The sequence below is a fragment of the Psychrobacter sp. TPE 89C genome, assembly GCF_055522395.1.
This window is the reverse complement of record NZ_JBVFXW010000031.1, coordinates 1-41,244: the sequence shown is the minus strand read 5'-3', so window position 1 is coordinate 41,244 and position 41,244 is coordinate 1. Positions and strand designations below refer to the sequence as shown.

Annotated in this window: 32 protein-coding genes; 13 read left to right on the top strand and 19 right to left on the bottom strand. The window is 41.9% G+C overall.

The features are described from left to right. Nucleotides 1-208 precede the first annotated feature (208 nt). The 8 genes from zapE to purF all read left to right on the top strand — a co-directional run bounded on the left by zapE (nucleotide 209) and on the right by purF (nucleotide 8,574). Entirely contained in the window at nucleotides 209-1,315 is a 1,107-nt protein-coding gene (gene zapE / locus ACZW67_RS10150) for a cell division protein ZapE (RefSeq protein WP_465183149.1), read from the top strand. 47 nt (nucleotides 1,316-1,362) lie between these two features. After that, nucleotides 1,363-2,007 (top strand): nitroreductase family protein, encoded by a 645-nt coding sequence (locus ACZW67_RS10145; RefSeq protein WP_465183148.1) that lies wholly within the window; start codon nucleotides 1,363-1,365, stop codon nucleotides 2,005-2,007. Between the two features lie 113 nt (nucleotides 2,008-2,120). Beyond that, nucleotides 2,121-3,416, top strand: coding sequence for an NAD(P)H-dependent glycerol-3-phosphate dehydrogenase (locus ACZW67_RS10140; protein WP_465183147.1), 1,296 nt, complete (start codon nucleotides 2,121-2,123; stop codon nucleotides 3,414-3,416). A gap of 84 nt (nucleotides 3,417-3,500) precedes the next feature. Beyond that, nucleotides 3,501-3,959, top strand: coding sequence for a SixA phosphatase family protein (locus ACZW67_RS10135; protein ID WP_465183146.1), 459 nt, complete (start codon nucleotides 3,501-3,503; stop codon nucleotides 3,957-3,959). A 365-nt stretch (nucleotides 3,960-4,324) separates the two neighbouring features. Continuing rightward, the gene (locus ACZW67_RS10130; protein ID WP_465183145.1) at nucleotides 4,325-4,915 is read left to right on the top strand and encodes a DUF4870 family protein; all 591 of its coding nucleotides are present in this window, start codon (nucleotides 4,325-4,327) and stop codon (nucleotides 4,913-4,915) included. A 162-nt stretch (nucleotides 4,916-5,077) separates the two neighbouring features. After that, a complete protein-coding gene (locus ACZW67_RS10125; RefSeq protein WP_465183144.1) occupies nucleotides 5,078-6,112 on the top strand; it encodes a quinone-dependent dihydroorotate dehydrogenase in 1,035 nt (344 codons plus the stop codon). A gap of 104 nt (nucleotides 6,113-6,216) precedes the next feature. After that, nucleotides 6,217-6,714, top strand: coding sequence for a CvpA family protein (locus tag ACZW67_RS10120; RefSeq protein WP_110922998.1), 498 nt, complete (start codon nucleotides 6,217-6,219; stop codon nucleotides 6,712-6,714). 324 nt (nucleotides 6,715-7,038) lie between these two features. Further along, a complete protein-coding gene (gene purF / locus ACZW67_RS10115) occupies nucleotides 7,039-8,574 on the top strand; it encodes an amidophosphoribosyltransferase (protein WP_110922997.1) in 1,536 nt (511 codons plus the stop codon). Nucleotides 8,575-8,709: 135 nt separating this feature from the next. Here the strand turns inward: purF and ACZW67_RS10110 are convergent, their stop codons facing one another. From ACZW67_RS10110 to yajC, 6 genes are all read right to left on the bottom strand, one after another. Then, complete coding sequence (locus tag ACZW67_RS10110; RefSeq protein WP_465183143.1) at nucleotides 8,710-9,069, bottom strand: AzlD domain-containing protein; 360 nt, start codon at nucleotides 9,067-9,069, stop codon at nucleotides 8,710-8,712. After that, on the bottom strand, nucleotides 9,059-9,808 hold the full coding sequence (locus tag ACZW67_RS10105; protein ID WP_465183142.1) for an AzlC family ABC transporter permease: 750 nt from the start codon (nucleotides 9,806-9,808) through the stop codon (nucleotides 9,059-9,061). The genes ACZW67_RS10110 and ACZW67_RS10105 overlap by 11 nt, the downstream gene beginning before the upstream one ends. Nucleotides 9,809-9,910: 102 nt before the next feature. Further along, nucleotides 9,911-11,329 carry an MATE family efflux transporter gene (locus tag ACZW67_RS10100; protein WP_465183141.1) on the bottom strand — a complete coding sequence of 473 codons (1,419 nt, stop codon included), beginning with the start codon at nucleotides 11,327-11,329 and terminating at the stop codon, nucleotides 9,911-9,913. Between the two features lie 303 nt (nucleotides 11,330-11,632). Further along, nucleotides 11,633-12,892, bottom strand: coding sequence for a protein translocase subunit SecF (gene secF / locus ACZW67_RS10095; protein WP_465183140.1), 1,260 nt, complete (start codon nucleotides 12,890-12,892; stop codon nucleotides 11,633-11,635). 9 nt (nucleotides 12,893-12,901) lie between these two features. After that, the gene (gene secD / locus ACZW67_RS10090; protein WP_465183139.1) at nucleotides 12,902-14,779 is read right to left on the bottom strand and encodes a protein translocase subunit SecD; all 1,878 of its coding nucleotides are present in this window, start codon (nucleotides 14,777-14,779) and stop codon (nucleotides 12,902-12,904) included. Nucleotides 14,780-15,099: 320 nt separating this feature from the next. Then, a complete protein-coding gene (gene yajC, locus ACZW67_RS10085) occupies nucleotides 15,100-15,426 on the bottom strand; it encodes a preprotein translocase subunit YajC (RefSeq protein ID WP_110922992.1) in 327 nt (108 codons plus the stop codon). Nucleotides 15,427-16,138: 712 nt separating this feature from the next. On the opposite strand from yajC, the gene ACZW67_RS10080 reads away from it, so the two are divergent. The 3 genes from ACZW67_RS10080 (at nucleotide 16,139) to ACZW67_RS10070 (ending at nucleotide 21,854) form a co-directional block, all read left to right on the top strand. Continuing rightward, on the top strand, nucleotides 16,139-17,290 hold the full coding sequence (locus tag ACZW67_RS10080; protein WP_413787052.1) for a hemolysin family protein: 1,152 nt from the start codon (nucleotides 16,139-16,141) through the stop codon (nucleotides 17,288-17,290). A 506-nt stretch (nucleotides 17,291-17,796) separates the two neighbouring features. Beyond that, complete coding sequence (locus ACZW67_RS10075) at nucleotides 17,797-18,291, top strand: nuclear transport factor 2 family protein (RefSeq protein WP_465183138.1); 495 nt, start codon at nucleotides 17,797-17,799, stop codon at nucleotides 18,289-18,291. 575 nt (nucleotides 18,292-18,866) lie between these two features. Then, nucleotides 18,867-21,854, top strand: a complete 2,988-nt coding sequence (locus tag ACZW67_RS10070) for a LysM peptidoglycan-binding domain-containing protein (RefSeq protein ID WP_465183137.1) — start codon at nucleotides 18,867-18,869, stop codon at nucleotides 21,852-21,854. A gap of 141 nt (nucleotides 21,855-21,995) precedes the next feature. Here ACZW67_RS10070 and ACZW67_RS10065 read toward each other — a convergent pair whose 3' ends face one another. Continuing rightward, nucleotides 21,996-23,204, bottom strand: coding sequence for a transglycosylase SLT domain-containing protein (locus ACZW67_RS10065; protein ID WP_197100261.1), 1,209 nt, complete (start codon nucleotides 23,202-23,204; stop codon nucleotides 21,996-21,998). A gap of 1,004 nt (nucleotides 23,205-24,208) precedes the next feature. Beyond that, the gene (locus ACZW67_RS10060) at nucleotides 24,209-25,033 is read right to left on the bottom strand and encodes a Nif3-like dinuclear metal center hexameric protein (RefSeq protein ID WP_465183136.1); all 825 of its coding nucleotides are present in this window, start codon (nucleotides 25,031-25,033) and stop codon (nucleotides 24,209-24,211) included. A gap of 308 nt (nucleotides 25,034-25,341) precedes the next feature. Here ACZW67_RS10060 and ACZW67_RS10055 point away from each other — a divergent pair, with 308 nt between their 5' ends. Next, nucleotides 25,342-26,661, top strand: coding sequence for a S1C family serine protease (locus ACZW67_RS10055; protein WP_465183135.1), 1,320 nt, complete (start codon nucleotides 25,342-25,344; stop codon nucleotides 26,659-26,661). 100 nt (nucleotides 26,662-26,761) lie between these two features. On the opposite strand, the gene yfaE is transcribed toward ACZW67_RS10055, so the two are convergent. The 11 genes from yfaE to ACZW67_RS10000 all read right to left on the bottom strand — a co-directional run bounded on the left by yfaE (nucleotide 26,762) and on the right by ACZW67_RS10000 (nucleotide 36,477). Continuing rightward, nucleotides 26,762-27,028, bottom strand: a complete 267-nt coding sequence (gene yfaE / locus ACZW67_RS10050; protein ID WP_110922985.1) for a class I ribonucleotide reductase maintenance protein YfaE — start codon at nucleotides 27,026-27,028, stop codon at nucleotides 26,762-26,764. A gap of 163 nt (nucleotides 27,029-27,191) precedes the next feature. Beyond that, nucleotides 27,192-28,325, bottom strand: a complete 1,134-nt coding sequence (gene nrdB, locus ACZW67_RS10045) for a class Ia ribonucleoside-diphosphate reductase subunit beta (protein ID WP_465183134.1) — start codon at nucleotides 28,323-28,325, stop codon at nucleotides 27,192-27,194. 130 nt (nucleotides 28,326-28,455) lie between these two features. Next, a complete protein-coding gene (locus tag ACZW67_RS10040; protein WP_465183133.1) occupies nucleotides 28,456-28,827 on the bottom strand; it encodes a hypothetical protein in 372 nt (123 codons plus the stop codon). Between the two features lie 94 nt (nucleotides 28,828-28,921). Then, nucleotides 28,922-29,209 carry a type II toxin-antitoxin system RelE family toxin gene (locus ACZW67_RS10035; RefSeq protein WP_465183132.1) on the bottom strand — a complete coding sequence of 96 codons (288 nt, stop codon included), beginning with the start codon at nucleotides 29,207-29,209 and terminating at the stop codon, nucleotides 28,922-28,924. Next, complete coding sequence (locus tag ACZW67_RS10030; protein ID WP_439293212.1) at nucleotides 29,199-29,450, bottom strand: type II toxin-antitoxin system Phd/YefM family antitoxin; 252 nt, start codon at nucleotides 29,448-29,450, stop codon at nucleotides 29,199-29,201. Before ACZW67_RS10030 ends, ACZW67_RS10035 begins: the two co-directional genes overlap by 11 nt. 560 nt (nucleotides 29,451-30,010) lie before the next feature. Further along, nucleotides 30,011-30,700: a hypothetical protein gene (locus ACZW67_RS10025; RefSeq protein WP_465183131.1), complete on the bottom strand. Its 690-nt coding sequence runs from the start codon at nucleotides 30,698-30,700 to the stop codon at nucleotides 30,011-30,013. Nucleotides 30,701-30,786: 86 nt separating this feature from the next. Then, nucleotides 30,787-31,155, bottom strand: a complete 369-nt coding sequence (locus ACZW67_RS10020) for a hypothetical protein (RefSeq protein ID WP_465183130.1) — start codon at nucleotides 31,153-31,155, stop codon at nucleotides 30,787-30,789. Nucleotides 31,156-31,259: 104 nt separating this feature from the next. Then, nucleotides 31,260-32,042 (bottom strand): hypothetical protein, encoded by a 783-nt coding sequence (locus ACZW67_RS10015; RefSeq protein ID WP_465183129.1) that lies wholly within the window; start codon nucleotides 32,040-32,042, stop codon nucleotides 31,260-31,262. A 137-nt stretch (nucleotides 32,043-32,179) separates the two neighbouring features. After that, nucleotides 32,180-34,456, bottom strand: a complete 2,277-nt coding sequence (gene nrdA / locus ACZW67_RS10010) for a class 1a ribonucleoside-diphosphate reductase subunit alpha (RefSeq protein WP_465183128.1) — start codon at nucleotides 34,454-34,456, stop codon at nucleotides 32,180-32,182. 539 nt (nucleotides 34,457-34,995) lie between these two features. After that, nucleotides 34,996-35,316: a YbeD family protein gene (locus ACZW67_RS10005; RefSeq protein ID WP_465183150.1), complete on the bottom strand. Its 321-nt coding sequence runs from the start codon at nucleotides 35,314-35,316 to the stop codon at nucleotides 34,996-34,998. A gap of 234 nt (nucleotides 35,317-35,550) precedes the next feature. Then, nucleotides 35,551-36,477: a bestrophin family protein gene (locus ACZW67_RS10000; RefSeq protein WP_194197490.1), complete on the bottom strand. Its 927-nt coding sequence runs from the start codon at nucleotides 36,475-36,477 to the stop codon at nucleotides 35,551-35,553. A gap of 207 nt (nucleotides 36,478-36,684) precedes the next feature. Between ACZW67_RS10000 and ACZW67_RS09995 the strand changes: the two genes are divergently transcribed. Then, nucleotides 36,685-40,950, top strand: a complete 4,266-nt coding sequence (locus ACZW67_RS09995) for an NACHT domain-containing protein (RefSeq protein ID WP_465183127.1) — start codon at nucleotides 36,685-36,687, stop codon at nucleotides 40,948-40,950. The last annotated feature ends 294 nt before the right edge of the window (nucleotides 40,951-41,244 follow it).

Here is a 41,244-nt window from a genome sequence, read left to right as displayed (position 1 = left end):
TTTTAATATTTATTTAGGGTGTGTCATCAATTAGATTGTGAGGCTTAAAATGAGAAAAATTGTAGCTAAACAAGGAAGAAATTGCCGTTAATATGAACATATTGACAAAATTTCTAACGATGTTTAGCAAAATTTAGCCATTTTAAGACCACTAAATGTATTCATGTACTAATTGATGACACGCCCTAGCCTAATGATGAGTCGTATTATGAGTTTATCTCCATTGCAACGTTACGAGCAAGCCGTCAGTACAGATGAGTTTACTCAAGATGAGCAACAATTCAAGGCCATGAGCTATCTTGATGAGATACATCATCAGCTCGTCAATAGTGTGCCACAAAAGAAAAGTTTTTTTAGCTTTTTAAAAGCCAAGCCCGTAGCACCAACAGGCATATATATGTGGGGCGGCGTAGGTCGCGGTAAAACATGGATGATGGACATGTTCTATGATTCATTGACCATTGATCGCAAGATGCGCCTGCATTTCCATCACTTTATGCAGCGTGTGCATCAAGAACTACACAAGCTACAAGGCGAGAGTGACCCCTTAGAGAAAGTAGCTGATATTATCTATGAAGAGGCGGTCATCATTTGTTTTGATGAGTTCTTTGTCTCTAACGTCTCTGATGCCATGATTTTGGGCGATTTGTTTACCATGCTGTTCAATCGTGGTATCACGTTGGTCGCCACCTCAAATATTGAGCCGTCGGGGCTATATAAAGATGGTTTGCATCGTGACCGTTTTATGCCAGCCATTGCTGAAGTTGAACGCCATACGGCGGTGATGAATATCGACTCTGGTATCGATTATCGTTTGCGCGTGTTACAACAGGCTGAGTTATATGAGTCGCCAATGACCAAAGCCAATCATCATTGGCTAGCCAACCGTTTTGCCAGCTTGTCTAATAATCAGAAAATTAGTAATGAACCAATTACTATTAATGGACGAGAAATAAAAATCAATGCTCGCACCGAAGATATTCTATTTTGCGACTTCCGTCATTTGTGCATGGAACCACGCTCAGCATCTGATTTTATTGAAATCGCTAAGCAGTTCAGTACCGTATTGGTTAATGCTGTCCCTGCTTTAGAGGATGACACTTACCGTGATCCAACGCGTCGTTTTATTTATCTGGTCGATGAGTTTTATGATCGCCGCGTAAAACTCTTGGTGCGAGCAGAGCAATCGATTTTGGAGTTGTATCAAGGACAGAAGCTAGCGTTTGAGATTGAGCGTACACGTTCACGCTTGCTTGAGATGCAGTCAGAAGATTATTTGCGCATGGAGCATCGTGTCGAAGTTGCTCCAGCATAAAAGGAGCAGTTTTTTAGATAAAAAATAATAATAAATAAGGAACGATAATGACCACATCTGACAACAATGATAAAAAACTGTCTATCAAAGATGTAACCACTGACAGTATGCCGATTACCAGTGAAGAGATGATTGGCTGGATCAACTCAAGACGTAGTATGGGGAATCTGGATGCACCAGCACCCACTCATGCACAGGTTGAAACAGCGATTGGATGTGCGGCAACAGCACCAGACCATAAAAAACTACAACCATGGCGTTTTATCATCACTGAAGGCGATGCTCGTCATGAGCTAGGCAATGCTTTAGCAGAAGCTGCCCAAGTGAAAGCGGTGCAAGAAGGAGAAGAGCTGTCTAAAAAAGACATTGAAAAGGCTCATAATATGCCTTTACGTGCGCCCATGATTATTACTGTCGTTACTAAAATACAAGCGCACAAAAAAGTCCCACCTTTTGAGCAAATGCTAAGTGCTGGTGCTGCTGTTCAAAATCTTATTTTGGCACTAAAAGCGCAAGGGTTTAGTACCGTGTGGCGTACTGGGTTGTTATGTAACGAACCAGCTGTCAAAGCCTACTTTAATGTTGGTCCAGATGATTATGTCACGGCTTTTGTTTATACTGGGACCAGTCCTAAAGACGAGGCACCACGTAAAGCCATTGATATCGAGTCGTTAGTACGATTTGAGTCATAGCGCCTCTGAGCATCGCCTGTTTAGTCAAAAAAGCCAGATAGCCTCAGCACCTAAAATGCCTAAGTCATGATACGTTCTATTAATAATAAGTCAGTCAACATGGATAAAAGAATATGACCAGCCCCAATAATAGCCATAAAAAAACCAGTCACGAACATAGCGAAACAGATAAGAATACGCCAGAAAAGCAAAACAGTCTGCTGGCAGGTATCATCGAGCGTGCAACCAAATCAGGTATTGGCCGTAAAAAGCTAAATCCTAGTGCGGTAGAGTCCGCAGTGGCAAAAAACATGGCGGATATTCACAGTAACCCTACCAAGCTGCGTTTGGCATTTTTAGGTGGTGGTAGTTTTGGTACGGCAATGGCAAATTTGGCGGCCCGCAATGGCTGTGATACCACGCTATGGGTACGTAATAAACGCACTGTAAAAGCGATGGTAAAAACCCAAACCAATAAAAAATACTTGCCAGGTTATAAGCTTGATGATCGTCTCAAATACAGCCATGATTTGGCAGCAAGCGTCAAAGACAAGGACATCATTTTTATTGCTGTGCCGGGTTTGGCGTTTCGAGAGACCCTAAAAAATATTGCGCCATTTATCAGTGGACAGTCTATTGTGTCATTGACCAAAGGGATGGAGAAGGACACCTTTGCAATGATGAGCGACATTATTAAAGAGGTTTTGCCAGAAGTGAATTTTGGTGTCATGTCAGGGCCAAACCTTGCTATAGAAATCATGAAAAACATGCCGTCTGCTACCGTCATCGCTAGTGAGTCTGAGCCATTACGCCATGCGGTACAAGCTGCGCTACACAGTGCGTTCTTTCGAGTATTTGCTAGTGATGATGTAAAAGGTGTGGAGCTGGGCGGTGCACTCAAAAACATCTATGCGATTGCAATGGGTATGGCAGCGGCCTACGATGTCGGTGAAAACACCAAAGCGATGATACTGACCCGTGCCTTGGCAGAAATGAGTCGTTTTGGCGTGGAAGCGGGTGCGAATCCACTAACGTTTTTAGGGTTGTCTGGCGTTGGCGATTTATACGCCACTTGTAGCTCAGAGTTGAGTCGTAATTACCGTATCGGTAATATGCTTGGCCGTGGTATGAGCATCGATGCAGCAGTGAAAAAACTTGGTCAGACGGCTGAAGGGGTCAACACCATTCAGCAAGTGCATGAGAAAGCCACCAAAGAAGGTATTTATATGCCTATTACTCATGCGCTTTATGCGGTTATTTATGAAGATAAAGCAGCATTGGGTGTGGCGTTACATCTCATGGAAGCAGGATTCCGCAGTGATGTCGAATTTGTTATGGCACATGACCACAGCAATGCGGCACTTACTGCGCAAATGAAGACGTCAAGCGACAGCACTGATGATGAAAGTGGCGATACTGACAGTAAGTAAAAACCCCAATGTTAAATGATGACGTTGTCTTAAAAGTGATTATTCTGAAAACAACGCCATCATGACAGTACATCAAGGAAGGTTATGAAAATTATACTCGTTCGTCATGGTCAAGCAGAAGATGAATCGCGCCCAGACAGCGCGCGTCAGTTAACGGATTTTGGTCAACAGCAAGCCATACAAACGGCAGAGTATGTGACGGCTCATTACAATCCCGATTACTTTGTCGTTAGTCCTTACGATAGAGCGCAGCAGACACTAGCTGAATTTCAGTCGAGAGCATCTACAGTACCATCGGTCGTATTAAAAAACATTACTCCTTCTGATGATGCGCGTCAGGCTCTCATAGATTTGGCTAATATTGAAGCTGAGTGTCTGGTCGTCGTGTGTCATATGTCTATCGTTGCTTATATCGCTGGTCTATTAACCGGTGATTATCCTGAATCATTTTCTTTGGCAGAAGCCAGAGTATTTGAGATGGAATTTGTGATGATGGATATGGCAACTGAGATTGATCGCTTTGTACCTGAGCAGCCTTACTAAGCTCTTTACTCATATATCTTTTTACAGTTATAAGTCAATTATTAATGATTGGTTCCCGACCAAAGCGTATCATATGAAAGGTCGAAAAACTGGCTGTTTATGGCAGTTGTCCATGATAATCATAAAACCGATACGCAAAGTAATATCTATCACAAACTCTTAAAAGAAGTCAGAGCAAATAATCCAATTCAGGGATAAGTGCTCACCATTTCATGCCTGTGTGTTCTCTAAGCATGCGGTATCTTCCAGCACAGTATTATGAATACATCGCTCTCAAATCACTGTTTATCATGAGACTCATTGAAAAGCAGCTCGTTTGCTACCATCAAATAGTGATTAGTTACTGTTAATTATGGAACTTTACTATGAATTATTCTCCTAATAACAATTCTGATGATCGTTTGCAAAAACAGACAAAAACTGCTGATAACAGTCATCATGAATCAGGTGGGGCTAGTTTTAATAATGAGGGGTTTAATGATGAGCGTTCTGATTATGGTGTATCTCAGCAACGACAAGGTAATATGATGAGCGACAGTATGAATAACGATAATATGAATAACGACAAGCGCCGTTCTCTCACCACTTATAACCACATTACTTATTTTTTATACGTGATTAGCTATTTTACTGCTGGGTTATTGTGGATTGTGCCGATTGTGATGAACTATGCCAAGCGTAACGATGCAAATGGCTCATGGCTGGCCACACATTTTGATTGGCAGATTAAGACTTTTTGGTACAGTATTGTTTTGTTTCTAATCGGCATCGTTATTATAACGTTTGCCTTGGGCGGCTTTGGTGTCAGCATATTGGCTGATAGTGGTCATATCGCTATTGGATCGTTACTGTTGGCTGGATTTGGTTTCTTAATTATGATATTTACCTTTGTCTGGCATCTATACCGTATCGTACGTGGTTGGATAGCTCTGACGGATGGTCGTCCTGTGCCTTGATAGCCAGTTAATCACTATTTATCTACACCGGCTGTGGTTTTAATATAGAAATTTACCGCAGGAAACTTTGCTCTTATTTCTGTTAAGCTGATATAATCGCAGCGCCTGATTTCATTCGCACTTTTTATTCACTCGTTCTTTTTAGCAGGGTCTGTCATTACTATGTCTTATGCCTTACTTCGTCCTTTTTTCTTTAAGATGGATCCCGAGCACGCCCACGAAATGACCTTGTCCTTATTGGATAAAGCTCATAAAGCGCGTGTTTTAGGTTTGGTGTACGGTCAGTCGATGCAGCCAACAGACTGTATGGGTTTACAGTTTTCTAATCCAGTAGGCCTAGCCGCAGGATTGGATAAAAACGGTGATTATATTGATGCCTTGGCTGAGTTAGGGTTTGGTTTTATAGAAGTCGGAACGGTCACACCGAGGCCACAGATAGGTAATGATAAGCCAAGATTGTTTAGAATAAAACAAGCAGATGCCATTATTAACCGTATGGGCTTTAATAACCAAGGTGTCGATTATCTGATCGAAAATGTCAAACGTTGCAAATACAAAGGCAATATTGGCATTAATATTGGTAAAAATGCTGATACGCCAGTAGAGCAGGCAGCAGATGATTACGTTTATTGTTTAGAGCGTGCTTATCCGCATGCCTCTTATATTACCGTCAATATCTCTTCGCCAAATACCAAAAACTTACGTGATCTGCAAAGTGGTGAAGCACTAACTCAGCTTTTAGATACCATCAAAAATCGCCATAGCCAATTGGCGACCGAATATGGTTTTTATGTGCCATTGGTACTGAAAGTTGCTCCTGATTTAGAGCCTCTACAAGTAGACTATATTTCACAGCAGCTGATAGATTTTGAAATTGATGGTTTGATTGCGACCAATACGACTTTGAGCCGTGTCGGCGTAGAAGACTTGCGTGATGGTGATCAAATGGGTGGCCTATCTGGTCGTCCAGTGAGCCACATTAGCACCCAAATTTTACAACAGTTCTCTGATCAGCTAGAGGGTAAAGTCGCATTGATCGGTGTCGGTGGTATCGATAGTGGTGCCAAAGCCGTCAAGAAAATTCAAGCTGGTGCAGAGATGGTGCAGCTCTATACGGGGCTTATCTATCGTGGACCTGGATTGGTACAGTCTTGTATTCAGGCAATCGGTGGCTATTACGATGCCATGGAAAGCTAATCTGTCCACTAATTCATTACAAATTGAATGCTCAAAAATTAATCTTGTCATAAATACTTAAGTAAATACTTGATAAAAATACCATAGGGTATGAGGCATAGAAAATGAGTGGTCTGGATATTGTGATTGCTATTGTTGTCTTGGTTGGCTTGTGGCGCGGCTTTCAAGTAGGGTTGATTAAGACAGCCATTGGTTTGGTCGGTTGGTTGATTGCGCTAGTCGCTGCTACGCGTCTGGCGGGTGTTGTGTCGCCTCAATTAGCAGGTATAGTAGAAAATCCTGTCTTACAAATGGCCATGGCATTTTTATTAGTGGTGATTGTGATATTAGCCATCATGCACACTGTTGCATTCGTATTCTCAGGGGTGCTCAAAACCTTACGTCTGGATATCGTTGATAAGATGGCAGGTGGCGTCCTTGGTGCAGCTAAAAACGTATTAATGGTCTTAGTCGTTCTGAGTGTCAGTGCGCCGCTATTGGTACAGATGCCGCAATGGCAAACCTCAGTGCTAGCGCCAGAGCTAATGCCTTATGCACCGATGGGTAAAGCATTGGTGTCAGATGTGCTTGGTATGGCTTGGGATCAAGTTAATCAGTCATAAGATAATCGATTATATGTTTGAGCCCTAACGCTATGATTTTTATCATTTCTCTTTTACCCTTCAAGCTTTTATAGCATCAATAACATCGTATTCGACATTCATTCTTGAAAAAATAATTTTTGATAGCAGTTAAGGTTCATAAATCAGCATCAGTGAATTATGGATGCTGATTTATGAAAACCGAAAAGATAAATGCTTGTTAAATGTTTCGTAAATATCATCAGGTCGACGGCGAGTGACAGCACGCATTTTAGATAGTGTGCCGTCTAATTTTTTGCCGTTATTGTAGTACTAATGTATGGGTCAAAATAGGATATAGCTATTATGTGTGGAGTCATTGGAGTTGCAGCTCACGAACCAGTCAATCAGATACTTTATGACGGTTTGACGATGCTACAGCATCGCGGGCAAGATGCAGCAGGTATTGTCACTTTGCAAGATGGACGACTCTATCTACGTAAAGAAAATGGCATGGTACGTGACGTGTTTATGAATCGTCATATGATGAAACTGGTTGGTAAGTTCGGTATCGGTCACGTTCGTTACCCAACGGCAGGCACGTCAAGCAGTGCTGAAGCTCAACCATTTTATGTCAATTCACCTTATGGTATTACCCTTGCGCACAATGGTAACTTGACCAATGCTGAGAGCTTGGCCAAGTCTTTGTACATCGAAGATCGCCGCCATCTTAATACTGATTCAGATTCTGAAGTACTCTTGAACGTACTGGCCCATGAAATGCAGAATTTGGGTAAAACCAAAGCAACGCCTGCTGATATATTTGAAGCAGTCACGGCTGTATATGGCCGTGTCGAAGGCGCTTATGGTGTTGTCGCACTTATTACTGGTCATGGTTTACTTGCCTTTCGTGACCCGAACGGTATCCGTCCGCTTATCTATGGTAAGCGTATGGCTCCAAATGGCGGCACCGAGTATATGGTCGCTTCAGAGTCAGTCGCATTGACAGGATCTGGATTTACGATTATTCGTGATGTCAAACCAGGCGAAGCTATCTTTATTGATCTCGATCATAAAATACATACCCATCAGTGCGTAGAGCAAAAAGAATACACACCATGTATCTTTGAGTATGTTTATTTTGCCCGTCCAGATTCAATCATGGACAATATCTCAGTTTATAAAGCTCGCTTACGTATGGGTGAAAAACTGGCAGATAAAATCATGGCTGAATGGGGCGAAGATCACGATATCGATGTGGTTATTCCTATTCCAGATACCTCGCGTACTTCTGCGATGGAGTTGGCGCTTAAGATGAATGTTAAGTACCGTGAAGGGTTTATGAAAAACCGCTATATCGGTCGTACCTTCATCATGCCAGGTCAGCAACAACGCAAAAAATCTGTCCGTCAGAAACTCAGCGCTGTGCCGTTAGAATTCAAAGGTAAAAACGTACTGTTGGTTGATGACTCGATCGTTCGTGGTACGACGTGTCATGAAATCATTCAAATGGCTCGAGACGCTGGTGCCAATAAAGTATTTTTTGCGAGTGCGGCGCCACCGGTTAAGTATCCAAACGTGTATGGTATCGATATGCCAGTACGTAGCGAGCTAATTGCTTCAGGTCACACCGTTGAAGAAGTGCGTGAAATAATCGGTGCTGATCGTTTGATTTTCCAAGACTTGGATGACTTGATTGATGCAGTAAAAGATACCAAACACAGTAAAGTTGAAGGTTTTGATTGTGCTGTATTCAATGGTTGCTACATCACTGGGCAAATCAATGAAGCGTATCTTGATCATCTACAAGAGCAGCGTAATGACACGGCTAAGACAGGTAAAAAAGGTGTGCAAATAGTGGCTGATACCCCAGTCGACATGATGGGTGTTGAAGAGCTTTAAGAAGCAACCCTTCTTAATTAGCTAGCTCTATACAGTATGCTTAGAAAAAGGCTGGATTCTCAATAGAATCCAGCCTTTTTTATGTTTGAAATATTGTTTAACGTTTTGTTTGGCACTGAATTCTAGCTAGTGCTTTTAGCCTAGAAAGTTAGTAAATATCCATAGTAAACCATTAATAGCAGCAATACCGACAATCATGCTGACTAATAATTGACGGCTGATATGGTAGACAAGTAAGACTAAAAGTAGGGCACCGATTTGTGCCATCAATAGATGCAACTCAGCACTATCTAGAGCCGTGGTCGCAGATAGGTTTTGATAAGAGAGACTGGTCAAAATGAGCAACACCATCACGGACAGCGGTAAGCTCTCATTCAATCGATGCAACCAAGGTGTGTCTAATAGTTTTCTGGGTATTAAGGAAGGTAGGGCGCGCGTGATAAAGGTAACAGCGGCCATCGCAAAAGTCGCGAAAATAAGATAACTACTGGTCATCAGTTTCTCCTGCCATGTTACTTTTTTCTTCCATGCCTCGCTGCACCCAAAATCCACGTGCTAAAATCAGCAACATACAAATGGTAATCGCGACTAATAGTAACCAGTTACTCGTAAATAAAGAGGCTGCTGCTAGAGAGACTACGGCAATGCCAATTGGAAAATAGCGTTTGATACTTTGAAACTGCTCATAAGCCAAAATCGCAAACAAGCAAACCAAAGCGAAATCTAAATGAGGTACCAAGTCGCTGAGCGTACTGCCAATCATGATACCAATCGTACTGGCCAGTACCCACCAACTTTGGTTAAAGAGGCTGATTGGTAGTATCAGGGACTGTCGCGACTCATTGGGCAAGCTGGTCATGACTGAAAAAGTCTCGTCAGTCAGTGCAAACAGGCAATAGGTTTTGGCAAGTTTGTTCTGTGGTAGATATTGCAATAAAGGCATACCATAAAAGACATGACGTAAATTAATAGCTGCAATGTTTGTCGCGATATTGCCAATCGGCAAACCAGCGCTCAGCATGGGTAAACAAGCATACTGTGCAGCGCCAGCATACAATACTATACTGAGCATAATGATAGCCCACACAGGGATACCAGCAACTTGCGCGAGTACACCAAAGGCAATACCCGCAGGTAAGTAGCCCATTGCCACGGGTAAGCTTTTTTTGAAGCCTGCAGCCCAGTCATAGCGCATTTTATATGGCTGATGCAATTCTTTTGAACGAGTAGTCACAGAATATCCTAATGGTCTTTGTGTTCAAATTAAATTGAACCAACTATATTACAAACACTTTATAAAAATACGTTATTCAACACCATGTAGTTGAGAGTGGTATTAAGCTTCCAGCTGTAGATTTTCGTAGCTGCCTGTTTGATGTGCGTGGTACAGGAAGCCACCTAAAATAATTAGCCTAAGCAGTAATAAACACCACACACTTAACCAAATACCAGTCATGTCCCACTGTTGATAGAGAAGCCAACTGAGTGGGAAAAATATAGCAGCAAGTATCAGAGCCGCATTACGGATTACATGGCCAGCTGTTAAGCCAAAAAATATACCATCTAACCAATAGGCACCGACCCCGACGAGGGGTAGCAATACGGCATAAAGGTGGTAGTGATACGCCAACGTGAAGACCGTTTCGATATTGGTCATAAACCCTAAGTACGTTGGCATTGCAAGCCACCATATAGCACTCAAGGCGATAGCGAGTCCGTAACTGACAATACCTGTGCGCTTAATAATAATGCGAAAACGTGGCCAATCTCGGCGTCCAGCGGCTTGACCACTTAACGTCTCAGCGGAAACTGCAACACCATCAAGGGCAAAGGCTGAGATACTCAGGACTTGTAGTAAAATAGCATTGGCCGCCAGTATGACATCACCACTTTGAGCAGACAGACGAGTAATCCAAGCAAAACTCAAGGTTAAGATGAGTGTGCGAATAAAGATATCTTTATTTAATGAGAACAGCCTAAGTATTCGCTCTTTAGTGAAGTATTGCTTATCGGCAGTAAATAAAGCCAGCCAAGATATTTGCAGATGATGACGACTTAACCATAGTGCTAATAACACACCAAACCAGAAAGCAATGGTCGTACCTAATGCCACACCGGCCAAACCCATTTTCATCGTAAAGACAAAAAACAAAGTCAGGACGATATTGAGTATGGCAATAAAACCTTGTTGATATAGCATATAGCGAGTTTTACCTTGCCCAGCAAACCAACCAATAAATGCAAAGTTCATCAGCTCAGCAATCACGCTCCAAAACCTAACATCTAAGTAAGTCTGTGCAGCACGTCCACTATCTGGATTGGCTGATAGTGCTTGCAAGCCAAAATCTATCAACCAAGGCTTTGCCAATAGCAAGATAGCACCGATACCAAATGCCAGTAGTAAAGCACGTTGCAAGATAGACAGTAGTGGAGAGGGTGCTGTATTGACTGACGTTGCCGTACCATCTGTAGCACTGGTGGTATGATTGGCCAGTTTCCCCATTGCTTGTGCTGACAGTCCGGACGATGCGTATTGTAAAAAGTTAAAACTGACGAGCAACAACGACAACAACTGTATCGCGAGTCCCATACCAGCCAGTTTAGCCGTATCATTCATATTACCGACGATCGCTGTATCAATAACGCTTTGCAACGGCATGGCAAGATTGGCCAATAATACTGGCAAAGCGATGGCAATAATACGCGTATAACGGGTATCGATGGGCGGCATTGGACTAGATATGGGAGTAGTCATTTTTGGCTCGTTTATACTTAAAAACCAACAAGGATTGAGCGTAGCATATGTGCTATTTATGACAAACACAGCTACAAAGACAAAAGCACCTAGACTCATTGTTCATGAGTCAGGTGCTTTGATTTAAACGTTAGTACTGTTATGTATGACAGACTTTATAGTCAAACTTATATCAATTAAATCAGGTATCAGGCTTGCTCAGTCTATTATTAGTACTTTCACGCGCCTGTCTGTATCTAATTTATGTTGGACTGACTATAACATTTTAGTTAGCTACCATTATGATTGAATACTATTAAACATTTATTCAAACATTTTTGGATCGTTAAAAGTAACGATTTCTTCTTCAAACTCTGGTTTTACTTTTACAATAAAGTCATCACGAGATAGACCCATACGTAATGGAATCGAACTTGCGATATAAGTTGATGAATAAGTACCAGCAATTAGACCGATGAAGAGGGCAACTGAGAACCAGTATAGACCATCACCACCTAAGAACAGCATTGCTAATACCACTAACAATACCGTTGAGATGGTCATAATCGTACGGCGCAGGGTCTCTGTCAAAGACAAGTCGATAGTCTGACGCGGCGTGATACCACGAACGCGACGGAAGTTCTCACGGATACGGTCATAGACAACAATCGTATCGTTCAATGAGTAACCAATCAATGCCAAAATAGCTGCCAACACAGTTAAGTCGAATGGAAAGCCAAATAAGGCAAATACACCAATAGTGACCACTGCATCATGAAACAGCGACATGACTGCACCAAGGGATAATTTGAATTGAAAACGCAGGGCAACATAGCCAAGCATACAGGCTAGTGCTAGCGCTAACGACATCACTGAGTTTAAGTAGACTTCACTACCTACTTGACTACCGATAATATTGACGTTACTGATTTCAACATTATTATCAGCTAAGGTCAATGCTTTGGTCAGACTGGTATTGAGTCCGTCAACATTATCAGACTGAGGTGGTAGGCGAATTAGTAGCTCTTGTGATGTTCCTAGGTACTGTACGACGGCATCATCAAAACCATTGTCTGACAAGGCATTGACAACATCAACTTGTTCAACGGACTGCTCATAACGCACATCTGCTGAGACACCACCCGTGAAATCAAGTCCTAAATTCAGACCGTTTACGGCGATAGCAATGATACTACCAATAACCATTAATAAAGATAAAATGGCCATGGGCTTTTCTATCTTCATAAAAGGAATGATACGCTGGTTGCCAATGGCTTTGATACCGCCTTCAGCTTGTGCCGCCGCATCATCTGCCGCATCACCTGTTGCTAGGTTAGGCTCAGTTGCTTGAGTGGCCAGTGCTTGACTGTCTTTACTAGCACCCTTACCACCGCGACGAGCTTTACTGTTACTCGGCTGCGCTGTGACAGGGTTGTTGGTTTTAGTATTGCTACCTTTGCCATCACGGCGTGGTTTGTTACGGCGGCGCGTGCTTGCATTGTTTCCATCGCCATTTGAGCCGCCTGAACCATTTCGATCTGGACTATTCTGCTGTTCTAGAGGATTTTTATTCTCGATAGCCATAATGTTCTCCTAACCGATGCTCAGACGTTTGATGGATTTACGCTTGCCATAAGCAACTTGTACCAGCGCACGTGTGACCAGAATAGCCGTAAACAGCGAGCTGATAATACCAATAGCTAGCGTGATCGCAAAGCCTTTAATCGGACCAGTACCAATCGCAAATAAGATAAATGCGACCAATAAAGTTGTAATGTTGGCATCGAAAATACTACTAAAAGCTCGGTCAAAACCTGCCACGATAGCGGATTTCGGCCTTACTCCATTTGCAATCTCTTCACGTATTCGCTCAAAGATTAGTACGTTTGCATCAACTGCCATACCGATGGTCAAAACAATACCAGCGATACCGGGTAGGGTAAGCGATGAGCCTAGGATTGACATGATAGAGATGATGATAATCACGTTGACTGCTAGTGCTACGTTAGCGATGACACCAAACAGACGATAGAAGATAATCATAAACGCAAAGACTAGTAGATAGCCGACCTGCGTAGAAAATAGACCTTTTTCAATGTTCTCTTGACCCAGTGATGGACCAATGGTGCGTTCTTCTACAAAGTACATCGGTGCCGCAAGTGCTCCTGAACGCAGTAGTAGTGCAAGCTCAGCAGCTTCAGCACTGCTGTCTAGCCCAGTAATACGGAAAGAGGAACCTAGAACGGCTTGAATATTGGCACGGTTGATGACTTTGGTTTCAGCATAAGGCGTACGTATTTCTTCAGTCTCGCCAGTTACAGGGTCTTCTTCATAAGTAATTCTTTGCTTGTTTTCAATGAACAATACAGCCATCTGCTTACCAACAGCGGTACGAGTGGCGTTCTGCATGAGCTTGCCGCCAGCACTGTCCAAGGTAATACTTACTTCAGGTAGACCGCTTTCATCCAAGCCAGTTTGAGCATTGGTTACTTTATCGCCGCTGACAATCGCTTGACGTTCGAGCAATACAGGTGGGCCGTCTAGTGTTTCAAACGGGAATGCTTCGGTACCCGCTGGAGGAATGCCACCTGTATAGTTGTCGGCATCTTCTGCGACCATACGGAATTCAAGGTTTGCAGTACGTCCAAGGACACGTTTTGCTTCTGCAGTATCCTGTACACCTGGCAATTCTACGACGATACGATTGGCACCTTGTGATTGCACTAGGGCTTCAGTAACACCCAGCTCGGCAATACGGTTGCGTAGCGTTGTCAAGTTTTGGTTGACAGCATAACTATTTATTTCGTCAAGTGTCGCATCGTTATACGATAAGAGTAATGCAGGACCTTGATCGTCAATAGAAGATTGCAAGCTAAACGTGGTGCCCATTGATCCTTGTAGGATGTTTTGTGCACGATTGCGAGTGTCTGTATCAGCGAAATGCAGTACCACGCTTTGATCTTCGGTCTTGATACCTTTGACTGCAATGCGTTCAGCACGTAGCTCGCGACGCATGTCGCTACTAGCACCGGTCAGACGCTGCTCAAGTGCCTTGTCCATATCGACTTCGAGTACAAAGCGCACACCACCACGTAAATCAAGACCAAGCTTCATCGGTTTTGCGCCGATGTCGCGTAGCCACTGCGGTGTTGTCTGTGCTAAGTTGAGAGCGACTACATAGTTTTCGCCCAAATTTTGACGTAGCACTTCTTGCGCCTTTAGCTGATCGACTGAATTGTCAAGACGAACCAGCGCACTATTGCCTTCAAATGTGCCGTCATGGTTATCCAAACCGGTATCTTTGAGTAAGCTTTGCGACTGCGTTAATATCTCTTCAGACAGCTGTGTACCTGCAGCAGCACTCGTAATCTGCACAGCGGGCTCGTCAGGATAGAGGTTAGGGGCAGCATATAGACCGGCAATGAGTATCACGACGGTAATAAGTAAGTATTTCCAAGCGGGATATTGCATAATCACTTCTTTAAGTTGATAAACAACTGGCGACGTAGGCCACAAGTTAGCAGATGGGAAGTTAGCGATAGCAAAGGTCTAATGCTGCGTATAAAAGCCATCATCATGTACCGTTGCGATCATCCGCGGTGATAGTAAAACAAAAAATAAAAATAACCTACTCAATAAGAGTAAATATAGACTATCTAGCAGTTTATAAGACCGCTTTGTCTCACTTCTTTATAGCGAAAAATGACCGTAAATAATGTACGGTCATTTTTAGTCGTGGCATCTACTGATGATACGACCATCAAACAATCATTCATAGCAATGATTGATGATTAAATGCTTTCGATAGTGCCAGCAGGCAATACTGAGATAACAGAAGCACGTTGTACTTTGATATCAGTATTATTATTTAAGCTAACCACTGCATAGTCGCCTTCTAGGTTTTTGATGCGACCCATTAAGCCACCAGCAAAAATGATTTCACTACCAACGCTCAAGGCATTGACCATGGCACGATGCTCTTTAGTACGCTTAGACTGCGGGCGAATAACCAAGAAGTAAAAAATCGCAAAAAAAGCAACAGGCAGTAGAATCTGACCAAATAGTGACGCAGCACCTGCAGTTTCGGCAGCATGAGCAGCTTGAATAAATAAGAACATAGTTTCTCTCAGTAAGTCATGGATAATAATAAAATTAAACGCATAGTAACAAAAAATCCCAGACTTGGTAACTGTTAATCATAGCCTGAGCACGTTTTTCTTAGGGTAATCGTCAAGCCAGCGGTCATTACTTCTAGTGGCCGTATTGTTGATAACAGCATTTCTGACGACAGTATTTCTAATGCAATACGTAAGTTGTGTTTGTCGTAATGCGAATAAGTGATAATAAAGTGCTGCGATTATAGCAAATTTCAGATATATCAGTGGATATTAGGCAATCGTAGCGTAATACAAGGTATCAAAAAGCAAAGACTTAAAAAAAGCGACTTATTGTGAAATATCAGCATCAGTGCTACTATCAAATGGCAATAATTGGCTGTGTTTAGCCCACTATTTATTGGAATGTCATTAAGCCTAATAGACAGTATGAAGTTAGCTTTAAATAGCTATCTAGAAAGTGTTGGCAGATACCGTTATGTATTTCTACTTTGGTGCTGCTATTTACTCTCTACATCTGCTGCTGTTTGCTTAAGATTCCTTTTTCTCTTTTCTGTTTAGGTTACCCAACTTGTTCACCACTTTTATGTTTGTACCTCGTTTATGTCGTCCGCGCGCTTTTAAAGAAGCGTCAGCCAAACCTCCTCCGACGCTGCACTATTTTAAGCGTCTTAGAAGCATGAAGCCTATTTTTGGGCTACTAGCGTTACTCGCAATGCTACTACCTTATCCGGCATTTGCTGCTGATGCTTCAGCAGATCCCACAGCGATCAATATTCTGTTATTGATATTCTTTGTGGTTGTGGCCATCGGTATCTCGTTTGTTTGCTCCTTAGCAGAATCCGCATTACTCAGTATGACACCGTCCTACATCGCTGACGTTCAAGAAACCAATCCAAAAAAAGCAAATATGCTCAGACGGTTAAAGGTTGATAATATCGACCAGTCGTTGGCAGCTATTTTGACATTGAATACAGTCGCTCATACATTGGGTTCTATCGGTGCTGGTGCTCAGGCAACGATTGTCTTTGGTAGTGCATGGTTTGGTCTATTCTCTGCCATTATGACATTGGCCATATTATTCTTGTCTGAGATTATTCCAAAGACACTAGGTACAGTATATTGGCGTCAGTTGAGTGGCATTGTCGCTTATTTTGTCCGTGGTATTATCTTGCTGTTGTACCCACTCATTTGGGTCTCAGAGCGTTTGACAAAACTACTGGTGCGTGGCAAAGAACCTCAAGCATTTAGTCGTCGTGAGTTTGCAGCACTTGCGAGTATCGGTGAAGAGTCAGGACAAATTGATCCCTTAGAGTCGCGTATTATTCGTAACTTACTGGCATTTGGTGCCATTAAAGTCGAAGATATTATGACACCGCGTTCGGTAATGCTCGCGTTTGAGGAGAACAAAACGGTTGCTGAGCTATTGGTTGATCGCCCAAAGCTGACGTTTTCACGATTACCAATTTATGATGGTGACTTAGATAATGTTACTGGTTTTGTATTAAAAACAGATATGTTGTTAGCAAAAGTGAATCACGCTGTAGATAAACCATTGACTCAGTTCAAACGTGAAATCACTTTTGTATTCTCCAAAATGAAACTGTTTGATTTATTAGAGCTCATGCTAAAGAATCGCATCCATATCGCGATTACAGTCGGTGAATATGGCGAAGTCAAAGGTCTGGTTACTTTAGAAGACGTGTTTGAGACTTTATTGGGTCTAGAGATTGTTGATGAGATAGATCGCGTTGAAGATATGCAGGCATTGGCTCGACAAATGATGGACAGACGAGTAGAGCGTCTGGGTATGAAGCTCAGTGATGATGAGCGCTATGATAATAATAGTACAGACACCAGGCTTTAAAATAGCACCGTCAGACTTGTTATCGATTGATAGGTAGGGCGTTAAAGCTGAAGCGAAGATTGAGTTGTAGTTCAAAAGAGATGACTCAGTCTTCGCTGATGCACACTTATTATAAGATCATGATATTGCTCGTACTTTAAAGGCGATGACTGTGCCTGTTTTGCCATTCGCAATAATTACACAGGGTGTCACATAGCTGTGAGAATTAAATGATAGGCTCACTCTATGATACAACAACGCTGTCACGACTATTAGAAATATCGTTATGATGAAGACAGTTATTGAAAGGTATCACTAGCTAGCTCAAGATTATTACTGTATAAAAAGCATCACTATTTAAGAAGTCTCATTAGCTAAGAAGTATCGCTATTGAACCAAAGCATGAGAGCCAACAGCATTCGCTTAGTTTACGATTACGTAGCTAGGTAATATGTTGAATCAAATGATAGAAACACGTTAGTCGTCAATATATGACAACAACGGAAACTGTATTGCTAAGGATTATCATGAAACGATTATGGGGAAAAGGGCTTTTGGCGTTGTTAATCAAAGGCGCAGGCGTGGCTGCTGTGGTAGCTATTGCAAGTACCGTAAGTATCAGTGCGCAAGCGGCGCCCATGACCGAAGCGTTGGTGCAAAACTATGCCTCAGCAATGAAGTCATCAGCAAATAGTCGAAATGTCAGTCAGGTTGCTCGTCTCGTCTCTGATGATGCGCTGATTTCGTTGTCTAGAAAGGGTAAGTCTACTAGCTTGGACAAAGATGCTTATTTGAAGTTGCTACAAAATAGCTGGAATGACACCTCTAACTATCGCTATGACATCTCTGTAGACAACATTGTCATTACGGGCGAGCAGGCCAAAGCTAATGTCACCACTAACGAGAGTTGGGTAAAAGATGGTCAAACTATCTCGTTCGTCACCACATCTAGAGTGACTTTGGCGCTATCAACTGGCAATGCAGTGCTGCTGCGTGCGGTATCACAAATAACGATTAACTAGCCAACTTATTAGGGCGTGTCCTCAATTCAATCGATAGTAATCTAAATGGGTTAAAACTGGCTAAATCTTGCCAAACGGTGTCAAATAGCTGACTAATACCTCGATATTACTTGCGCTATTTTCCTTGTTTGACTGCAATTTATCTCATTTTTATGACCATTTTTAAAATGAGGACACACCCTAGAGCGTGTTCTAAAATTAAGGACATGCTCTAGCGATTCAGCATTGATTACACGCTATATGAACCATTCAGTCATTAACACCAATTTGGTACTGCACTGGTTTATGTAGAAATCTTCTTTATTCAAAAAGCTGCTTCATTCAAAAACACAGTTACTATCTATTAAAAAGACAGCCATTATCTATCGAAGCCTGCTAATTCTGTACGATGTTGGTTGTTTGCATGAGTATCTACATGGACGGAATAATCTGGCGTCTTAGTAGACCAATCTAGATGTCGACTCAACTTATGACTATTATCTTTTTATATTAACTGGTCTTTGCTTTATATTGCATATTATACTATCAAGCAATTCTATCTCATCACTTCTTGTCGTTAGGAAACTCTTAATATCATGTCTACTGTGCTATCAACCTCTCGCTCATTTATCGCGTTGCCATTAACGCTTGCCGTCTCGACTTTGCTTATCAGTGCGTGTAGCAATACGTCGACGGTAAAAAACAATGGTGCGACCAATAGCTCATCGGTTATTACTAAGCCTGCCGCCAATCAGACTGCTGCCACGAGTACTGATTACTCAACTGCGTATTTGGATGCAGATAGCCTGGACGAATTGGCAGACTTATTAGAAGCCTCTGACATGACAATGGTAGAAGGCAATCAGCTTGCTATTCAGCAATATGGTGATTTGTGGAATCGCTTGCGTGCTGGTTATCGTATGAATGGTGGCCAACCGATTTATAATCAGCGTATTGAAGGACAAAAAAGCTGGTTTACCAGTAGACAAGATTATTTAAACCGCTTAACTGCGCGTGCCAGTCGTTATATTTATCATACGGTAAGAGAGGCTGAGCGCCGCAATATTCCAACTGAGCTTGCATTGCTACCAGTCATTGAAAGCTCCTACGATCCAAGCGGTACCAGTAGTGCAGCGGCTGCAGGCTTGTGGCAGTTTATTCCAAGCACGGGTCGTATTTACGGTCTAAACCAAAGCAGTACTTATGATGGCCGCCGTGATGTTATCGAATCGACTCGTGCTGCTTATGATTTCTTAACCGCGCTACATAATCAGTTTGGCAGTTGGGAATTGGCATTGGCCGCCTATAATGCTGGCCCTGGTCGTATTCAAAAAGCCATTGATGCCAATAGAGCTCAAGGCTTACCTACGGACTACTGGTCACTCAGACTGCCTACTGAAACGATGAACTATGTGCCACGATTCTTGGCAGTGGCCGAAATCGTCGCTAAGCCTGAACAGTATGGCGTATATCTGCCAGCTATTGCTAACCGTCAGCATTTCCGTAGTGTGCCAGTGAATTATGGCGTCAGCTTATCTGAAGTAGCGCAATTAACAGGTGTGACTTACGACGAGCTAGAAAAGTTGAATACAGCACTTACCTCTGGACGAGTTGATTCTTCAGGTCCGCAGCGTATTATCATTCCTAATGATGTCAGCCTAACGACTGATGCCAAATTGAGCACATTAAGAGGCAACGGTACCGGTAACGTACTGGCAGCAGCAAACACGCCAAGTACGACGACTACCACACCAAGCTATAACAATAAGCCGTATAGTGGTTCTTCATTGCCATCTACTGGCAGTGCATTGGCTGAATATGCGGCTAGCGCAAGTGTGCCACAGCAGACGACCAGTTATATCTCGCCGTCAGTCACACCAACCAGCAGCTCTTCGTATGGTAATACGCCAGCACGTACTGAGCCACCACTAAGCGTTGCAGAGACCAATAAAATCAATGCTGAGCTTAAGAGCAGCAACAGTCTACCAACTACCTCTGCGCAGATTACGCAAAATAATACGATTGTCCAAGAGCCACCGCTAAGCAATGCAGAGCGTGATTTTATTGCCAATCAAATCCGTAGTAGCACATCGGAAACCAACGTCATCAATGCTGATGGCAATATCAACCTATCAGCAGTTCAAACGCAGCAATCGATTCTAGAAGCCAGTGGCACAGAGAAAAAGCTGAGCTTTGCACAGACGTCGGCAAGTAAACCAAAACCACAAGGTACGCGTACCACTTATACCGTCAAACGTGGTGATACGTTGTCTAACATTGCCAGTCGTGCTGGTGTGAGCTGGCGTGATATCGCAGAATGGAACCAAATAGATGCTAGTGCTAGTTTGCTATCGGGTAGCGCTTTGTATCTATACAATGCAAAAAGCATTGAGCCAATAAGCAGTGCGAGTAGTACAACAGATAGCCAACCAGAAAGTTATACAGTACAAAGTGGTGATACGCTGATTGGTACGGCCAATCGCTTTGGTTTATCGGTCACTCAGCTAGCAACCTATAACAACCTGAGCAGCCGTTCGGATCTGCGTAGAGGCCAAAAGCTATGGCTGATACCAGGTAAAGTGACTGCGCCTGCAACCACATCTGCAGCGCCTTCTACCAAACCGACCAAATCAAGCACTGCGACTAAAAACTATAAAGTAAAAGCAGGCGATGGCCTGATTGCATTGTCGCGTCAATTCAATGTATCGACTGATACTTTAGCCAGTCTTAATGGTATCAGTACCACAAGCTCATTGTATGTTGGCCAGACACTTAAAGTACCAGCGAGCGTTGATTTTAGCTCGGCGTCTACTAGCACTAGCAGCAGCGCTAGTAGCCAAAGCAGCTCAAGCTCAGTGGCAACCACTAACTATAAAGTTAAATCTGGTGAAACCTTAATCGGGATTGCCAATGACCTTGGCGTTAGTGCAGCGGATCTTGCTGCGGTAAACAGTAACTTTGATGCAAAAGCTCGCTTACAACGCGGTCAAACCATCAAAGTACCAGCTTCTAAAGAACTGGTCGATCGTCAGTTAAACGATAAAGCTGTCAGCTATAAAGTAAAATCAGGTGATACCTTGACGGGTGTAGCCAAACGCTACAATATTGGCTTAAGTGATTTGGCATCAGCGAATAACTTGAACACCAACTCTAATCTCATACTCGGTCGTACTATTACCATTCCTGCTAATGGTAGTGTCGCCAGTGCGTCTAGTAGTAGTCAAAGCAGTAGCGCTACGAGTAGTAGCACTAGCACCGCGAGCAGCAGTGGTAAGACGTTGAGCAACACGGAAAGCTATAAAGTAAAATCAGGTGATGGTCTGATTGCTTTAGCACGTCAATTTGGTGTTTCGGTAGAAGACTTGGCTGCGACCAACAGTCTGGCGACCAATGCACAGTTGCAACGTGGACAGACCCTCAAAGTACCAAAAGCCACAGTGAGCTATACGGTCGGATCAGGAGATAGCTTGATTGGCTTGGCACGCAAATATGGCGTATCTACGCAGGAGCTAGCAGATATGAACAATATCGCAGCAGATACCATGCTACAGCGTGGTCAGCGTTTGACAGTGCCTAATCGCTAAGCAATAGCTTATTACTAAAAATAAGCATCTCGAAAGTAGATTGCTTGAAAGTAGATTGTTAGCCACAAAAAAGCTGCTCTTGTTATAAGAGCAGCTTTTTTATTGTAAAGTCTTTGTGGTTGTCTAAGCCAGCAGAGATAACTAGACCGTTTGCGTCTTAATCGTCTCAAGGTAGCTTCTGATATTACTCACATAATGCATCGCTTGACCGTAGCGGCTATTAGACGCTCTGTTTTCAGCGAGGTATGCATAGACATTGGCCCAGCTTTTATCATTGACACCTTGCGCTTGTAAAGTGCGCTGAATGCTTTTTACCGCATTGGGTCCCATATTGTAGCCCGCCAGCGCGAACCAAATGCGATCCGATTTTGGTACATCGGCGAAGTCATCTTTCATTTGCTCTAGATAACGTGCACCGCCACCGATACTTTGGTATGGATCAACACGATCTGATACGCCCATTGCTTTGGCCGTGTTATTAGTCAGCATCATCAGGCCACGTACGCCTGTTGGCGACACTGCATCCGCATCTAGATGTGACTCTTGATAGCCCATGGCTACCAACAGCTCCCAATCGTGATTATAGTTGCGTGCTTGCTCTTCAAACGAAGACTGGTAGTCTGGTAACTTTTCAGTTAGCGTCTTTTGAAAATGGTCCTGACTGTAGGCGTCTTTTAGCAAGTTTTGATTGTAAAAGGCCGCAAGCTTTTGCGTGTTTTGCAGCTTGATACTGTCACATAAGAAGTAACTGGCTTTTTCTGATAGCGGGTCATTAGACGAGTTAAACGTCCAGCTGACCTTTGGGTGTAAGCCGTTTTTAGTCAAGCTGGCATCATAACCACAGCTCACGTTAATCGATGACAGATTAAAGCTACTCTTTAGCTTAGTACTGGCCGTTGTCAGCGCCATGTCTGCTTCGCCTGATCTTAGCGCTTTTAATGCCGCTTCTTCGTTGGCATAAGCTTTTAGATTCACGTCAACACCTAGCTCGTCAGCATAGGTACGTACCAAGTCAAAGCCGAAGCCATGTTGAAAGCCATCGGTTGCAAAATAAGTGCTGTCGCCTGGGACAGCAGCAATGGTTAAAGTGTTCTGTAACATGACATTGTCATAGGCTGGCACTGGCGAACCCATGATAGTCAAACTCTCAGCAGGTAAAGAGAGAAGGGCAATACTAGACAACTGCACCAATTTTTTTGTTTTGGCAAAATGGGCCGATGTCGTTGGGGTAACGGATGAAACGATGTTACTTTTAGTGTTTAGTAAGCGTTTAGATGGACGCAGTAAATAAGAAATACGGCGTTTGGCCCCTTGCGCAGATACTTTTACACGATAAGTAATACGCTGCATGGATGTCTCCTGATTTTAGCCATCCTGCTTACCGTAAAATGTTCATGGGTGCATGCTAATAATAAAGGCATACATCGATGTCACATTTAGATAACCTCACACTTCTTAATAGTATATAAGCGTAAGATTACTTGTTCAATAACAGTGCTTTTAATAACAATACCGCTAATCGCTGCTTTATTAGCATGAGCGGTATAGTCTTTTACTAGCTAATTATCTGTTGGCATATACGTTCGGAGCTGAAATATTGCTCCTAACGTATCAATAGAAATCATAAAAACGCACAATACCGAGAAGGGTATAAATCAAATGATTCCTTCAACGGTGAACAGATAAGGCTAGTACTAAAACAACTATATATTAAACATAGGTAAGGTCATGAAATAAGTTATTGAAACAAAAACGCAAAAATAGAAGGAATACCAATAGATCTGAGTATCCAACTTTTTCTACGTTAAATCAGTCGCTATCCACTCTTTAAGTAGTTTGTAGTGGAGTAAATAACAACTCAAATATTTTGTTCAGCAACAAAAGTCAGCAGATAAGTCTGTTTGATAGTGAATAGAATATCTATCAAAATAAGCTATCAATCAGGTATCACTAAACCATTATAGCAACGCTAAAATTCAGGAGTAGTCAGCCATAAAAATGTATTTTGGCTAAGCCATATCAGCTCATCTATCATATAGAACAATGAGATTTTAGATATTTACCATCATTTAAGCGCCATAACCGGAAGCTGTAATAAATGGGAAGTCTCATGACAAGACGTTCTTTCTTCAAGTAATAATATGCGGATATTCATCCGATTATTCAAGTATAGTTAAGAAATTAGCGATAAAACTTAACAATAGGGCTACAGACGGTCAGAAAAAGCCCCTTTTTTGGTGCATGAATTGAGATGAAATTCATTGATTGTGAGAATTGAAAGAGTTGTTTCTACTTTCATCTCCCACGAAGAACTCTGAATTTAGAGGTAATAGCTGAGGTTATAAACTGAGGTTTTAAGCAGGGTTGTCGATATCGATAAAAGTCACAGGCACGCCAAATTCTTGAGATACTATCTTACCCAGTGCCTGAATGCCGCCTCGTTCTGTTGCGTGATGTCCGCAGGCAAAGTAATCAATCCCAAGCTCACGTGCGATGTGGGTGGTGCGCTCAGAGATTTCACCAGAGATAAACGCGTCACAGCCTAACAATGCGGCTTGTTCGATCATATCTTGCGCGCCACCTGTGCAGATACCGATACGTTCTATCAACCTATTATTTGTTTCAGAAGATGAGTTTTCATGATACGCAGCTGCGATATGAAGTGGTGTACGCCCTAATGCTTGAGTAATCTTTGCGATAAAATCATTAGTGCTCTGCGGTACACAAGTAGCAATATTACCAACTGGGTGAGATTCAGCAGGATATAGCGCACCAGTGATGGTCAGATCTAAAATCTCAGCGAGCATAGCATTATTGCCAACGATAGGGTGAGCATCTAGCGGTAAGTGATAGCCAATCATAGAGATACCATGTTGCATCAATTTGCGAATACGTCGACCTTTCATACCTGTGATAGTGGCAGGTTCGCCTTTCCAGAAGTAGCCATGATGTACCATAATCGCATCGGCATTATCGGCGATAGCAGCATTAATCAATGCCTCACAAGCAGTCACACCAGTGACGATACGTTGGATAGGTCGTCCACCATCTACTTGTAAGCCATTGGGTGCATAATCTTTAAATGCGTTGGCTGACAAATAGTCGTCACAAAACTGCGTTAGCGCCTCTGCTGTTATGGTGGTGTTGGTTGATTCTGTCGAGGTATTGATAGCCGTCATGGTATGCCCTTATCGTTGTCACAATCGGTCAAGTGATTGCAAATAATCCATAGTTTTTTATAATAATCATTTTAACATGGTGTTGTAAAAGAGTAGACAAAGCTACTAACTGAAATGGTACACGATACGTTACCATTTGGTATGGTTGGCGGTTATAATTTGTAGGCGTGAGCTGTACTGATTGATAGCGTCTCATTAGAGAGTGGCATCAATACTGGTCTTAGTGTTAAATAAAAAAAATCAAACCAGCAGCAGTGTTCACTCATTACTTATCATCATTTTCTGCATTAAATTTATAGAGGTTGTATATGTCGTCATCCCGGAACACCAATAACAAGACTTCTTTATTAAAATGGTTACCTTGGGTCTTATTGCTGCTAGTGCTGGCAGCGTTTATCTGGTTGTTTACGAGTATGAAGTCGACGTCAGAGGCTAAGTGGGAGCCGCCGAGAACCACCCCTGCCGAGCAGCAAGCCTCAGAACCCGTTGCCGATACGCCAGCACCTATCTCCTCTTACCATAATGCGGTTGCCCGTGCATCCCAGTCGGTCGTCAACATCTATACCACACAGACCGTGGCAGAGCATCCTTATATGGATGACCCTGTGCTGCGTCGGTTTTTTGAGTATCATGGTGGCCAATCAGCAGAGCAAGGCAATACCAACCTAGGCTCTGGTGTGATTGTGTCAGAAGATGGCTATATTGTGACCAATGCCCATGTCGTCGAAAAAGCCGATGAGATTACGGTTGCCTTTAATGACGGTCGTAAGAGCCGCGCTAGAGTGGTGGGTACCGATCCAGACAGTGATTTGGCCGTGATTAAAGTCGATATGACAGGATTGACGCCGTTAGGATTCCGTGAAGATCCTATTCGTGTGGGTGATTTGGCATTGGCGATTGGTAATCCGTTCGGTGTGGGTCAGACTGTGACCCAAGGTATCATCTCAGCGACAGGTCGTACTGGGTTGGGTGTGAATAAGTTTGAAGACTTCATTCAGACGGATGCTGCGATCAATCCTGGTAACTCAGGTGGTGCGCTGGTAGATGCTCGCGGTGAGTTGGTTGGTATCAATACCGTGATTTTTTCACAATCTGGTGGCTCTCTCGGTATCGGCTTTGCTATTCCTACCTCTATCGTAGAGCAGGTCATGAATGCCTTGATTAAAGACGGTAAGGTCAGTCGAGGTTGGTTGGGTATCGAGATACAATCACAGCTACGTGATCCAACGCAGTTAGAAACGTCGACTGGCGTAGAAGTGCTAAATGTCATTGATAAAAGCCCAGCTGCAAAGAGTGGTCTACGAGTGGGCGATATTATCTTGACCATTGATGGCATTGAGATGACGGATGCCAATACGTTGATCCAATATGTCGCTCGTAAGTCTCCTGATACACAGCTTGATGCACAGATATTGCGTAATGGTAATAACAAGCAGGTCACCATCTCGCTAGAAGTACGTCCAGAGCAAGAGCCTGTTGCGCTTCCTGCTTCTGTACAAGCCGAGAGCTTTGCTCAACCTGATCTTCAAAGTGAACAGCAAAACGTTCCAATGATGTCAGAAGCAGAGCGTGACCGTATGCGTGAAGAGCTGCTAAAACTGTTTGAAAATGATGGTGCTCCTCAGTAGTTACCTTTAACATCTCTCGTCATCTCGCATAGCAATGAGATATCAGTATAAAAAAAGCGCGCTATCTATATAAGATAGCGCGCTTTTTATTTGTTTTGCTCTACTTTACGATAGGCTCATGATTGATATGGATAACGCCTTGTACACGGCAACAGCAGGGCAGTATCTCATCCTCGTCAATCATGGCGAGTGGCTCAAATGGATAGTCGACCGTATGTGAGCTGGCGATACGTTTGACTCGGCAACTGCCACAATAGCCCTCGCGGCATTGATAATTAACCTCATGTCCGGTGCGCAGCAATCCATCGAGCAGACTCTCATCGTCATGCAAGTAAAACTGCTGTTTACTGGTCATTACCCACGTCATAATTCATCCTATTTGGATTTGACTATCTTGCTGCTATATCCTACCGCCATCGAAACGTAAAATACTGTTAACGCCTAAAGTACTGTTGACGCCCAAAACACTATTAAAGCGTAAAACTATTACAACTCAAATTTTATAGCTCAAACGTTACAGTTCAAAGCTCTTATAATTCAAAATCATCAAAATCACTGTCTGATAAGTCAGAGTCAATCTGACCAACCAAGTAAGAGCTGATCTCTGTCTCTTGCGGGGCAACTTGCACGTTATCAGATGATAACCATGTATTGATCCATGGAATCGGGTTTGATTTTGAGTTCGGGAACACGGCTGGCAAGCCAACCGCTTCCATACGCAAGTTGGTGATGAATTCGATATATTGGCAAAGAATGTCTTTATTCAGACCAATCATCGAGCCATCTTTAAACAGATAGCCTGCCCATTCTTTTTCTTGCTCAGCAGCCTTGCGAAATATCTCAATGCTTTCTTCATAACACTCTGCGGCAATCTCGACCATCTCAGGATCGTCACGACCATTGCGCATGAGATTCAGCATATGCTGCGTACCCGTCAAATGCAGCGCTTCATCACGAGCGATGAGCTTGATGATTTTGGCATTACCTTCCATTAGCTTACGCTCGGCAAAGGCAAACGAGCAGGCAAATGACACATAAAAGCGAATGGCTTCTAGGACGTTGACCGCGACGATACACAGATACATTTGCTTTTTCAGTGATCTCAAATCGACAGTAATTTCTTCGCCATTGACGTTGTGCGTACCAGCGCCGTACAAGCTATATAGCTGCGAGTTGCGGTATAGATCATCATAATACTGAGCAATGTCAGAGGCACGCTCTAAGATGTGCTCGTTTTTCATGATGTCATCAAAGATGATGTTTGGATCGTTGACGATATTACGAATGATATGAGTATAGCTGCGTGAGTGAATGGTCTCAGAGAATGACCATGTCTCAATCCAAGTCTCTAGCTCAGGGATAGATACGAGCGGCAATAGCACCACGTTTGGGCTACGACCTTGGATAGAGTCGAGTAGGGTCTGGTATTTGAGGTTACTCAAAAATATATGCTGCTCATGCGAAGACAGGTTGCCAAAGTCCATACGGTCTTTTGACACATCGACTTCTTCTGGACGCCAAAAGAATGACAGTTGCTTTTCGATTAATTGCTCAAAGATAGGGTGCTTTTGTTGATCATAGCGCGCTACGTTGACTGGATTACCAAAGAACATTGGCTCTTTTAGCGCATTGTTTGGCGTCTGTGAAAAAATCGAGTAAGTCATTGTTCTACCTTTATAAGTGATACGGTGGTGAATTCAGTTTGGAGATGTTGCTCTATAGCATGAGTAAAAAAGTATGAGTAAAAATGCGTTAGACGTTATTTATTATCAATTTGCTATTGCCAGTTATCTATTACAGGTTTTCTAGCGATATCTGTGAGGATTCTTGTCCCTCGTTCATATAGGCTTTGAATATTTCGCTCAGCTCACTATCATCTAGCGCTTCTAATTCATCTAGCGCGCTTTTGCGGAGGGTACTCACATCCGCATCTTCCGACAGTCTTTTAGTATCTTTTTTGGTGGTTCTTGACGCTGGTTTTTTGGGTGCTTTTGCCACAGATTTTTTGGCGACGGTTGTCTTTGGTGATTCATCCACACCTAACTGCTGACGCACTTCTGCAATATCAACCTCGACTTGTACGATATGCGAGCCACCATCGTTTAGGTCTGAAAATACGTTTGGGATAAACAAACCACCGTCTTTGATGATTGCGGTATATTGCACATGACCTCCGTCGTTTTTATTGTTTGTGTGTTTCTATATTTCTATGATAGCGCTGAACGCCTTTTATGATAAATGTGTCAATGTCTTAGCTTCATCATGGCTGGCGCGTCGCTAGACTGTCATATACATTGTTGTTTTCTCTTTTGCCAACTGCCAATACATAAACCACCACCACATCATCTTTTACGGTATATACCAGACGATAGCCTACGGTGCGTAATTTGATTTTATAAGTATCGGTATGTCCTGATAGTTTTGACGCAGGCACATGAGGGTTTGACAATCGCTGCTGTAGTTTTTTCTTAAACTGCTGCTGAATATTTGGCGCTATCTTTTTCCACTCTTTTAATGCCAAAGGGTGAAACTCAAGATTATAAGTCATCCAACGTTACCTTTACCGGTATCTGCCCATCGTTCAATCGTGCACTAACGGTTTGGCTTAATGCCATGTCGTCCATTGCTTCCATCATGCGCTCGAATACGTCTGTTGAGACTAGGTAAGCCACGGGTTTATTGTGGTTTAAAATAGCAATGGACTCACCATCTGACTGTTTAATCAGTGCCGACGGGTTGGCCTTTAATTCTGAGATACTGGCTGTCTGTGTCGCAAATATTGGTTGCATAACGTATTCTCCGTTAAAATTAAGCTCTAAATATAGGGCTAATTTTAGCACAGAAATTAGGTCTTATCTGTTGCTGTTTTAAATTTAAATATTTTGGGTAGCCAATCCCGCCTACCGCTTGTATCTGCATCGCCATCGTCGTCAGCAGGATACCGCTATAGTCGCGGCTAAAAAGCCTTGCTAGAGCGTCTTTCTTTTTTCTTAACGGCTTTCTATGCTTCAGAGTAGGTTGGTGTCGAGGCACGAGACCCAACTTATTATTCAATTAAAATCGTTGGGTGTCGCAAGCTCCACCCAACCTACGCTTGCTGACTCTTGACCATTCCAGCCACACTCTACACAAACATCATCTGTAAAATGATGGCTACAATTTAAATAGCCATAAAGTTTGTGAGCGCAATTAGGGCATAAACTTGCCATCTTTGAGCTAAGTGTAAAGTATGATGATTGGCATTCATCACAGGTGCTATTTGCTCTATTCATAACTTGATTCAAAGCCCAATATTTTGACGTAGTAGGCGTAGAGTACGCCTCGCGAACCTTTAAACACAATTTCTATATCATCGGTAGGCTGGGCGCACACTACAACTAAGATAATCGTTAATCACATCACTTTCATAAATATTAGCCATCATAAATCTACGCTTGATTTTGGAAATTTTAAGAAATTCAAAATGCGTTTCATAGATGTGATTTCTTACAAGGTAGAGCTTGTTATCTATCAAATAATAAGAGTCACCTTGAATGTCACAAATTTTATGTTTCTCATTTTTCTTTAAAAATGCTTTTGGACTAAATATTTTGATATTGTGACAAATCCCATCAAAAGCTTTCTCGAAATAATCGGACTGCATAAAGCAGGTGAATAATAAGCTTTCTAAGTTATCATAATAAAAAAGATCTTTTCTTTGATCGTAGTAAACGTATATTTTCCCAGTTTTGTTGTCTATGCATAGAAGTTCATCGGCAAAGTCTGTTCCAATATATACGGTATCCAAAGGTATTTTATCTGTATAAAAAATATCGTTATCTAGATAATATTCTTTGAATTGCTCAAAAGTAAAATCACTAAATCCGTTGATTAGAAGTGTCTTACAGTTACCATATTTAATTAAAAATTGTCGATGATCTTCTCTTAGAGGTATATTTCTTGAATTAACAAGTTCATCTAATTCATTAGCATCTACTGGTTCATTGTCCGAGATGAGTTTTGACATCTCTTGAATAAGGAAAGGAATAAGCATTTGCATTGTTATCCAACCTATTTAACAGGTGTAGGGTGCGCCTTGCGCACCTTTAAATATAATTTCTATATCATCGGTGCGCTGGGCGAACCTTACGATTCAATAAGCCAACCATTATCATTCGCAATACTTTCAATCAATTCAAAGTATACGTTATCAGAATGTTTCTTGAAATCTTGACCGATATCCGTTCTAATTTCGCTAATCAAGCCTTTAATCTGTTGCCAATTTAAATAGCTGATAAAGTCTTCAGGCTTACTGCTATTTATGTCGAATGACTCTTTAAATAGTATTGGCGGATGGTAACGTTTGCAATCATCTGGCGAGTCACCAACGACTTCCATAAATATACAATAACTTCTGTCATCATCTGCGGTGAATCTTAATTCAAGCGAGCCACCATCACGGTAAATCGTTGCATTAGCAGAGCGTTTATGACTGATTGGTGAAGACAGCTGCATTTTTATCCAACCTATCTAACAGGTGTAGGGTGTGCCTCGCGCATCTTTAAACACAATTTGCATATCATCGGTGCGCTGGGCGCACCCTACAATCTAAGCATATTCTATGAAGGCTTTGAGCCTCTAATAGGGTAATTTTTCTCACAATGCTCGATATTACCCATTAAGTAATCAGCTTCTAATAATCTACTGAAAAAATCAGATTGCATAATATTATTAGCAAGTTTGTCGCTAAAGTTGATCATCTGATTAGCAATTGAGTCATTTTTCGTGTCAGATGAAGCATAAATTAATTGTATATTCTCTGGAAGATAGAATTGCTCAAAATATGGAGCTTTATAGCTATTAATTGAGTCGTGTGCTCCAAGATCACAATCAACTATTATGCCTATTCTATAATTTCTGGGAAAATGGTTTTGTACGTAGTTCAAAATAATCGTGTGCCATCCTAGTTTCTCAGCATTAACGCTATTATTTATGTTAACGAACAAATGAGAGGCAAAAGGAATAAAAGGGTATTTACCTGTTTTATTGCATTCACTTATAGGTTTATTGACAAAATAAGACGAAGTTACGCTAACTAAATTATTGCTAATAAACTTTGTATTTGTGTCTATCGCTAAAAGAACATCAAAATTTTTGAAGACTGCTTTATCACAGTTAAATGGTAGTTCAGTATTTTTGAGTGGTGTCGAATTAGTTCTTTTTACTTTTCCAGAAGTTTTTTTGTAAGATGTTTCGACTTTCGCGTTATCTACGATTTGATTTCCTATTTCTAGAGAATCCTCAGTAAAGTTGTATTTGAGTTCAAGCTTACCTTCAAAATTATCTATATAGAATTCAATGAACTCATTTCTAGGTTTTTTGTCTGCCGTTTTCTTCGCCATATTCAAAACCTTTTTTATAGTTTAGTGGAGGTAAGTAGCGAGCTCAACCCAAAAGCTAAACCCGCCAACCGTCAGAAATTCTATTTAAAGAATTTCTCTTGCGAACCTAAAATTGCAGTGCAATTTTTTAACGGTTCTCAAATCTTACATGCACCGCCAGCACAATCATCTTCCATATCCGCTTGGGCATCGTTCGCACCATCACGAGTGTTATGGTAGTACAACGTCTTCACACCCATTTTATAAGCGTTTAGCAAGTCTTTTAGCAATATCTTCATCGGTACACGGCCACCAGCATAACGAACAGGATCGTAGTTGGTGTTGGCAGAGATACTTTGATCGACGAACTTCTGCATGACAGCGACCAGCTTTAGGTAACCGTCATTGTTTGGCATTTGCCAGAGTAGCTCGTACTGATCTTTTAGCTTATCAATCTCAGGCACGACCTGCTTTAGGATACCGTCTTTTGACGCTTTGATAGAGACCAGACCACGTGGTGGCTCGATACCGTTGGTCGCGTTGGCGATCTGACTAGAGGTCTCAGACGGCATCAAGGCGGTTAGGGTAGAGTTGCGTAGACCGTGCTCAGTGATCTCGCCACGTAGCGTTTCCCAATCTAGATGTAGCGGCTCTTGGCAGATTTTATCCAAGTCGGCTTTGTACGTATCGATTGGCAAGATACCTTGTGAATAGGTCGTTTCATTGAACGCAGGGCAAGCGCCTTGCTCTTTTGCCAATTTGTTTGACGCTTTTAAGAGATAGAATTGCAATGCTTCAAACGTTTGATGGGTCAGACCCAGTGCTGAGTCGTCTGAATAGCGTACGCCATTCTTAGCCAAGTAATAAGCGTAGTTAATCACGCCCACACCTAGCGTACGACGACGCATGCTGCCGTTTTGAGCCGCTTTAACTGGATAGTCTTGATAATCAAGCAGCGCATCAAGCGCACGGACGATTAGCTCAGCTGGTTCTTCGATATCGCTGACGTTGTCGACTTTACCCAAGTTGACTGCTGATAGCGTACAAAGCGCGATTTCGCCTTCTTCGTCATTGATGTTATCTAGTGGCTTGGTCGGTAGAGCAATTTCCATACATAGGTTTGACTGGCGAATCGGGGCAACCGTCGCATCAAATGGACTATGCGTGTTGCAATGATCGACGTTTTGGATATAGATACGACCCGTACTCGCACGCTCTTGCATCATTAGGCTGAACAAATCTGCTGCTGGGATTTGACGGCTACGAATGCTTGGGTCATTTTCGTACTTAGTATATAGCTCTTCGAACTTGTCTTGATCTTCAAAGAACGCGTCATACAAGCCAGGGGTGTCGCCTGGTGAGAATAGCGAGATGTCTTGACCTTTGATGAGGCGCGTGTACATGGTTTTGTTTAACTGTACGCCGTAATCCATATGACGAACACGGTTGTCTTCGACGCCGCGGTTGTTTTTGAGTACCAGTAATGACTCAACTTCTAAATGCCATAGTGGGTAAAACAATGTCGCAGCACCGCCACGGACGCCGCCTTGTGAGCAGCATTTCACAGCCGTTTGGAACAATTTATAGAATGGGATACAACCAGTGTGCTGTGCTTCGCCGCCACGGATAGGGCTACCAAGGGCACGGATGCGACCCGCATTGATGCCGATACCAGCACGCTGTGATACATAGCGTACGATGGCGCTGGTGGTCGCGTTGATAGAGTCTAGGCTATCACCACATTCGATCAATACGCACGAACTGAACTGACGTGATGGGGTACGCACACCAGACATGATAGGTGTTGGTAGTGAGATTTTGAATTGTGAAGTCGCATCATAGAAACGCTTTACGTAGTTCATACGCTCTGACTTGTCATAACGGCTGAACAAGCACATACCAACCAACATGTACAAGAACTGCGGGCTCTCATAGACGGTTTTGCTGACGCGATCTTGGACGAGGTATTTGCCTGCCATTTGCTCAACAGCGGCATAGGCAAGATTCATATCGCGCCAGTGATCGAGATACTCTTCTAACTCATCAAATTCAGCACGGCTGTAGTCAGCTAAGATATGCTCGTCATACTTGCCAGCATCCGTTAATGTTTTGACATGATCATACAGATGCGGAGGCGTGAATTTGTTATAAGCAATCTTACGCAAGTGGAAGATCGCCAAGCGTGCCGCTAAATATTGATAATCAGGCGTGGTTTCAGAGATTAGGTCAGCAGCAGATTTGATGATGGTTTCGTGAATGTCACGAGTTTTGATGCCTTCATAAAACTGGATGTGCGACTTTAGCTCAACTTGTGACACAGACACATTATCCAAACCGTGAGCTGCCCACTCGATTACCTTATGAATTTTATCCAAATCAATAAGTTCTAATCGTCCGTCACGTTTGGTCACTTTGATTTTGTCGATATGTGTCATGCTGGCCTCTATTTTGGTTGCTTATATTATTCGTTAAACGGTAAAGCCCGCTCAACGTTTTTTATCGTACTACTTATTTAAACACGCTATCTAAACAGGGTAAGTGCTAGTATTGGTTGCTCTTTTTTTAGGCAAAAAATACCCAATACTCGTAGTGACGATTAAAATCACTGAGTACTACATATAGCGTGTTTGTTAATTGGTAGGCACAATATAGCGGGAAAATTTTCAAAATACTATATTGATTTTAGAATAAAACTATGTTGCTACGAGGTTGTAGACAGTCCAAATTTTGGCAAAGGACGATGGGATAAGGGTTAGACGCAAATGCGCTCATTATAAATTTTTTGTAAAAATATCGTGATGGTTTGATTTTTATTTTGTCGGTTATTGTCGATAGATACAGGTGGTCATATCGGCAATAATGCGGGCGCAGATTGTACACCAAACCATAAAAAATCGCCACCCATATGTTATCAATAGTGAGTGACGATTTGGACGGAAAAGGGCTTGTTTTTTTCTAAACACCCATTACTGGTTTATACAACCATGCGAATCGTTTTGGCATTGTCTAGTGATTCATAAAGTGTGTTCACTTGATCGGCGGCAGTGAGGTATAAATTGACACGCGCTGAATGGAAACGACCCGTTTTAGATGGCTTGACTTCTATAGAGGCCAAATCAAAATCAGGGAACTGGCTACCGAGGATCAGCTTCACTTCATTAAGTAAGCTCTCGTGCTCGCCTTCGTGACCAATGATGCTAAGTGGATAGTTCATGGGAAAATCCCAAAGATCTGGATTTTGGATATCTGTTCTTTTGCCTTTTATGACATCTTCATTGGGTGTCATGTCCGTCATGGTAACGTCTTTGGCGTTTGGATTATTGCTTTGATTGCTACTGTTTTGATTATCAGTGTCTTTTGAATCATCACTCATGATGTGTGCCTCGCTTTTATTAAAATTTGAGCTATTAAGAAAATAGCTTTATTGCCCATTTATAGTGGCACTAAGCCTATTATTCAAGTGATGGGGCACCACAATTACGTTGATAGGGAACGCCAGCACCTTATTATCACTCTCTGTCGCAAACAGCTACTGCAAATAACTGTTGATAGGCGCGATCTCAGGCGGTAGGTCTGTCTCTCCCATCGCTTCTAATAAGTTGATTTCAATCGTGCGTGACAATGCCATAAGTGGCAGTTGATTAGATGCAAAACCAAATGGCTCCTCTAGCTCTTCACTAAGGGCATCTAAACCGAAAAAGGTATACGCAATGACAGCACAGATGAGGGGAGTCGCCCAACCGAGCGAGGCCACCAAGCCAAAAGGCAGCGTAATACAATACAGGTAAGTCGTACGATGCACTAGCAACATGTAAGCAAACGGCAGTGGTGTGTAATGAATACGCTCGCAGGCTGCCAAGACAATCGTCATAGACGTCAAGCGCTCGTCCATGTTTTGTACCATAAGTTCCGATGATAACTGTTGACGACGCACATCACCAAGCTGCTTACCTAAGAGGCGCATTAGATAATTAGGTAGGTTCCTCGATTGACGCATACTGTCATGATAGGTCGCTGCTACAAAAGGGTCGACATCTTGCCAAGGAGACGTACCGCGCAGCCGATGGCGCACAGCGTGAGAAAAGGCGATTGTCAGATGAATCATCGAACGTTGGGCATCGCGGCCAGCTTCGGTGTCATCATCTACAAATGAAAGCACTTGGCGGGCAAAGCTGCGAGAGTCATAGACCAGTTGACCCCATAGCCCTCGTGCTTCCCACCAACGTTGGTAGCTGGCATTGTTCCGAAACCCTAGAAACAATGACAATGCGATCCCTAGCAGGGTAAAAGGGGCCATACCATAATAAGGAAAAGAGTCAGGATACCAGTGTTGCACAATCGTTATGAGTGTGCTGAGAATGGCGATAAGTAAAATTTGCGGATAGACTTTCGGAATGACTGATCCACGCAGGGTAAGAAATATCTTAAGGGCGTTTGGTGTTTGCCGGACAATCATGTCAGTTTCCTAGCGATGGTACGTATATATTTCTGGCATAGTATATAGTGTAAGATTGCACTATAGGATAAAAACCTACTAATTTTTCGCTCTAGTTAATCTATTAAAAATTGACATTTTATAAACTTTTCAAAAGAGTAAATAGAGTGTTCGTATTCTTGTTAAGCTGACAAAGAATATTTCCTTATAAGAAAATTTGGAACTTATATGTTGAATTATATTGAAGTGGATAGACAGTTTTCAGTTGTTTCTAAAGATAAAGATGATTCACAAGATATTGAAAATTACCTTAAATTTAATGCTGGACAGTCTGAGTCATGGGATTCACTTCTCAACGAGTATCGTTGTGTCGTACTCGCTGAGGCAGGCGCAGGAAAGACAATAGAATTTAGAAAAAAAGCTGCTTTACTAGAAAATAGTGGGGATTATGCTTTTTTTATTAGAATTGAAAATATTGATCGTCACTTTTATGACAGCTTTGAAGTTGGGGATGAGGAGGCGTTCGATAGTTGGTTAAATTCAAATAAAGAGGCATGGTTTTTTCTAGACTCTGTAGATGAAGCCTTACTTACCAGTCCAAGAGCATTCGAAAGAGCAATACGGTATTTTGCCAAAGCGATTAAGAGAGGTCAACTTAGAGCACACATATATATTTCTAGTCGACCTTATAGCTGGAGAGCAAAGACTGATCAAGAATTAATGGATGAAGTTTTGCCACTAAAGGGCAGTGATTATCAAGAAGGGTCTACCAGTAATGATAAAAAACCTCCTAGTACGCTTAAAGTTTATAGCTTACGTCCTCTGGATAGAGAAAAAATCGCTGCATACTGTCAAGAAAAGGGAGTTAAAGATACTGATCAATTATTAGATGAGGTTGAAAGGATTGACCTTTGGAGCCTAGCTGAAAGACCGTTTGACTTAGATACAATAATCGATAAATGGAAAGAGGATAAGTCACTTGATGGACGCCTAGAGCTTATACAGCATAATATTGATCTACGGCTCAAGGAGAGTCATAGCGCTGGCTCTCGTACCGCATTAAATACAGATTTGGCGCGCAGCGGGGCACAGCGCTTGGCGGCAGCTGTAGTATTAACAGGAAATGCAGAAATTAATGTACCTGACTCGGAGCGTAATAAAAAGGGAATAGATGCAGACACCATACTGTACGACTGGGATAAAGGTAATGTAAGAAAACTATTAGAAAGTGGACTGTTTAACGACATTTTATATGGCGCAGTACGATTTAGGCATAGGGATATACGCGAGCTATTGGCAGCAGAGTTTTTTAGTTCGATAATAAAAGATAATTATAACCGTTTACAGATTGAGTCTTACTTTTTCAGAGACCCTTTTGACGTAAATATTATTACCCCTTTGCTTCGTCCAGTACTGTCTTGGCTAATTCTATTTGATGAAAATATTTGCGCTAAGACTTTGAATATAACACCAGAAATTATCATTGGAGGCGGTGATCCTTCTAAACTACCTTTACATACAAGACAAAAAGTAATTTTAAAGCTTATTGACAGTATCGATAAAGATCGCTATAAAGCTTACATAGGAAGCGATACAGCAATTGCCAATCTTGCCCAGCCTGATTTAGAAAGTGATGTGCTCGAACTTATTAGTGGTTATAAAAATAACGACAATATCATTCTATTTCTCAGCCGATTGGTGCTTCAAGGAGCACTGTCGAACTGCGTCAGTGCATTGATACCTGTCATTATCGATAATAACAGAGATAAGTATACGAGAAGAATAGCTGCCAATGCAGTTATGTCAATTGGAACTCAAGAGCAAAAAAATACTGTATGGCAAGGCATTAATAATTCTAATGAGGAGATTCCAAGATGGTTGTTATCAGAGTTAGTTGTTAAGGCTGAGCCAAATACATCAACTGTTGATTTTATTATTCATGGAGTTGTTAATTTATCCGAACCAAATGAATTTACGCCCACAGCCTTGTCTGGAGCAGTGTCTGGATTTATTGAGCGTGCAAATAGTGATGTTACTGCTTATCTGTTAAATAAGCTCCACAGCCATCTAAGCATAAAGATGTTGAATGAAACAGAAAGGGACGAGGTGTCAAAACAAGATGCGTGGCTGATGAGTGTGGCGCTGAAATGTATAGAAAGGTTAACTTTAGCAAGGAATCAATATGCTCTATCAAATACATCACTATTAGTATTGGCTCGTGCAGCTGAGTTAAGATTTTATCGAGAAGTACGTTTCGATGCTTGTGAAACGAATTTGCACCATATATTACCTCAGTGGACTGAATTGAACGATGCCTTGTACTGGTACAGTATAGAAGACGCAAGAAAAAGACTGAATAGTACTGATCAACCTTTGAATTCTGACTTACCTCTATTTTATAGAGATAATTACTGGAGGTTTGAAACGTCTGATTTTTCAAGAGTGCTTGCGTATGTCGGGTCACGACCTTTGAATGATAAACTAGTCGCACTTGGCAATGCGCATCGAATATATTATCAGAGCGACTGTCCCACTGATATGTTGGACGATTTGCGTAAAGCTGTATCAGGAATTGATATACTTCAAGATAAACTAGAAAGATTACTGAATCCTGAAATCAGTGAAAAAATGAAAAATTATGAAGAAGAATCAAAAATTAGGTGTGAGAAGGCGAGAAGAAGACAAGATGATTTAAAGAATATTAAGAAAGATTGGATAACACATTTACGCAATAACCCATCCGAAGTTGTTACACCTTCAGCAGGAGAAGGTGAAATTACTAATAATCATGTATGGTTATTAGATGAGATAAGAAAAAATAGCTTAGATGCCAGTTGTCTATATTGTACCAACTGGAAAAGCCTTATTCCTGAATTTGGTAACAAGGTTGCTTTAGCATACAAAGACTTTTGTATGAATTATTGGCGGTGTTATAAACCTCGATTAAAATCAGAACAGGATGTTAATAATTCAATTTCTAACGCTTTACTAATTGCTTTATCGGGTCTAAAAATTGAAGCCGATGAATTTAGTGACTTCCCAAACTATTTAGACAATAATGACCTGAATACAGCATTGCGTTATATTACTTGGGATATTAACGGTTTTCCCAGCTGGTTTGAACGAGTGCATAGAGCGTTTCCAAAAGCCACAGAAGATGCAGTACTCAAAGAGTTAATTTGGGAATTAGAAGCCTCTAGTTCTGAGGGTTCTTTGAGTTGTATTTTGCAGGATTTGATTCATCATGCCCCTTGGCTTCATGAATTTATTGCTAGTAGAGTATTAGACTATTTGATGAGCCGTACTAGTCCAATGACTATTCGTAAAGAGTATTGTGTAAAGATATTGATTGAGGGTGGTGTTGAATCTGAAAAGCTAGCCACACTAGCTGATAAATATATAGCACTTAATGCGGATGACTATAAAGAAGTGGCTTGGTGGTTTGCGCTATTGGTTGATAATGATGCAGATAATGGTATTTCAAAGCTTGAGGACTGGCTATCTGGTTTGAATAATACAGATGCTCAGCAACAAGCTGCAGCTATATTCATTACAGGCTTATTAGGCGGAACTTATACTCAGAAAACAGTATATAACGCAGGAAAATTTAAGACAGCCCCTCATTTAAAGACCCTTTATATGCTGATGCATAAATATATTGAGCTAAGCGATGATATAAAAAGAGCTGGCAAAGGAGTGTACTCGCCAACGATTCGTGATGATGCTCAAGATGCTAGAGATAGATTATTAAATTATTTGGTAGAGACACCAAGCAAAGAGAACTATTATGCACTTAAGCAAATCTCTAAAGAATATAAAGATAGCTTACATAAGTTGTTGCTGCAAAAACGCGCTTACGAAATGGCAGAGAGATATGGAGACATAACTCCGTGGTCTGCCGAGCAGTTTAAAGAGTTTCATAAACACAGAGTATTATCTCCTCGAACACATAGACAGCTTTTCGAGTTGGCTGTACAACAGTTAAATGCGCTCAAAGGTTGGATAGAGAATGGTAATGACAGTCCGTGGCGAACTTGGCAAAAAGCGGTAGAAGAAAACGAAGTCAGAACGCTAATAGCAGGCTACCTAAATCAACACAAAGGCGGTCACTATACCATTGCTGAAGAACCTGAACTGGCTAATGAGCAACGAATGGATATTTGGCTTGCTAATCCAAATGTCCAATCCCCAGTGCCTATTGAGTTAAAGTTACTTGATAAAAACTGGAGTGGTAGAAAGTTATGTGAGCGATTAAGAAACCAACTGGCTGGCGACTATTTAAGAGAAGAATCAGCAGGATGCGGTATATTTCTTTTGATTTCCTTAAATACTGAAAAAAACTGGATGGTTGAAGGTAAAAAAGTCAGTATTGAAGGTCTAGCACCAGCCCTAAAGGAATATTGGAAAACTATTTCCCATGAGTATGTAGGTGTCGAAGAAATAGAAGTGATAGTCATTAATATGAATAAACGAGCTTTAGTTTGCAACACATAGCTAAAATAGCGAACGGATCGAAGTATAATTGAGGTATGTGGTACTAGTTTGAGATTTCAATCCTATAGACCTAAATATGGAATGTTTTAGTTACGCAGCCTGACTATAATAACTAAACCAAATATATTTTGTAACCTAAACTATTTCAAATACGAGTCTGGTCATATTCAGGCTCAACATGATTAATTATATAACAAATAATTTTTCAACGTACCCTAGGAGCTCTCTATGGGTGCGTTATGCAATTGCTGAGATATTAGAAAATTTTAATATTATTAGGGCGTGTTGAATAAT

What these genes read in the sequence shown, in the direction of transcription:
- purF (WP_110922997.1), top strand. Translation starts at nt 7,039, where the DNA reads ATGTGTGGAGTCATTGGAGTTGCAGCTCACGAACCAGTCAATCAGATA.
- zapE (WP_465183149.1), top strand. Translation starts at nt 209, where the DNA reads ATGAGTTTATCTCCATTGCAACGTTACGAGCAAGCCGTCAGTACAGAT.
- nrdA (WP_465183128.1), bottom strand. Translation starts at nt 34,456, where the DNA reads ATGACACATATCGACAAAATCAAAGTGACCAAACGTGACGGACGATTA.
- ACZW67_RS10125 (WP_465183144.1), top strand. Translation starts at nt 5,078, where the DNA reads ATGTCTTATGCCTTACTTCGTCCTTTTTTCTTTAAGATGGATCCCGAG.
- ACZW67_RS10000 (WP_194197490.1), bottom strand. Translation starts at nt 36,477, where the DNA reads ATGATTGTCCGGCAAACACCAAACGCCCTTAAGATATTTCTTACCCTG.
- ACZW67_RS10120 (WP_110922998.1), top strand. Translation starts at nt 6,217, where the DNA reads ATGAGTGGTCTGGATATTGTGATTGCTATTGTTGTCTTGGTTGGCTTG.
- ACZW67_RS10055 (WP_465183135.1), top strand. Translation starts at nt 25,342, where the DNA reads ATGTCGTCATCCCGGAACACCAATAACAAGACTTCTTTATTAAAATGG.
- ACZW67_RS10075 (WP_465183138.1), top strand. Translation starts at nt 17,797, where the DNA reads ATGAAACGATTATGGGGAAAAGGGCTTTTGGCGTTGTTAATCAAAGGC.
- yfaE (WP_110922985.1), bottom strand. Translation starts at nt 27,028, where the DNA reads ATGACGTGGGTAATGACCAGTAAACAGCAGTTTTACTTGCATGACGAT.
- ACZW67_RS10130 (WP_465183145.1), top strand. Translation starts at nt 4,325, where the DNA reads ATGAATTATTCTCCTAATAACAATTCTGATGATCGTTTGCAAAAACAG.
- secD (WP_465183139.1), bottom strand. Translation starts at nt 14,779, where the DNA reads ATGCAATATCCCGCTTGGAAATACTTACTTATTACCGTCGTGATACTC.
- ACZW67_RS10140 (WP_465183147.1), top strand. Translation starts at nt 2,121, where the DNA reads ATGACCAGCCCCAATAATAGCCATAAAAAAACCAGTCACGAACATAGC.
- nrdB (WP_465183134.1), bottom strand. Translation starts at nt 28,325, where the DNA reads ATGACTTACTCGATTTTTTCACAGACGCCAAACAATGCGCTAAAAGAG.
- ACZW67_RS10030 (WP_439293212.1), bottom strand. Translation starts at nt 29,450, where the DNA reads ATGCAACCAATATTTGCGACACAGACAGCCAGTATCTCAGAATTAAAG.
- ACZW67_RS10080 (WP_413787052.1), top strand. Translation starts at nt 16,139, where the DNA reads ATGCTACTACCTTATCCGGCATTTGCTGCTGATGCTTCAGCAGATCCC.
- ACZW67_RS10005 (WP_465183150.1), bottom strand. Translation starts at nt 35,316, where the DNA reads ATGACGGACATGACACCCAATGAAGATGTCATAAAAGGCAAAAGAACA.
- secF (WP_465183140.1), bottom strand. Translation starts at nt 12,892, where the DNA reads ATGGCTATCGAGAATAAAAATCCTCTAGAACAGCAGAATAGTCCAGAT.
- ACZW67_RS10135 (WP_465183146.1), top strand. Translation starts at nt 3,501, where the DNA reads ATGAAAATTATACTCGTTCGTCATGGTCAAGCAGAAGATGAATCGCGC.
- ACZW67_RS10060 (WP_465183136.1), bottom strand. Translation starts at nt 25,033, where the DNA reads ATGACGGCTATCAATACCTCGACAGAATCAACCAACACCACCATAACA.
- ACZW67_RS10025 (WP_465183131.1), bottom strand. Translation starts at nt 30,700, where the DNA reads ATGCAAATGCTTATTCCTTTCCTTATTCAAGAGATGTCAAAACTCATC.
- ACZW67_RS10020 (WP_465183130.1), bottom strand. Translation starts at nt 31,155, where the DNA reads ATGCAGCTGTCTTCACCAATCAGTCATAAACGCTCTGCTAATGCAACG.
- yajC (WP_110922992.1), bottom strand. Translation starts at nt 15,426, where the DNA reads ATGTTCTTATTTATTCAAGCTGCTCATGCTGCCGAAACTGCAGGTGCT.
- ACZW67_RS09995 (WP_465183127.1), top strand. Translation starts at nt 36,685, where the DNA reads ATGTTGAATTATATTGAAGTGGATAGACAGTTTTCAGTTGTTTCTAAA.
- ACZW67_RS10100 (WP_465183141.1), bottom strand. Translation starts at nt 11,329, where the DNA reads ATGACTACTCCCATATCTAGTCCAATGCCGCCCATCGATACCCGTTAT.
- ACZW67_RS10070 (WP_465183137.1), top strand. Translation starts at nt 18,867, where the DNA reads ATGTCTACTGTGCTATCAACCTCTCGCTCATTTATCGCGTTGCCATTA.
- ACZW67_RS10110 (WP_465183143.1), bottom strand. Translation starts at nt 9,069, where the DNA reads ATGACCAGTAGTTATCTTATTTTCGCGACTTTTGCGATGGCCGCTGTT.
- ACZW67_RS10145 (WP_465183148.1), top strand. Translation starts at nt 1,363, where the DNA reads ATGACCACATCTGACAACAATGATAAAAAACTGTCTATCAAAGATGTA.
- ACZW67_RS10035 (WP_465183132.1), bottom strand. Translation starts at nt 29,209, where the DNA reads ATGACTTATAATCTTGAGTTTCACCCTTTGGCATTAAAAGAGTGGAAA.
- ACZW67_RS10015 (WP_465183129.1), bottom strand. Translation starts at nt 32,042, where the DNA reads ATGGCGAAGAAAACGGCAGACAAAAAACCTAGAAATGAGTTCATTGAA.
- ACZW67_RS10065 (WP_197100261.1), bottom strand. Translation starts at nt 23,204, where the DNA reads ATGCAGCGTATTACTTATCGTGTAAAAGTATCTGCGCAAGGGGCCAAA.